55 protein-coding genes (1 of these 55 only partly in view) are annotated in these 55,389 nt (G+C 72.1%); 30 read left to right on the forward strand and 25 right to left on the reverse strand.

What is annotated here, in order from left to right; all coding sequences use genetic code 11:
* Both ADY59_RS20720 and ADY59_RS20725 read right to left on the reverse strand, forming a co-directional pair.
* A partial coding sequence (locus ADY59_RS20720) for a serine/threonine-protein kinase (protein ID WP_156325622.1) occupies positions 1–864 on the reverse strand: 864 nt, incomplete at its 3' end.
* A gap of 58 nt (positions 865–922) precedes the next feature.
* A complete protein-coding gene (locus ADY59_RS20725; protein ID WP_049564547.1) occupies positions 923–2,116 on the reverse strand; it encodes a serine hydrolase domain-containing protein in 1,194 nt (397 codons plus the stop codon).
* A gap of 121 nt (positions 2,117–2,237) precedes the next feature.
* Between ADY59_RS20725 and ADY59_RS20730 the strand changes: the two genes are divergently transcribed.
* The 4 genes from ADY59_RS20730 to ADY59_RS20745 are packed head-to-tail and all read left to right on the forward strand — an operon-like array spanning position 2,238 to position 7,076.
* The gene (locus tag ADY59_RS20730) at positions 2,238–3,173 is read left to right on the forward strand and encodes a hypothetical protein (protein WP_231618814.1); all 936 of its coding nucleotides are present in this window, start codon (positions 2,238–2,240) and stop codon (positions 3,171–3,173) included.
* Positions 3,170–4,264, forward strand: coding sequence for an NAD(P)/FAD-dependent oxidoreductase (locus ADY59_RS20735; protein WP_063780722.1), 1,095 nt, complete (start codon positions 3,170–3,172; stop codon positions 4,262–4,264). Before ADY59_RS20730 ends, ADY59_RS20735 begins: the two co-directional genes overlap by 4 nt.
* Positions 4,261–5,505 (forward strand): cytochrome P450 family protein, encoded by a 1,245-nt coding sequence (locus ADY59_RS20740; RefSeq protein ID WP_082310266.1) that lies wholly within the window; start codon positions 4,261–4,263, stop codon positions 5,503–5,505. Before ADY59_RS20735 ends, ADY59_RS20740 begins: the two co-directional genes overlap by 4 nt.
* Positions 5,502–7,076, forward strand: a complete 1,575-nt coding sequence (locus ADY59_RS20745; protein ID WP_082310267.1) for a class I adenylate-forming enzyme family protein — start codon at positions 5,502–5,504, stop codon at positions 7,074–7,076. The genes ADY59_RS20740 and ADY59_RS20745 overlap by 4 nt, the downstream gene beginning before the upstream one ends.
* On the opposite strand, the gene ADY59_RS20750 is transcribed toward ADY59_RS20745, so the two are convergent.
* The 4 genes from ADY59_RS20750 to ADY59_RS20765 all read right to left on the reverse strand — a co-directional run bounded on the left by ADY59_RS20750 (position 7,036) and on the right by ADY59_RS20765 (position 12,328).
* Complete coding sequence (locus tag ADY59_RS20750) at positions 7,036–9,186, reverse strand: hypothetical protein (RefSeq protein ID WP_049564554.1); 2,151 nt, start codon at positions 9,184–9,186, stop codon at positions 7,036–7,038. The genes ADY59_RS20745 and ADY59_RS20750 overlap by 41 nt on opposite strands.
* A gap of 42 nt (positions 9,187–9,228) precedes the next feature.
* The gene (locus ADY59_RS20755; protein WP_049564556.1) at positions 9,229–9,528 is read right to left on the reverse strand and encodes a hypothetical protein; all 300 of its coding nucleotides are present in this window, start codon (positions 9,526–9,528) and stop codon (positions 9,229–9,231) included.
* A gap of 108 nt (positions 9,529–9,636) precedes the next feature.
* Positions 9,637–10,731, reverse strand: coding sequence for a M20 family metallopeptidase (locus ADY59_RS20760; protein WP_197093761.1), 1,095 nt, complete (start codon positions 10,729–10,731; stop codon positions 9,637–9,639).
* Between the two features lie 52 nt (positions 10,732–10,783).
* Positions 10,784–12,328, reverse strand: a complete 1,545-nt coding sequence (locus tag ADY59_RS20765; protein ID WP_049564560.1) for an AbgT family transporter — start codon at positions 12,326–12,328, stop codon at positions 10,784–10,786.
* 126 nt (positions 12,329–12,454) lie between these two features.
* On the opposite strand from ADY59_RS20765, the gene ADY59_RS20770 reads away from it, so the two are divergent.
* On the forward strand, positions 12,455–13,423 hold the full coding sequence (locus ADY59_RS20770; protein WP_049564562.1) for an Lrp/AsnC family transcriptional regulator: 969 nt from the start codon (positions 12,455–12,457) through the stop codon (positions 13,421–13,423).
* Positions 13,424–13,433: 10 nt separating this feature from the next.
* Positions 13,434–14,657 carry an alpha/beta fold hydrolase gene (locus ADY59_RS20775; RefSeq protein ID WP_231618815.1) on the forward strand — a complete coding sequence of 408 codons (1,224 nt, stop codon included), beginning with the start codon at positions 13,434–13,436 and terminating at the stop codon, positions 14,655–14,657.
* On the opposite strand, the gene ADY59_RS20780 is transcribed toward ADY59_RS20775, so the two are convergent.
* The 4 genes from ADY59_RS20780 to ADY59_RS20795 form a co-directional block, all read right to left on the reverse strand.
* Positions 14,629–16,080, reverse strand: coding sequence for an ATP-binding protein (locus ADY59_RS20780; RefSeq protein ID WP_049564564.1), 1,452 nt, complete (start codon positions 16,078–16,080; stop codon positions 14,629–14,631). The genes ADY59_RS20775 and ADY59_RS20780 overlap by 29 nt on opposite strands.
* A complete protein-coding gene (locus tag ADY59_RS20785) occupies positions 16,077–17,726 on the reverse strand; it encodes an FAD-dependent oxidoreductase (RefSeq protein WP_049564566.1) in 1,650 nt (549 codons plus the stop codon). The genes ADY59_RS20780 and ADY59_RS20785 overlap by 4 nt, the downstream gene beginning before the upstream one ends.
* Before the next feature lie 63 nt (positions 17,727–17,789).
* Positions 17,790–18,551 carry an SDR family NAD(P)-dependent oxidoreductase gene (locus ADY59_RS20790; protein WP_049564568.1) on the reverse strand — a complete coding sequence of 254 codons (762 nt, stop codon included), beginning with the start codon at positions 18,549–18,551 and terminating at the stop codon, positions 17,790–17,792.
* Between the two features lie 7 nt (positions 18,552–18,558).
* Positions 18,559–19,422 carry an RNA polymerase sigma-70 factor gene (locus ADY59_RS20795; RefSeq protein ID WP_049564570.1) on the reverse strand — a complete coding sequence of 288 codons (864 nt, stop codon included), beginning with the start codon at positions 19,420–19,422 and terminating at the stop codon, positions 18,559–18,561.
* A 124-nt stretch (positions 19,423–19,546) separates the two neighbouring features.
* Between ADY59_RS20795 and ADY59_RS20800 the strand changes: the two genes are divergently transcribed.
* On the forward strand, positions 19,547–20,221 hold the full coding sequence (locus ADY59_RS20800; protein WP_049564572.1) for a ThuA domain-containing protein: 675 nt from the start codon (positions 19,547–19,549) through the stop codon (positions 20,219–20,221).
* A gap of 16 nt (positions 20,222–20,237) precedes the next feature.
* On the opposite strand, the gene ADY59_RS20805 is transcribed toward ADY59_RS20800, so the two are convergent.
* Positions 20,238–21,017, reverse strand: coding sequence for a hypothetical protein (locus ADY59_RS20805; protein ID WP_156325623.1), 780 nt, complete (start codon positions 21,015–21,017; stop codon positions 20,238–20,240).
* Positions 21,018–21,263: 246 nt separating this feature from the next.
* On the opposite strand from ADY59_RS20805, the gene ADY59_RS20810 reads away from it, so the two are divergent.
* The 3 genes from ADY59_RS20810 to ADY59_RS20820 all read left to right on the forward strand — a co-directional run bounded on the left by ADY59_RS20810 (position 21,264) and on the right by ADY59_RS20820 (position 24,226).
* Positions 21,264–22,616 carry an FG-GAP-like repeat-containing protein gene (locus tag ADY59_RS20810; RefSeq protein ID WP_082310268.1) on the forward strand — a complete coding sequence of 451 codons (1,353 nt, stop codon included), beginning with the start codon at positions 21,264–21,266 and terminating at the stop codon, positions 22,614–22,616.
* A 93-nt stretch (positions 22,617–22,709) separates the two neighbouring features.
* Complete coding sequence (locus ADY59_RS20815; RefSeq protein ID WP_049564578.1) at positions 22,710–23,216, forward strand: NUDIX hydrolase; 507 nt, start codon at positions 22,710–22,712, stop codon at positions 23,214–23,216.
* 113 nt (positions 23,217–23,329) lie between these two features.
* A complete protein-coding gene (locus ADY59_RS20820) occupies positions 23,330–24,226 on the forward strand; it encodes a hypothetical protein (RefSeq protein ID WP_053174973.1) in 897 nt (298 codons plus the stop codon).
* A gap of 27 nt (positions 24,227–24,253) precedes the next feature.
* On the opposite strand, the gene ADY59_RS20825 is transcribed toward ADY59_RS20820, so the two are convergent.
* The gene (locus ADY59_RS20825; RefSeq protein ID WP_063780723.1) at positions 24,254–24,613 is read right to left on the reverse strand and encodes a winged helix-turn-helix transcriptional regulator; all 360 of its coding nucleotides are present in this window, start codon (positions 24,611–24,613) and stop codon (positions 24,254–24,256) included.
* A 76-nt stretch (positions 24,614–24,689) separates the two neighbouring features.
* On the opposite strand from ADY59_RS20825, the gene ADY59_RS20830 reads away from it, so the two are divergent.
* Positions 24,690–25,583: an NAD(P)-dependent oxidoreductase gene (locus ADY59_RS20830; RefSeq protein ID WP_049564582.1), complete on the forward strand. Its 894-nt coding sequence runs from the start codon at positions 24,690–24,692 to the stop codon at positions 25,581–25,583.
* 44 nt (positions 25,584–25,627) lie between these two features.
* Here ADY59_RS20830 and ADY59_RS20835 read toward each other — a convergent pair whose 3' ends face one another.
* A complete protein-coding gene (locus tag ADY59_RS20835; protein ID WP_049564584.1) occupies positions 25,628–26,101 on the reverse strand; it encodes a MarR family winged helix-turn-helix transcriptional regulator in 474 nt (157 codons plus the stop codon).
* 87 nt (positions 26,102–26,188) lie between these two features.
* Between ADY59_RS20835 and ADY59_RS20840 the strand changes: the two genes are divergently transcribed.
* Complete coding sequence (locus ADY59_RS20840; RefSeq protein ID WP_049564585.1) at positions 26,189–26,974, forward strand: SDR family NAD(P)-dependent oxidoreductase; 786 nt, start codon at positions 26,189–26,191, stop codon at positions 26,972–26,974.
* Here the strand turns inward: ADY59_RS20840 and ADY59_RS20845 are convergent, their stop codons facing one another.
* From ADY59_RS20845 to ADY59_RS20860, 4 genes are all read right to left on the reverse strand, one after another.
* On the reverse strand, positions 26,975–27,598 hold the full coding sequence (locus tag ADY59_RS20845) for a MerR family transcriptional regulator (RefSeq protein WP_049564587.1): 624 nt from the start codon (positions 27,596–27,598) through the stop codon (positions 26,975–26,977).
* 15 nt (positions 27,599–27,613) lie between these two features.
* Positions 27,614–28,462, reverse strand: a complete 849-nt coding sequence (locus tag ADY59_RS20850) for a LysR family transcriptional regulator (RefSeq protein ID WP_049564589.1) — start codon at positions 28,460–28,462, stop codon at positions 27,614–27,616.
* A 156-nt stretch (positions 28,463–28,618) separates the two neighbouring features.
* Complete coding sequence (locus ADY59_RS50160; protein ID WP_156325624.1) at positions 28,619–28,771, reverse strand: hypothetical protein; 153 nt, start codon at positions 28,769–28,771, stop codon at positions 28,619–28,621.
* Positions 28,772–29,070: 299 nt separating this feature from the next.
* Positions 29,071–30,186: an N-acetylglucosamine kinase gene (locus ADY59_RS20860; RefSeq protein WP_082310269.1), complete on the reverse strand. Its 1,116-nt coding sequence runs from the start codon at positions 30,184–30,186 to the stop codon at positions 29,071–29,073.
* Between the two features lie 59 nt (positions 30,187–30,245).
* On the opposite strand from ADY59_RS20860, the gene ADY59_RS20865 reads away from it, so the two are divergent.
* From ADY59_RS20865 to ADY59_RS20890, 6 genes are all read left to right on the forward strand, one after another.
* Positions 30,246–31,139: a MurR/RpiR family transcriptional regulator gene (locus tag ADY59_RS20865; RefSeq protein WP_049564595.1), complete on the forward strand. Its 894-nt coding sequence runs from the start codon at positions 30,246–30,248 to the stop codon at positions 31,137–31,139.
* Positions 31,136–31,882: a sugar isomerase domain-containing protein gene (locus ADY59_RS20870; protein WP_053174976.1), complete on the forward strand. Its 747-nt coding sequence runs from the start codon at positions 31,136–31,138 to the stop codon at positions 31,880–31,882. Before ADY59_RS20865 ends, ADY59_RS20870 begins: the two co-directional genes overlap by 4 nt.
* Positions 31,883–31,971: 89 nt before the next feature.
* Positions 31,972–33,324 (forward strand): cellulose binding domain-containing protein, encoded by a 1,353-nt coding sequence (locus ADY59_RS20875; protein ID WP_049564597.1) that lies wholly within the window; start codon positions 31,972–31,974, stop codon positions 33,322–33,324.
* Positions 33,325–33,335: 11 nt separating this feature from the next.
* Positions 33,336–34,595 (forward strand): extracellular solute-binding protein, encoded by a 1,260-nt coding sequence (locus tag ADY59_RS20880; RefSeq protein ID WP_049564599.1) that lies wholly within the window; start codon positions 33,336–33,338, stop codon positions 34,593–34,595.
* A 4-nt stretch (positions 34,596–34,599) separates the two neighbouring features.
* On the forward strand, positions 34,600–35,478 hold the full coding sequence (locus ADY59_RS20885) for a carbohydrate ABC transporter permease (RefSeq protein ID WP_049564602.1): 879 nt from the start codon (positions 34,600–34,602) through the stop codon (positions 35,476–35,478).
* Positions 35,475–36,293: a carbohydrate ABC transporter permease gene (locus ADY59_RS20890; protein WP_049564604.1), complete on the forward strand. Its 819-nt coding sequence runs from the start codon at positions 35,475–35,477 to the stop codon at positions 36,291–36,293. Before ADY59_RS20885 ends, ADY59_RS20890 begins: the two co-directional genes overlap by 4 nt.
* On the opposite strand, the gene ADY59_RS20895 is transcribed toward ADY59_RS20890, so the two are convergent.
* Positions 36,283–37,221 (reverse strand): N-acetylglucosamine kinase, encoded by a 939-nt coding sequence (locus ADY59_RS20895; RefSeq protein WP_049564646.1) that lies wholly within the window; start codon positions 37,219–37,221, stop codon positions 36,283–36,285. The genes ADY59_RS20890 and ADY59_RS20895 overlap by 11 nt on opposite strands.
* A gap of 79 nt (positions 37,222–37,300) precedes the next feature.
* Between ADY59_RS20895 and ADY59_RS20900 the strand changes: the two genes are divergently transcribed.
* The 5 genes from ADY59_RS20900 to ADY59_RS20920 are packed head-to-tail and all read left to right on the forward strand — an operon-like array spanning position 37,301 to position 42,170.
* Positions 37,301–38,170, forward strand: coding sequence for a MurR/RpiR family transcriptional regulator (locus ADY59_RS20900; protein ID WP_082310270.1), 870 nt, complete (start codon positions 37,301–37,303; stop codon positions 38,168–38,170).
* Positions 38,171–38,905, forward strand: a complete 735-nt coding sequence (locus ADY59_RS20905; RefSeq protein ID WP_049564608.1) for a sugar isomerase domain-containing protein — start codon at positions 38,171–38,173, stop codon at positions 38,903–38,905. It begins immediately after the preceding gene.
* Between the two features lie 23 nt (positions 38,906–38,928).
* On the forward strand, positions 38,929–40,338 hold the full coding sequence (gene ngcE, locus ADY59_RS20910) for an N-acetylglucosamine/diacetylchitobiose ABC transporter substrate-binding protein (protein WP_049564609.1): 1,410 nt from the start codon (positions 38,929–38,931) through the stop codon (positions 40,336–40,338).
* A complete protein-coding gene (locus tag ADY59_RS20915; RefSeq protein ID WP_049564612.1) occupies positions 40,338–41,249 on the forward strand; it encodes a carbohydrate ABC transporter permease in 912 nt (303 codons plus the stop codon). Before ngcE ends, ADY59_RS20915 begins: the two co-directional genes overlap by 1 nt.
* A 3-nt stretch (positions 41,250–41,252) precedes the next feature.
* Complete coding sequence (locus tag ADY59_RS20920; protein ID WP_053174979.1) at positions 41,253–42,170, forward strand: carbohydrate ABC transporter permease; 918 nt, start codon at positions 41,253–41,255, stop codon at positions 42,168–42,170.
* Here the strand turns inward: ADY59_RS20920 and metE are convergent.
* A complete protein-coding gene (metE, locus tag ADY59_RS20925; protein WP_049564614.1) occupies positions 42,148–44,436 on the reverse strand; it encodes a 5-methyltetrahydropteroyltriglutamate--homocysteine S-methyltransferase in 2,289 nt (762 codons plus the stop codon). The two genes, ADY59_RS20920 and metE, sit on opposite strands and share 23 nt — an antisense overlap.
* Positions 44,437–44,525: 89 nt before the next feature.
* Between metE and ADY59_RS20930 the strand changes: the two genes are divergently transcribed.
* Positions 44,526–45,365 carry a LysR family transcriptional regulator gene (locus ADY59_RS20930; protein ID WP_049564615.1) on the forward strand — a complete coding sequence of 280 codons (840 nt, stop codon included), beginning with the start codon at positions 44,526–44,528 and terminating at the stop codon, positions 45,363–45,365.
* Here the strand turns inward: ADY59_RS20930 and ADY59_RS20935 are convergent, their stop codons facing one another.
* Positions 45,366–46,046, reverse strand: a complete 681-nt coding sequence (locus tag ADY59_RS20935; protein ID WP_049564617.1) for a DNA alkylation repair protein — start codon at positions 46,044–46,046, stop codon at positions 45,366–45,368.
* Positions 46,043–46,711, reverse strand: a complete 669-nt coding sequence (locus ADY59_RS20940) for a TetR/AcrR family transcriptional regulator (protein ID WP_049564619.1) — start codon at positions 46,709–46,711, stop codon at positions 46,043–46,045. The genes ADY59_RS20935 and ADY59_RS20940 overlap by 4 nt, the downstream gene beginning before the upstream one ends.
* Before the next feature lie 51 nt (positions 46,712–46,762).
* Between ADY59_RS20940 and ADY59_RS20945 the strand changes: the two genes are divergently transcribed.
* From ADY59_RS20945 to ADY59_RS20955, 3 genes are read left to right on the forward strand one after another with little or no spacing between them, the layout of a single operon-like run.
* Positions 46,763–48,127: an alkaline phosphatase D family protein gene (locus tag ADY59_RS20945; RefSeq protein ID WP_049564620.1), complete on the forward strand. Its 1,365-nt coding sequence runs from the start codon at positions 46,763–46,765 to the stop codon at positions 48,125–48,127.
* Between the two features lie 26 nt (positions 48,128–48,153).
* The gene (locus tag ADY59_RS20950; RefSeq protein ID WP_049564622.1) at positions 48,154–49,809 is read left to right on the forward strand and encodes a glycoside hydrolase family 3 protein; all 1,656 of its coding nucleotides are present in this window, start codon (positions 48,154–48,156) and stop codon (positions 49,807–49,809) included.
* A gap of 4 nt (positions 49,810–49,813) precedes the next feature.
* Positions 49,814–50,485 (forward strand): pentapeptide repeat-containing protein, encoded by a 672-nt coding sequence (locus tag ADY59_RS20955; RefSeq protein ID WP_053174980.1) that lies wholly within the window; start codon positions 49,814–49,816, stop codon positions 50,483–50,485.
* A 47-nt stretch (positions 50,486–50,532) separates the two neighbouring features.
* Here the strand turns inward: ADY59_RS20955 and ADY59_RS20960 are convergent, their stop codons facing one another.
* Entirely contained in the window at positions 50,533–51,141 is a 609-nt protein-coding gene (locus tag ADY59_RS20960) for a hypothetical protein (protein WP_049564624.1), read from the reverse strand.
* 31 nt (positions 51,142–51,172) lie between these two features.
* On the reverse strand, positions 51,173–51,826 hold the full coding sequence (locus tag ADY59_RS20965; RefSeq protein WP_049564625.1) for an NIPSNAP family protein: 654 nt from the start codon (positions 51,824–51,826) through the stop codon (positions 51,173–51,175).
* A gap of 219 nt (positions 51,827–52,045) precedes the next feature.
* Here ADY59_RS20965 and ADY59_RS20970 point away from each other — a divergent pair, with 219 nt between their 5' ends.
* The 3 genes from ADY59_RS20970 (at position 52,046) to ADY59_RS20980 (ending at position 53,538) form a co-directional block, all read left to right on the forward strand.
* Positions 52,046–52,303, forward strand: a complete 258-nt coding sequence (locus ADY59_RS20970; protein WP_049564627.1) for a hypothetical protein — start codon at positions 52,046–52,048, stop codon at positions 52,301–52,303.
* A gap of 80 nt (positions 52,304–52,383) precedes the next feature.
* A complete protein-coding gene (locus ADY59_RS20975; protein ID WP_049564628.1) occupies positions 52,384–52,644 on the forward strand; it encodes a hypothetical protein in 261 nt (86 codons plus the stop codon).
* 78 nt (positions 52,645–52,722) lie between these two features.
* Positions 52,723–53,538 (forward strand): ATP-grasp domain-containing protein, encoded by an 816-nt coding sequence (locus ADY59_RS20980; RefSeq protein ID WP_049564630.1) that lies wholly within the window; start codon positions 52,723–52,725, stop codon positions 53,536–53,538.
* Positions 53,539–53,542: 4 nt separating this feature from the next.
* On the opposite strand, the gene ADY59_RS20985 is transcribed toward ADY59_RS20980, so the two are convergent.
* Positions 53,543–54,289 carry an SDR family oxidoreductase gene (locus tag ADY59_RS20985; RefSeq protein WP_049564632.1) on the reverse strand — a complete coding sequence of 249 codons (747 nt, stop codon included), beginning with the start codon at positions 54,287–54,289 and terminating at the stop codon, positions 53,543–53,545.
* 34 nt (positions 54,290–54,323) lie between these two features.
* A protein-coding gene (locus ADY59_RS20990) for a DUF2252 domain-containing protein (RefSeq protein WP_049564634.1) crosses the window boundary here: on the reverse strand, positions 54,324–55,389 show its 3' portion. Its footprint extends 230 nt past the window's final position; 1,066 of the gene's 1,296 nt are visible here — the last part of the coding sequence; its start codon lies off the right edge, out of view; it ends in the stop codon at positions 54,324–54,326.

Consider the following 55,389-nt stretch of genomic DNA (forward strand, 5'->3'; position numbering starts at 1 on the left):
GGCGAGGAGGGTGGCGAGCTCGGCCAGGTGGCGGCGGCCGCGTTTCTCCCATTCGGGCCCGTACGCGGTGACGGCGTCACGTTCCAGGTCGGCGGCGAACTGACGGGCGGAGGGGAAGCGGGCGGCGGGGTCCTTGGCGAGGCCGCGCCGGAGCAGGTTGCGCAGCGCGTCCGGCGCCACCTCCAGGGGCACCGGCTCCACCAGGTGCCGGTCGCGCAGCGCCGGGACGTCGTCGCCGCGGTACGGCGGGCGGCCCCTGACGGCCTCGAACAGCACGCACGCCGCCGCGTACAGGTCGGCGGGCGGCCCCGCGTCGCCGCGGGTCCACAGCTCGGGCGACATGTACGGCGGGCTGCCGGCCGGCACGCCCGGTTCCTCGGCGTGCACGACGACGCCGAAGTCCGTCAGCTTGGCGGCCCCGTCGGCCTGGACGAGCACGTTCTCCGGTTTGACGTCGCGGTGCGGCAGGCCCCTCTCGTGGGCGGCGGCCAGGCCGCTCAGCACCGCCTTGAGGAGGGCGAGCGCGGCCTCGGGGCCCACCCGGCCGTGCTCGGCCAGGACGGCGCGCAGCGACACCCCGTCGACCAGCTCGGTCACGACGGCGGCCCGGGTCGCCGTCTCCACGTACTCGTACGTCCTGACCGCGCCGGGGTCGTCGATCTCCACCAGGGCCCTGGCGTCCTCGGCGAAGCGGTTCATGAAGGCGTCGTCGCGGCGCAGCGTGGCGTTCAGGTACTTGATGGCCACGTGCGCCCCGGTGGCCTGGTACGTGGAGAGGAAGACGCGGCCGGTCCGGCCCTCGCCGAGCTGGCGTACGTCGCGGTAACCAGGGACCAAGTCGAACCCCCCAAGCAGCCCGTCCAAGATTCGACGGTCTCACCCGAGGTTCCGGTTGTCACGACTGCTGATATTTCGTCGCAAGTTAAGTGGATATATCCGCCAGCGACGCGTACACCGCCTCGGTCAGGTGGTAGGCGCGCATGCTGCCCGACACCGCGTCGGCCATCTTGTTCGTCACGTAGCCGACGGCCAGCTCGTGCTCCACGTCGCCCAGCCCGAGGAACCCGCCCATCCCGCTGTGCCCGAACGCGCTGCGCGACGGCGTCAGGAACGTCATCGACGGCCGCATGAAGCCGAGCCCGAACGAGCTGTCGATCACCAGCACCCGGTCGGCTCCCGCGACCCGGGGCCGGATCGCGTCCGCCAGGGTCTCCGGCCGCAGCAGCTCGCCCGCCACCAGCGCGCGGTAGAAGCCCGCCAGCCCGGCGGCCGTGGTGACGACGCCCGCCGCCGGCCAGCCCGCGCGCATGATGACGGGGTGGTTGGCGCCGCCGTCGAGCAGTTGCATCGCCGGGTTGCCGAGCGCCCGGTTCATCAGGCTCCCCGGGTCACGCGCCGCCGCCGCCATCCGGTCGATCACGTCCGCCCCGCCGGCCGGCTCCGGCTCCGCCGACGGCCGCGACGGTTCCGAGGGCTGCGTGGAGGTGGTGGCGGCGCGGCGGTCCGGGCCCTTGAGGCGGGCGGCGCGGGCGATGACGTCGTCGGGCGCGCCCACCCACAGGTCCAGCCCGAGCGGCCCGGCGATCTCCGCCGCCACCAGCTCGCCGACCGACTTGCCCGTCACCCGCCGCACGACCTCGCCGACGAGGAACCCGTACGTGAGCGCGTGGTAGCCGTGCGCGGACCCCGGCTCCCACAGCGGGGCCTGGCCCGCGAGCCGGGCGGCCATCGCGGGCTGGTCCTCGAACTCGGTCACGGGAACCGGCGACTCGATCACCGGCAGCCCGGCCTGGTGGGTGAGCAGGTGCTCGACCGTGATCGTGCGGGTGCTGAACTCGGGCCAGACGTCGGCGACCGGCGCGCCCACGTCGACCAGTCCGCGCTCGGCCAGCTGGAGCAGGACGGTCGCGGTGAGGGCCTTGGTGCAGGAGTACGCGAACGCCGGGGTGTCGCGCAGCCAGGGCCGCCCGGTGTGCCGGTCGGCGATGCCGTCCCACAGGTCCACGACCAGCTCGCCGCGATGGTGGACGGCGAAGCCGGCGCCGAGCTCCTGGCCGTCGGCGAAGTGCCGCTCGAACACCTCGCGCACACGGGCGAACCGGGGATCGCAGTGCATCGTCCCTCCGGGGAAAGGAAGCGCTTACTTGGTCGACTGAGCGTAACAACGGCGAGGCCAACGGGCACCCCCTCCAGATATGTCACGATTTGCATGGGTACAGTTACGTACTGTGACTACTGTGAGACGCGTAGAAATCGGCTGGCCCAGCCTGGGCATGGCCGTCACGGCAGAACTGGACGAGCGCAACGCCGCTGCGGCACAGAGCCTGTGGGACGCGCTGCCGTACCGCAGCCTGCAGGGCCATGCCCTGGTGGCGGGCCATCACCTCTATCACGTCGCCCCGGTCCACGAGATGCTGCACCAGGCGGCCCCGTACTCGGTGGACCGGCGGACCGTGCCCGACGGCACGATCTTCGCCTCCCGGCTGCAGCACCTCGGGATCAAGTACGGCGAGCTCACCGAGCCCATGCCGGCCACGCCCATCGGCCGGATCACCGAGGGCGACCTCGACACGCTGTCCGAAGCCGGGCAGGCCGTCTGGGAGGCGGTCTACCGGACGAAGAAGCCGGTCATCGCCGAGGTCCGGCGGGCCGGTGAGAGCTTCGGGCACAGCCTGCCCCGCCTGACCGTCGCGGACCCGGCGGCCGACGCCCTGATCGGCGACCTGCACGCCGAGACCGAGCGGATCTGGCTGGCCCCGCCGCAGGAACTGGTCGACCTGCACGAAGGGCGCATCACCTCGTGCGCCGGCAGCTTCGAGACCGTGCTCACGACGCTGCTGTTCGTCAACGGCGAGACCCGGCCGCTCGGCTACGCCTGCTACGGCGGGCTGGTGCGGGCGGCGTACGAGCAGATGCCGATGGAGTCGCTGCACCAGATGGCGCGCATCCTGGCCAAGACCCCGGCCGAGTTCCTCGGCTACTGCGGCCTGCAGACGCTGTGGGGGTTCACCGGCCGGATGCTCGACGTCCTCGACCGGCTCGACGACCGCGACGACTTCGTGGCGGTCATGGCGCACATGGCGCTCTACCTCAACTGCCTCGGCGGCTGGAACCTGCACCTGTTCCCCTGGCAGGTGGGCGACCACCTGCGGCGCGTGCGAGCGCTCGGGTGAACGCGCAGGCGCAGGTCGTCGTCATCGGCGGCGGGGTCATCGGCCTGTCGATCGCCTACCACCTGGCCGAGGCCGGGGTCCGCACCGTGCTGCTGGAGCGCGGCGAGCTCGGCTCGGGGGCGTCGAAGGCCACGGCCGACGTCGTCAGGTCGTACTTCGCCGGCAACCCGGTCAGCTCGGCGATGGCCGTACGCAGCCTGGAGGCCTACCGGGCCTTCGGCGCGCGGCCGGCCGCGCAGTTGCCGCTGCGGCAGGTCGGCTACCTGGTGCTGCTCAGCGAGCCCGAGCAGGTGGCGGCGGTCGAGGCCGAGCTGCCCGCGCAGCGGGCGGCGGGCGTGCGGGTCGAGCTGGTCGACGCGGGAGAGGCCCGCCGGCTCAACCCGCTCGTCGGCGGCGACCTGCCGCTGCTGGCCGCCGCCTGGTCACCGCAGGCGTACGTGTCGGACACGGCGGCGATCGTGGCCGGCTACGCCGAGGGCGCCAGGCGGGCCGGGGCGAAGCTGCGCACCGGCTGCCCGGTGCTCTCCGTCGACGCCGACCGGGGCCGCGTCGAGACCACCGACGGCACGATCACCGCCGAGGCGGTCGTGTGCGCCGCCGGCGCCTGGTCCGCGCCGCTGGCCCGGTCGGCGGGCGTCGACCTGCCGCTCACCGAGCCGGTGGCGCAGGAGCTGCTGCTGACCGACCCGCTGCCGCACCTGTCGCCCATCCCGTCCGTCCCGGTCACCCTGCACGCCGCCAGCGGCCTGCTGATGCGGCTGCGCGGGGACCGGATCCTGATCGGCATGGGCTACCCGGACCGCGACAAGGCCGCCTGGCGCGAGCGCGTCGCGGACCGGCTCGCCGCGACGTACCCGAGCCTGGCGGGGACGGCGCTGCACCCGGCGATCAGCGGCGTGCGCGACGCCAGCCCGGACAGGACGGCGTTCATCGGGCACCGGCCGGGGCCGCCCGCGTTCCTGTACGCGGCCGGCTTCTCCGGGCACGGACTGTGCAACGCGCCCGCGGCCGGAGAGCTGGTCCGCGATCTCTACCTGGGCAAGGACCCGTGGCTCGACGCCGCGGGACTGACCGTGGAAAGGGCCGGATGACCATGGGCGCACAGCAGGAGACCGAACGGGCGGGCTTCGTGCTCGACCCCGCGACACCCGACGTGCACGCCGACAACGACCGGCTGCGGGAGGCGGGGCCGCTGGTCCCGGTGGAGGTCGAGGGGGTGCGCGCCTGGGCGGCCACCCGCTACGCCACGCTGTCGGCCGTGCTCGCCCACCCCGACCTGTCCAGGGACGTGCGGCACTGGGATCCGGAGGGCAGGGCCGCCGTCCGGGAGGCCACGGCCGTCGGCAAGATCACCTCGGACACGTCCATGCTGAACGCCGAGGGCGACGCCCACCGGCGCCTGCGCGGCCCGCTGACCAAGGCGTTCACCGCCCGGCGGGTGCAGGGACTGCGGCCCAGGATCGAGGAGATGGCCGCCCGGCTCGTGGCCGGGCTGGCCGGGCTGCCGCCGGGTCCCGTCGACATGCGGCTGAACTACGCCTATCCGCTGCCGCGCGACGTCATCTCCGAGCTCATGGGCATCCCGCACGACATGCGCGAGGAGCTGCACGAGCTCACCGACGTGGCCGCCCGCGTCGGTGACGGGCCGGACGACGTCAGCGGCTCACGGGACGCCCTGTACGAGCTGCTCGACAAGGTCATCGAGGTGCGGCGCGACACGCCCGGCGACGACGTGATCACCGACCTGATCGGCGTGCGCGCGCAGGACGGGCAGCGGCTGACCCGGGGCGAGCTGCTCGACACGATCGAGCTGCTGTTCATCGCCGGTCACGTGACGACCGTCAACCTCATCACCAACGCGATCCGGGCCATGATCACCCGGCCTGACCAGCTCGCCCTGGTGCTCGGCGGCGGACTGCCGTGGAGCGCCGTCGTGGAGGAGACGCTGCGCTGGGACTCGCCGGTCGCGCACTTCCCGATGCGCTATGCCGTACGGGACCTGGAGATCGACGGGATCCCGGTGCGGAAGGGGGAGGCGGTGCTGGCCTGCTTCGCCTCCGCCGGGCGCGACCCGGACCAGTACGGCGAGCGGGCCTGCCGGTTCGACGTCGCCGCGCCCCAGCCGGGGCACCTGTCGTTCGGGCACGGGCGGCACTTCTGCCTGGGGGCGCCGCTGGCCCGGCTGGAGGGGGAGGTGGCGCTGGCGGCGCTGTTCGCCGCGTACCCGGAGATGACGCCCGCCGGGCCGGGCAGCGGCACCCGGCCCCTGGGCACCGTCCTGGGCAACAGCACCCGATCGCTGCCGGTGCTGCTGGGCAGGCGGGCGGGATGAGCGGGACGACGGCCCGCCGGGTTCCCCCCGGCGGGCCGCGGGTGCGGCCGGTGCTTCCCGGACGGGCGGCCGGGTTCGGGCAGGCGCTGGTGCGGGGGCTGGCCGCGGCCGGTGCCCGCGACGCGCTGGTCTGCGGTGAGGAGCGGCTGAGCGGGCGGCGGGTGCTGTCGATGGTCGCCTCGGCCGCCGCCGCCCTGGAGGCGCGCGGCGTGCGCCCCGGCGAGGGCCTCGCCCTGCTGTACGGCAGGCGGCCGGAATCCGTCGCCGGGCGGCTGGTGGCGCTCGCGCTCGGCTGCCCGGTCGTCCTGGTGCCGGCCGGGCTCCCGGCGGAGACCGCCGCCCGCGCCATGCGCGCGACGAACGCCACGACCCTGCTGTACGAGGCCGCGCGGCAGGAGGACGCCGAGGCGCTGCTGCCGAACGTCCCGGCCGCCGTCCACGCCCGCCTCGATCGGCTGTTCGCCGGCAGGGGCGCGAAGCCGGCGCCGATGCCGAGCGGCGAGGGCATGGCGTCGGTGACGTTCACCAACGGCACGACGGGGGAGCGCAAGGCCGTCGCCTACAGCCATGCCGCCGAGGCGGCGCAGCTCGCGGCTGCCAGGGCCGTGGTGGGGCCGGGGGCGTGGCGCTTCCTGTTGTGGCCGGGCTTCCACCTGCCCACGCTGGCCGCGCTGTGGACCCTGGCGACCGGCGGCACGGCGGTCCTGATGGCCGGGCAGGACGCCGGGCGCGAGGGCGAGCTGATCGCCCGGGAGGGGCTGACGCACGTGCTGGCGGAGCCGTCGTTCGGGTTCAACGGCCTGGCCGGGCGGCTCGGCGACGCGACGGGGGTGCGCCTGGTGCTGTACGGCGGGGCGCCGGCGGTGCCGGAGCGCATCCTGGAGGCCGTCCGGACGCTGGGCCCGGTGGTGCGGCAGTCGTACGGGCTGACGGAGGCCGGGTTCGTCACCAGCCTGTCGCCCGCCGACCACGCGCGGCCGGAGCTGCTGGCCTCCGTCGGGCGCGCCGTGCCGGGCGTGGAGCTGGAGATCCGCGACGAGCGCGGCGGCGTCGTGCCGGACGGCGAGGTGGGGGAGGTGTGGGTCCGCTCGCCGCAGGTCATGACCGGCTACGTGGGCGACCCCCGGCTCACCGCGGCCGCCCTGCGTGACGGCTGGGTCCGCACCGGCGACCTCGGCCGCCTGGCGCCGTCCGGCGGCCGCCATCTCTTCCTGGTGGACCGGGCCGGGAGCGGGCTGCCGCCCGGCGTGTACGCGTATCCGATCGAGCAGGTGCTGACCGGGCATCCCGGGGTGGCCGACGCCGCGGTGTTCGCGCTGCCGGACGGGGGCGTGGGCGCCGTGGTGGCCGGGCGGGCGGACGAACGGGAGCTGCGCGGGCTGGTGCGCCGGGAGCTGGGGCCGGCGTGCGAGCCGCGGCGCCTGTGGCTGGTCGACGACCTGCCGCGCACCGGCGCCGGCAAGCCCGACAAGTCCGTTTTGCGGGAGCGGTTCGGGGAGGGCGGCGGCCACCGCCCTCCGGGTGATCCGGCTAGCTCTCCGGCTTCTCGGGCTCCTGCTTGGCCTGGCTGACCGTCCGGCGCACCGCCGAGACGACCGAGCCGAGGACCGCGCGCTGCTCCAGCGTGTCGGCCAGGGTGTCGGCCAGGCGGCTGCCCTGACGGTCGTCACCCTGCTGGACCAGCGCCTTGGTGACGCGGGTGACCTCCTGTGCGAGATGGATGTGGCCCATGGTCTCCGCCGCGGCGTTCATGTCGCCGTAGGCCAGCGACAGCATCCGCTCGGCGACGTCCGGCTGCGGCGAGCGGACGGCGAACCTGCGCTCGTCGCCGACGGCCTCCAGGACCCTGCCGGGCACCGCCGCGACACGGGCGACGCAGGCCGCGGCGTACCGGGTGACGGCCCGCTCCGGCTGCGACTCGGCGACCTCGCGCAGCACGTCCATCTCCTGGTCGAGCACCCGGCTGCCGCCGAAGGCGAGCACCCGGCCGACCTTGTCGGTGAACAGGTCGTCGGCCGCCCGCTCGTGCTCGGCCGAGGCCGGCCGGTTGACGCGCAGCGCCAGCGGGGGCGACAGCACGTCGCCGCTGTCGGTGCGCACGGCCGCGTACGCCAGGTAGGTGCCGGGCTCGTCGATGAGCCACCCGCTGCGCCCCGCCGACAGGAACAGCGGCGCGTACAGCGACTCGCCGGGCTGGAGCACGTGCGGCTGCGGCGCCGTGCAGGTCTGCGCGTACGGGATCCACTGCCGCGCCTCGCGGCCCTCGCGGCCCACCACGACGCCGAGCCGGTCGCTGCGCAGGATCTCCCGGTCCACCACGACCGGGACGGCGGAGACGTTCTTGAGCTTGAGCTCGGCGGTGACCGGCTCCAGCATCTCGTAGCGGGTGGTGGCGCGGTTGACCCGCAGCGTCAGCTCCAGCAGCCCGCCGGTGTGGGATCGCGCCTGCTCGAAGCCGTGGTGGTCGAACCACGGGATGTTGCCGTGCTGCACGAACCGGTGCGGCGCGTGCCGCAGGAACACCAGCTCGTTCTCGCTGAACAGGTAGTAGAAGTCGGAGAAGAACGCCTGCGGCCCGCCGCTGACCAGGAACGGGTAGTTCATCGGGCTGCGTGCCTCCGGCTCGTCGGCGAGCCCCGGCAGCCAGGGTGAGCCGAACGGCGCGCCGAGCGACTTCTGCCACGAGTGCGCCAGGTTGAACGTGTGGCCGATCTCGTGCAGCGCCGTCCAGAACTGCATCCGGTGGACCGCCGCGAGCGCGTCGGGGTCGCCGGGCGGCGGGTCGGAGATGAACGACTTGAGGAAGATCGCGCAGCCCTGGCGCTGGGCGGCGCCGATGTCGTCGAACATGATGCCGCCGAGCCCGTGCCCGGTCTCGTGCCGGCCGGCGAACAGCGTCCAGATCTGCCACTGCGGCATGTCGGCGAACTTGCTCCAGTGCCGCTGCATGGCGTCGTGCATCTCCAGGTCCGACCAGAGCGCGTCGTTCATCGCCTCGCTGATCGGGATGACGCTGGTGGCGGGCACGGCGTTCATCCTGATGCCCTGCCGGGAGTACGCCTGCTCCACGGTCAGCGTCAGGTCGGGCAGGTCCACCGGCCGGTTGGGGTGCGAGTGCAGCGGATAGGACGTGACGAGCGCCGCGTCCTCGGAGTGGTCGAACTCGATGCCGACCGTCCGGAAGTGCGAGTCGCGGTACACGTACAGTCGGGTCGAGGCCGGGATCCCGCCCCCGGTGAAGCGGGCGCGCGCGGTCCGGCCGCCGAGCACCGCGCCCTGCAGCCGCACGGCCACCTGGGTGTGCGGGAGCAGCGAGGCCGGGCCGTCCCGGTAGGTGATCGGGCCCGTGTAGGCCTGCTGGGCGGGGTCGTAGGTGACCCTGGCGATCCAGGTCAGCCGCCCGGTGAACAGTTTGAAGATCGTCCCGCTGATCGTCATGGTGGGCGCCAGCCCGTCCACGTCGACCCGCAGTTCCTCGATCTCGATGATGGCCGGCGCCGCCTGCTCGGCCTCCACCTGCGCCTGACCGTCCGGCGCGTGCGGGAGCGGCAGCGGCCTGCGCAGGTAGACCCCGCTGCGCCGGGCGCGCGGCGGCGTCCGCGCCTCCTCCTCGTCCAGGTGCCGCATCACCTCGTCCTGCTCCGCCTGCTGTTCCGCTGTGCGCTTGTCCGTGGCAGCCACTTCGGTCTCCTCCGTCCGAGTCCGGCTCCCTCCAGCAGGTGCTCACATGTAACGCAGGGGCGTGTCGTCCGCGTCGATGCGCAGTCCGGCCGCCTGCCTGGAGACCCGCACGACCGGCGCGGTAGCCGGGTCGGCCTCCACCGACACCGGCTCGCCGGCCTGCGGGGCGCGCGCCTGGACCCGGTGCGCGCCCGGCTCCACCTCCACCGTGAACGTGTGCGCGGATCCGAGCTGCGTCCGCGTGCGCACGCCGGCCCTGTCGAAGACGACCACCCCGTCAAGCAGGATCGTCACGCGCTCTCCGGAGAACCCCTCCTCCAGCGCGATCGTCAGGCTCGGCATGGGCAAACCTCCTGGAGCTGTCCGTCCCGACGCTAGAACGGCGCGCGGCTCCGGACCTCAGGGTCGGATTCAGGGAAATCCCTAAAGTCACCGCCCCGGCCCCGGCGGTCAGGCCAGCGCGGAGATCAGCCCGATCGTCAGGGCGGTGCGCGCCGGGATGTGCTCGACCAGCACGTGCTCGTGCCGGGCGTGCGCGCCGTCGCCGACCGCGCCCATGCCGTCGAGCACCGGCCGGCCCAGCCCGGAGACGAAGTTGCCGTCGCTGGCGCCGCCCACCGACGCCTCCTCCAGCGTCCAGCCCTGGGCTGACGCCACGGCCTGCGCCTCCTTGAACAGCCGCTGCGACGGCGGGTTCGGCGTCATCGGCGGGCGGTTCCAGGAGCCGAGCACCGAGACGCCGACCCTCGGGTCGCTGGGGCGCAGGCTCGCGAACAGGTCGTCGATCCGCCCCATCTCGGCGAAGTCGCTGACCCGCACGTCGACGCCGCAGGTGGCCAGCCCGGCGGCCACGTTGCGGCCGGTGCCGCCGCTGATCAGGCCGACGTTCACGGTGGTGCCCAGTTCCGGCGCGCCGCCGGCGGCGATGGCGGTGACGAGCTCGGCGAGGGCGTGGACGGCGCTCGCGCCCGCCGTCGGGTCGAGCCCGGCGTGCGCCTCGACGCCGGTCACCGTCACGTCGAACAGGCCCACGCCCTTGCGCGCGGTCTTCACCGCGCCGTTCAGCGACGCCTCGAAGACCAGGCTCGCCAGGGTGTCCGCGCTGGCGGCCTCGATGTGCTCACGGGAGGCCGGACTGCCGATCTCCTCGTCCCCGTTGAACAGGAACTTGACGCCCGGGTGCGGCAGGCCGAGCTCGCGCAGCCCGCGCAGCGCCCAGATGGACTGCACCAGGCCGGTCTTCATGTCGAACACGCCGGGGCCGCTCGCCCTGCCGTCCACGACGCTGAACGGCCATTCGGCCAGCGTCCCGGTGGGCCACACGGTGTCGTAGTGGCTCATCAGCAGCACCTGGCCGGGCGCGGTGCCGTGGTAGGTCAGCTCCAGCACGTCGCCGTGCGCGCCGCCGTCGTGCACGACCTCGGCGTCGGGCGTGCCGAGCCGCTCGGCGGCCAGCGCGCGCACCCCGCGCAGCCCGGCGGCCAGCGCCGGCTTGTCGTAGCTGTGCGTCTCCAGCTCGACCAGGGTCCTGAGGTCGTCGAGCATGGCCGGCAGCGCCTGCCCGGTCCAGTCGGTGATTGACAAGGGAGATCCTTCCTTAGGCGACGGGCGCGCCGGGGCCGAGCGGGATGCCGAGCCACCAGAACACCAGGAACAGCAGCGTCCAGACGACGAGCAGGGCGAACGCGAGCGGGATGGTCATCGAGGCCAGTGTGCCGATCCCGGCCGAGCGGCGGTAGCGCTGCAGGAAGCCGAGCGCCATCACGAAGTACGGGCTCATCGGGGTGATGGCGTTGGTGCAGGAGTCGGCGATCCGGTAGAGCGCCTGGGTGTATTCCGGCGGGATGTCGAGCAGCATCAGCATCGGCACGAACACCGGCCCGACCAGCGCCCACTGGGCCGATCCGCTCGTCACCACCAGGTTGATCACGGTCACCACGACCAGGATGCCGAGGAACACCACGGGCCCCGACACCCCGGCCGACTTGAGCAGGTCGGCGCCGTTGATCGCGATGATCTCGCCGATGCCGGTCCACTTGAAGAAGGCGAGGAACTGCGAGATCGCGAAGAACAGCACCAGGATCGGCGCCATCTCGCGCAGCCCGTGCGCCATGAAGTCGGGGATGTCGCGGCTGCTGGTGATGGTGCCGGCGGCCCTGCCGTACGCCCAGCCGACGGTGAGGAACGCCAGCGCGAGGAAGATGGCGATGGAGCCGAGCAGCGGCGACTGCACGATGCTGCCGTCCTCGCCGCGCAGCGGCGACCCGGTGGGCAGCACGGCCAGCACCAGGGCGGCGGCGAACACGACGAGCGCGATCAGCGCGGCCCGCAGGCCGCGGCGCTCCTCGGGGCGCAGGGTCAGCGAGCCGAGGTCGTCCTCGTCGGCGTCCGAGTCCACGGGCAGCGACTCGACGCGGCGGGCCAGCACCCGCTCGGTCACGAGTGTGATCACGGTGGCCAGCACGAGGGAGGAGGCGATCGAGAAGAAGTAGTTGGCCAGCGGCGTGACCACGTAGTTCGGGTCGATCGTCTGCGCGGCGGCGGTGGTCAGCCCGGACAGGATGGCGTCGACCGGCGTCACCAGCGGGCTGGCGTCGTAGCCGGCGGAGATGGAGACGAACGCCACCACGATGCCGAGGATCGGGCTGCGGCCCACCGCGCGGAAGGCCAGCGCGCCGAGCGGGATCAGCACCACGTAGGCGGCGTCGGAGGCCACGTGCGAGACCATGCCGGTGAAGGCCAGCGCGAACGTCACCCACCGGGGCGACACCTTGGCCACGCCCGAGCGCAGCACCGCGGCCAGCAGCCCGGACCGCTCCGCGACGGCCACGCCGAGCATCACCACGAGGATCGTGCCGAGGGGCGCGAACGAGGTGTAGTTGTCGATCGCCCCGTCGATCATCGTGCGGACGCCGTCGGCGGACAGCAGGTTCTTGGCCGCCACCGCCTTGCCGCTCGCCGGGTTCACCGCGGACACGCCGGCCGCGGCCAGGCCCCAGCTCACCAGCGCCAGGACGCCCGCGAGGATCACGAACAGCCAGAACGGGTGGGGCAGCTTGTTGCCGAGGCGCTCGATCCCGCCCAGGACGCGCAGCAGGCCGTTGAGCGAACGTGATCCGTTCGCGGCCTCAGTTGAGCTCACCGGTCAGGCTCCTTTCCCATTTATGGTCACCCATTACAGGAGAGATGACTGAATTTGGCAAGTAAAATGTTCACGGTGCCCGAATCGGTCGTCCAACCGGCCCAGCTTGGGAGATACAGTCGGGACATGCTCGACGACGCCGACCTTGACCTGGTAGCGGCGCTGCAGATCGCCCCCCGCGCCTCCGCCGCCGCGCTCGCCGACGTGCTCGGCATGTCGGCCAGCACCGTCGGCCGGCGGCTGGCCCGCATGGAGGACCAGCGCATCCTGCGCGTGATCGGCCAGGTCGACTGGGCCGCCCGCGCCGAGGGCAACCCGCGTCACGTCTGGGTCACCACCGAGCCCGGCGCCTCCAGCCGGGTCGCCCGCGCACTGGCCGACCTGCCCGAGGCGCAGCTCGTCGCCGAGACGTCCGGCAAGTCCGACGTCTACTGCGCCGTCCACCCGGTGGACCGGGCGCAGGCGCGCGAGCTGCTCACCGCCCGCATCCCGTCGGTCCCCGGCATCGTCGCCACCCACTCCGAGCTGGTGCTGCGCGCGCTCACCAAGGCCGACTCCTGGCGGCTGCACCGCCTGCGCGAGGCACAGGTCCTGGCCCTGTCGGAGCCCGCCGAGCAGGCCGAGGAGCCCGCGCGCGGCGCCGACGAGCACGGCGTGCTGCGCCTGCTGCGCGCCGACGGCCGCATCACCGCCGCCCAGGCCGCCCGGGCGCTCGGCCTCAGCCAGTCCACCGCCTACCGCATGATCCAGTCACTGCTGCGCCGCGGCGTCGTGCGGCCCCGGGTGGAGATCGAGCCCGCCCTGCTCGGCTACTCGCTGGAGGTGGTCATCGCGCTGACCACCTCGCCCGGCGCCATCCAGCCGGTCGCCGACGAGCTCGCCCGGCACCCGTCCGCCCGCTACGTCTCCATCGTGGCCGGCACCACCTCCGTCATCCACCAGGGCGTCTTCCGGCACGAGGACGACCTGGGCGACTTCCTCACCCGCGACCTGGCACACCTGCCCGGCATCACCGCGCTCCAGGTCTCCGTGGTGCTCAAGATGCTGCGCCGCTACTGGATCTACCGTGAGGACGGCCGGCTGGTCAGCCCGTAAGGTGCTGGGCGTGAAAGTCACGATGCCCGGCCTGACGGCCGCCGACCATGTGTTCACCGTGCCGCTCGACCACGCCGACCCCGGCGGCGCCACGATCCAGGTGTTCGCCCGCGAGATCCGCGACCCGGCCCGGACCGGCGACCTGCCGTGGGCGCTGTTCCTGCAGGGCGGCCCGGGCGGCAAGTCGCCCAGGCTGACCGGCCAGGCGCACTGGCGGCACGTGCTCCAGACGCACCGGGTGCTCCTGCTCGACCAGCGCGGCACCGGCCTGAGCAGCCCCGTCACCGCCACGGGCACCGACGAGGAGCTGGCCGCCCGGCTGCGCCACTTCCGCGCCGACGCCATCGTGGCCGACTGCGAGCACATCAGGAAGGCGCTCGGCATCGAGAAGTGGGAGACCTGGGGGCAGAGCTACGGCGGCTTCGTCACCCTCACCTACCTCTCGCGGGCACCCGAAGGGCTGAGCGCCTGCCACGTCACCGGCGGCCTGCCCGGCCTCGACGCCACCGCCGACGACGTCTACACGCGCACGTACGAGCGCGTCCGGGCCAAGGTCGCCCGCCACTACCGCCGCTACCCGGGCGACGACGAGCGCGCCAGGCGCATCGCCGAGCACCTGGCCGGCCACGAGGTCCTGCTGCCCGACGGCGACCGGCTCACCGTCGACCGGTTCCGCACCCTCGGCAAGAAGCTCGGCATGGGCGACGGCTCCGAACGCCTGCACTGGCAGCTCGCCGAGGCGTGGCAGGGCGAGCGCCTGTCCGACGAGTTCCTCTACGCGGTCATGGCCGAGACCGGCTTCGTCGGCAACCCGCTCTACGCCGTCCTGCACGAGCCCATCTACTCCCAGGGCGCGCCCACCCGCTGGTCGGCGGAGCGGCTGCGCCCCGCCGACTTCGACACGTTCGAGATGTTCACCGGTGAGATGATCTACCCGTGGATGTTCGACGACATCCGCGCGCTGCGGCCGTTCAAGGGCGCCGCCGAGATCCTCGCCGCCACCGGCTGGCCGCCGCTCTACGACCCGGCCCGGCTGGCCGCCAACGAGGTGCCGGTCGCCGCCGTGGTGTACCACGACGACATGTACGTCGACGCCGGGCTCTCGCTGGACACCGCCGCCCGGGTCGGCAACGTGCGCGTCTGGGTGACCAACGAGTTCGAGCACGACGGCTTCCGCGTCGCCGCCGACCAGGTGGTGCCCAGGCTCATGCGGATGGTGACGGAGCCGCTGTAGGCTCACGCAGCGGCAGCCGTACCTCGAACCAGGTGTCGCCCGGCGCCGAGCGGACCTTCAGGTCGCCGCCGTGCCGGCCCGCCACGATCCGGTAGGAGATGTCCAGCCCCAGGCCGGTGCCCTGGCCGACGGACTTCGTGGTGAAGAACGGCTCGAAGATCCGGTCCCTGATGGCCTCGGGCACGCCAGGGCCGGTGTCGCCGATCTCCACGATCGCCTCGTCCTCGTCGTGCGCGGTGCGGATCGTCAGCGTGCCCTCCTCACCCATGGCGTCGAGCGCGTTGTGGATGAGGTTCGTCCACACCTGGTTCAGCTCGCCGCCGTAGCAGGGGATCGGCGGCAGCGTCCGGTCGTAGTCGGTCGTCACGCTGATGCCGGGCGGGATCTTGCCACGGAAGATCGCGACCGTGCTGTCGAGCAGTTCGTGCACGTCGAGCACCTGGAACGGGGCCCGGTCCATCTGCGAGTACTGCTTGGCCGAGCCGATCAGCGAGGTGATCCGCTCGGTCGCCTCGGTGACCTCGCCCAGCATCTGCGAGATCTCCACCGCCTCCGACAGCCAGCGCAGCGCGGCCGGCGCGTGCTCCTCGCCCACCTTGAGCCGCACCTTCTCCAGATGCTCCCCGCCGAACCCGGCGTTGACCAGCGCCGGAGCCAGCTCCCAGGCGTCGTCCACGCCCAGCTCCTCCAGCGCCTCGCCGAGCTCGTCCTCGGCGTCGGAGACCTCCAGCGGCGTGCGCGGGGGCAGCTTGCCGACCGCCTCCATGCACGCCTCCTGCATCTCGACCAGCGCCCGCAGCCGCTCCGGCGGGATGCCGTTCTCGGCCAGCCTGGCCAGCTCCACCCGCGACGACCTGATCAGCGAACGCAACTCGCTCACCGCCCGCACCGCCGCGGCGGCCGGGTTGTTCAGCTCGTGGGTCAGCCCGGCCGTGATCGTGCCGAGCGCGGTCAGCCGCTGCCGCCGGTCGATGATCTCCCGCTGCAGCCGGCCGCCCGACTGCAGCCCGTCCAGCAGGTGCATCGCCATCGGGAACCACTCGGCCACGATGTAGGCGAACTTCCGCGCCGGCAGGATGAACACCCGCGACGGCGCGGTCGCGCGCAGCGTGTGCTGGTAGGTCTGCGGCGCCCGGTCGCCCAGGTAGGCGGAGGTGGCGCCGCCGTAGACGCCCGGCTGCCCGGTACGCGGCATGGCGACGGTCCCGGCGCTGACGGTCTCGGAGACCATCTGCACCTCGCCCTCGACCAGCACCGCGAAGCACTCGGCCGGCTCGCCCTGCCGGACGATCTCCGCGTCCTGCTCGAAGTTCCGCATCCTGCCGCTGCCGGCCAGCTTGGTGAGCTGCTCGTCGGTCAGCCGCTCGAACAGGAACAGCTTGCGCAGTTCGTCGATGTCGACGGTGCCATCTGCAGTGCTCATTGCTTCTCCAGGTAACGGTGCACGAGCGCGACGGCCATCGCGCCCTCCCCGACGGCGGAGGCCACCCGCTTGATCGACTCGGCGCGCACGTCGCCCGCCGCCAGCACGCCCGGCACGTTCGTCTCCAGGAAGTACGGCTCGCGGCGCAACGTCCAGTTGCGCGGCCGCCGGCCCCCCTGCACGAGGTCGGGCCCGGTCAGCACGAACCCCTTCGCGTCCCGCTCGACCGTGTCGCCCAGCCACGAGGTGTAGGGCTCGGCGCCGATGAACACGAACAGCCACTGCGCGTCGACCGTCCGCTCCTCGCCCTTGCGCGAGATCGACAGCCGCTCCAGGTGACCGTTGCCGGCACCGCCGGTCACCTGGCTCTCCAGGTGCACCTCGATGTTGCCGATCGCCTGGATCTGCTCGATGAGGTAGTGCGACATGGACTTCTCCAGACCGTCACTCCTTACCAGCAGATGCACGCGGCTGGCGAATCCCGACAGGTAGACGGCCGCCTGCCCCGCCGAGTTGGCGGCGCCCACGATGTAGACCTCGCTGTCCTTGCACGACGGCGCCTCGGTCAGCGCCGCGCCGTAGTAGACGCCCCGGCCGACGAAGTCGTCCAGCCCCGGCGCGTCCAGCCGCCGGTAGGTCACGCCGGTCGCCAGGATCACCGCGTGCGCCGCGATCTCCCCGCCGTCCTTGAACCCGATCACCCGCGCCTGCCCGCGCGGCTCCAGGTGCGTCACCTTGCGCGCGGTCAGCAGCTCCGCCCCGAACTTCAGCGCCTGCCTGCGCGCCCGGTCGGCGAGCTGCTGGCCGGAGACGCCGTCGGGGAAGCCCAGATAGTTCTCGATCCTGGAGCTCTGGCCCGCCTGCCCGCCCGACGCGTGCGCCTCGACGAGCACCGTGTTGAGCCCCTCGGAGGCGCCGTAGACGGCCGCGCCCAGCCCCGCCGGGCCGCCGCCGACCACGATCAGGTCGTAGAAGTCCGTCGCGGGCGTCGTCGACAGGCCCACCGCCGAGGCCAGCGTCGACTGGTCCGGCGCCTGCAGCGACACCCCGTCGGAGGTGACGACCAGCGGCAGCCGGCACTCCTGCCCGGCGGCCGCCACGAGCTGCGCCCCGTCCGGCTCCTCCGCCAGCATCCACTGGTACGGCACATGGTTGCGGGACAGGAAGTCACGCACCCGGTAGGAGGGCGCCGACCAGCGGTCGCCCACCACCCGCAGCTCCGCCGCGGGCACCCGGTCGGTGCGCTGCCAGGCGTCGAGCTGCCCGTCGATCACCGGGTAGAACTTCTCCTCCGGCGGATCCCACGGCTTCAGCAGATAGTGGTCGAGGTCCACCACGTTGATCGCCTGGATCGCCGCGTCGGTGTCGGCGTAGGCGGTCAGCAGCACCCGTCGCGCGAACGGGTACATGTCCATCGCCTTCTCGAGGAACTCCACCCCGTTCATCTGCGGCATCCGGTAGTCGGCCAGGATCGCGGCCACCTCGTCGCCGCGCAGCCGCATCTCCTTGACCGCCTCGATCCCCTGCTGGGCCGCCTCCGCGCGGACGATCCGATACTGGCTGCCGTACCGGCGCCTGAGGTCGCGGGCGACCGCCCGCGACACGCCCGGGTCGTCGTCGACCGTCACGATGACCGGCTTGTCCATTCCCCTGCCTCTCACGTCGTCCCTTAGGTGAAGGATGTCATGCGGCGCGGGGGGTGGTTCCGGTCAGGCGATGACCCGGCTCTCGCCGCCGTCCACCAGGATCGAGATCCCGTTCACGAACGACGCGCGCTCGCTCGCCAGGAACGCCACCACGTCGCCGACCTCCTCGGCGCGGCCGATCCGGCCCAGCGGCACCTCCGCCGCCCGCGCCGCCAGCCCCTCCGCGCCGCCCGCCACCTCACGCAGCCGGTCGGTGTCGATCGGCCCCGGCATCACGTTGGTGACCAGCACCCCGTCACCGCCCACCTCACGGGCCAGAGTACGCACCAGTCCGGCGACGGCCGACCTGGTGGCGTTGGACAGGGCCAGGCCGTCGATCGCCTCGCGCGCCGACCGGCTCGTCACGGTCACGATGCGGCCCCAGCCGCGCTCGCGCATCTCCGGCAGCGCCGCCCGGACCAGCCGCACGGTGCCGAGCAGGTTGCGCTGCACCGCCACGTCCCACTCGGCCAGGCTCGCGTCCACGAACCGCCCGGGCGGCGGCCCGCCCGCGTTGGCGACCAGGATGTCGACCGGCCCCACCACGTCCCGCGTCTCGCGCACCACCCGCTCGGCGGCCTCCGGGTCCTCCACGTCCGCGAGTACCGCGTGCACCACGCCGCCGAACTCCTGCAGCTCCACCACCGCGTCCGCGAGTTTTTCCGGGCTGCGGGCGCTCACGCACACGTGGCAGCCCTCCCTGGCGAGACTCTTGGCGGCGGCCAGCCCGATGCCCGCGCTGCCACCCGTGACGAGTGCGACCTTGCCTGCGATGCCGAGATCCATAGGGGGACTATAGAGACGCCGCCCGCACCCGGGCGAGCTTGTCCGGGTTCAGCACGCCGTACAGGCCCCGGATGCGGCCTTCGTGCCAGTCGAGGACGACCAGCTGGTCGTCGGGCCCGATCCGCATCCAGATCGCCGGATGGCCGTTCACCTCCACGACCGACACCGCGCCGTACTCGTAGCGGGCCATCAGCCCCTCCAGGAACCGCCTCACCTTGTCGCGGCCCTCGATCGGCCGCAGCGCCGCCCTGATCCGGCCGCCGCCGTCGCTCCACATCACGACGTCCTCGTGCAGCAGATCGGTGAGCGCGCTCAGATCGCCGCCGCCCGCCGCCGCGATGAACCGCGTCAGCAGCTCCTCGTGCTCCCGCGACGACGGCCGGAACCGGTCGCGCCCCTCGGCCAGCCGCACCGACGCCCGGTGGTGCATCTGCCGGGCGTTGGCCACCGACGCGCCGACGATCTCCGCGATCTCGTCGTACGGCAGCTCGAACGCCTCCCGCAGCACGAACACCGCCCGCTCCGGCGGCGACAGGCGTTCCATCAGGTGCAGCGTCGCGAAGGCCACCGTGTCACGCAGCTCGGCGGTGTCCAGCGGCCCCGCCTCCGCCGTCGCCACCGGCTCGGGCAGCCACGGCCCGGGATACGCCTCCCGCTTCACCCGGGCCGAGCGGAGCTGGTCCAGTGCCAGCCGCGACACCACCGTGATCAGGAACGCGCGCGGCTCGCGCACCACGTCGCGGTCCGTGCCCTCCCAGCGCAGCCACGCCTCCTGCACCACGTCCTCGGCGTCCCACATGCTGCCCAGCAGTCGATAGGCCAGCCCGAGCAGCAGGGGACGACAGGACTCGAACTCAGCGGTCCCCGTCATGCCGGGCAGAGTACCCGTATCAAGCATGCCCGCTCCTTCCGCCCTCCCGGGAGGACGCGCGAGTGACGCCGGATGTGACAGCACATGGGTAGAAATGCGGCGATAACCATGATGAGCTTGGCGAATGGCGCGAAATCTCATCCTTTCTGGAGGCCTGTTCCACGACTTCGACGCCACGTCGGGCGCACTCGCCGAGGCGCTCGCCGCGATAGGCGTCGAATCCGAGATCACCGAGGACATCGCCGGCGCCCTCAGCGAACCGCCTGAGGTCCAGCTCATCACCATCAACGCGCTGCGCTGGCAGATGACCCACGAACGCTTCGCCGACCAGCGCGACCGATGGCGCTTCCAGCTTCCCGCCGAGGCCCGCACCACCCTCCTCGACCACCTCGACCGCGGCGGCGCCCTGCTGTGCATGCACACCGCGTCGATCTGCTTCGACGACTGGCAGGGCTGGCCGCGCGTCCTCGGCGGCTGCTGGACCTGGCCCAAGTCCCACCACCCGCCGCTCGGCTGGACCGGCGTCCGCGTCCACGGCGGCCACCCGATCGTGGACGGGCTGCGCGACTTCGACGTGGTCGACGAGGTGTACAGCGACCTCGACGTGCTCCCCGACGTACGCCCCCTGGCGTCCTCGAACGGCCAGCCGCTCATCTGGGCCCGGCCGGTGCGGCGGGGGAGGGTGTTCTACGACGCGCTGGGACACGACACGCGCTCGTACGAGAACGAGATCCACCGGACGCTGCTGCAACGCGCGGCCCTCTGGCTCCTGAAACGCCCCACCACGATCACGGACTAGGCGAACGGGCGGCGGTTCAGTCGGCGACGCGGACGGTGAGACCGTCCTGGCGGATGTGGAACACCGTGCCGTAGAGCCCGAGCGGCGTAAGCCGCACCATGCTGTTCTCGCCGCTGTTTCCGGTGCCGTGCCCGGTGCTGTTCTCGACGACGGCGGCACCGTAGTCGACGAGCAGCCGCAGGATCGGGGCGAGCGGGTCGCCCTGCCGCGCCACGACCGCGTTCCACGAGGGCTGCCCGGTCTTCTCCACCGCCGCCCAGCGCAGCTCGCTGACGGGCATGCCGTCCGGTTCCCTCAGCAGTGCGACCAGCAGCGTGGGGACGAGGCCGTGGAAGGCGTCGTTGAAGTTGGGCAGCGCGTGCTCGTCGTCGTCGTCCTGGTCGAGGAGTTCGTCGAGAAGATCGATCTGTAGCTGGTCCGTGACGTTCTCGACGATCACGCCGTACATGCCCTCGGCCCACATCTCGACCGCCCGGGCGTCGGGGACCCCCGGCCAGGCGAAGGCGGGCTCCAGGGCGAAGAACCCGTCCACGACCTCCAGGAAGCCGACGTTCGCGGCCAGCCAGAACACGCTGTACTCCTCGGTGGCGAGCCCGCTGGGCGGCAGGTCGTCCGGCTCGTAGCCGAGATGCTCCGCGCCCCTGGCGTACTCGGCCGCCGAGGTCAAAGCGCGGCTCCGGCGCGCGTCCGCGGCCAGCTCACGCACGCCGGGCAGCCGCACGGGCGGCAGCGCGGCGAGCTCGTCGGCGTGCCAGTCGAAGAGCCCGGGGGCCTGATCCATGTCGTCAGAATTCATCCCGGCAACATACTGAGCCACGCTCGCCCCGCCACGAAGCCCCGGACGGCGAGATCCCCCCGGGCCTTCCAGCCGGATGACGCGCTGACCAGGGCGAACAGGCGTAGCCGGAGCCGTCGGCGGCCACTCCCGAGGGCGAGAAGCCATAGTGCCGGCATACCGGCGGCATACCGCCCGTAAGTAGGTTTTGGCGCGTCGCCGACTCGGATCAACAAAAGCAGTCATGAGACCCCCCGAAGGAATGACATGCGAAAAAGATCAATCTTCGGCAGAGGCTTATCCGGCCTGACCGCGATGACCACGGCCGTGCTGAGCAGCCTCGTCCTGACCTCGACGCCGGCCATGGCCGCGGCCGCCCCCGATCTGCAACTGCCCTTCCCCTGCGGCCAGAAGTGGCGGCTGGACACCTGGGCGCACGCTCCCGCGCTGGACATGGTGAAGGAGCCCGACCAGCACGGCACCGACGGCGCCACCCTGGTCGCGCCGGCCGCCGGGACCGTGGACAGGGTGTTCTACCACGACAACGGCGGCAACGTGCTGCAGATCAATCACGGCGGCGGATACTTCACCACCTACATCCACCTGAAGTCCCGCGCCTCCGTCTCGCCCGGTGACCGGGTGCAGCGGGGCACGGTGATCGGCAAGGTCGGCGCGACGGGCAAGGAGTCCAACGGCCACCCGCACCTGCACTTCGAGCTCGCCTACGACGCCAACGGCGACGGGGACGCCTCCTGGGGGTACAGCGGCTCCGAACGGATCAGGCCCGTCTTCAACGGCGTCACCTACGGCCAGAGCAACGGCCGGACCTGGCGCAACGTGGAGAGCCGCAACTGCGGCTCCGGATCGCGGCCCGGCCTGTTCGGCGCCGACTTCAACGGCGACGGCGTGGGCGACCTCTTCGCGGCCGGAACCGGCACCCTGTACATCTGGAACGGCCAGGGCGGCAACAGGTTCACCTCGGCCGACCCGGTCGGGGCGGGCTGGACCTCCTACACGCCCCCGATCGGCGGCGACTTCAACGGCGACGGCCGCGGCGACCTGGCCGCGGTGCGGGACGGCACCCTCTACATCTGGAACGGCGAGGGCGGCAACGAGTTCGGCGAGGCCCAGCGGATCGGCGGCGGCTGGTCGGAACTGGCCGCCAAGCTGTTCTCACTGGGTGACGTCAACAAGGACGGGCGTGCCGACATCGGGGCGGTCGACCCCGAAGGCGTCCTGTACATCTGGAACGGCGAGGGCGGCAACGAGTTCGGCGAGGCCCAGCGGATCGGCGCGGGCTGGACCGAGTACGGCCGTCCCGTCGGGGGCGACTTCGACGACGACGGCATCGGCGACATCGCCGCCGTCCGCGACGGCACCCTCTACATCTGGAACGGCGAGGGCGGCAACGAGTTCGGCGAGGCCCAGCGGATCGGCGGCGGCTGGACCGATCTCGGCAGAACCCTCATGTCGCTCGGCGACGTGAACAAGGACGGCCACGGCGACATCGCCGCCATCAGCACCGACGGCATCCTGCACATCTGGAACGGCGAGGGCGGCAACAAGTTCGGCACCGCCGACCCCATCGGGCCGGGCTGGAACCCGCACTTCCCCGCCTGACCACTCGATCCGGCGGGCCGGGCCGTCCACCCACCCGGCCCGCCCTATACCGGGGACCCCGAAACTGTCACACCCGTGTGCGATCGTGACCCCGTGGACGAACGTGTAGAACTGGTGAACGAGCAGGACGACGTGATCGGCGTCGCGGATCGCGCCGAGGCCACCAGGCGGGGCTGGCTGCACCGCATCGCCACCTCCGTGTGCAGGGACGAGCGCGGCCGCGTCCTCGTGCACCGCCGCCCCGACACCGCCGCCCGCTTCCCCGGCTACTACGACGTGCTGGTCGGCGGCGCGGTCGGCGTCGGCGAGTCGTACGGGCACGCGGCGCGCCGCGAGCTGACCGAGGAGCTCGGGGTGCGGGTGCCGGTGAAGTTCGTCGTCAAGTTCCTGTGCCGCGGCATGGTGAGCCCCTACTGGCTGGCCGTGCACGAGGCGTCGATCACCGGTCCGCTCCGCCCCGACCCTGACGAGGTGCCGTGGCACGGCTGGATGAGCGAGGCCGAGCTGCGCCTGGCGATGTGCCGCTGGCCCTTCGTCCCCGACGGCCAGGACGCCTTCAACCGCTACCTGGCCCTCCGCGCCACCCCCATGGCCTCCTGAATCCCGCCTTCCACAGATGGGTGTCAAAGACCGGTCACGAAGATTGTCGAGCCGTTCCGCCCGGCGGATAGTCAAAAGCGTCAGGCACGTCCCAGCGCCCTTCAAGGAGAAGCATGGACGGATCGGCCAGCCGGGATCGACGCCGCACGAGCACGGTGCGGCGTCTGTTATCGGCCACGCTCGGACTCCTCGCGATGATCTTCCTCGTCGCACCGCCCGCCGGCGCCCTGGCGCTGCCCACCCCCGGGCAATTCGTGTCCAACCTCGACCTCGAGTGCTTCAAGACCAGCCCCTACCAGCCTCCTGCCGTGGGCCTGACCCTGCGGCACATCAACCCGGTGCTCAGCGACCTGCCGACCGTGCAGGTCTCCCTCGGCCAGCGCGACCAGCTGTGCGTCCCGGTCGCCAAGAACAACGTGATCCCGCCGCGCGGCACGCTCGACTTCGTCAGATTCGTCGACCTGTCCTGCTACCGCGTCACCGGGTTCTCGGCGGACAAGCCGCTGGTGCTCAGCCATCTCAACCCCGTCCTGCGTGACCTGCCGCGCAAGGAGATCCGGCTGACCAGGCCGGAGCAGCTGTGCGTCCCGGTCGCCAAGAACGGCGTGCTGCCCCCGGCGGAGGTGCTGCGCGTCGTCAGGCACATCGACCTGCTGTGCTTCGGCGCCACCCCGAACGTCCCGATGGGCCGGCCGCTGACGCTCCAGCAGCTCAACCCCGTGCTCGTGGGCAAGATCCCGACGGCGGACGTGCGGGTGGACTACTCGCGCCAGCTCTGCGTGCCCGTGTACAAAGGCGGCGACAGCATCCCGCCCGAGGTGCTGGACATCGTCAGGTGGATCGACCTCGAGAAGTACGACATCACGGCGCGTGAGATGGCGCCCGTCGACCTGACCCTGCGCCACCTCAACCCGGTGCTCGCCCGCCTCCCCGAGGAGAGGGCGACGCTCACCGCCGCGGTGCAGCTCGGCGTCCCGGTCGCCAAGGACGGCCGGATACCGCCCGGCTGAGCCGTGTCTCCTGACGGCGAGCTCCGCTCAACCGCGCGGGGCTCGCTCGTCTTCGTGCTCGTCGTGCCCGGCCATGAGGTGCTCCCTGCCCCAGGCGCCGAGGGGCGCGAGCGCCGCGTTGAGCGAGACGCCGAGCGGCGTGAGCGCGTAGGTGACGCGCCGGACCGCTCCCTCGAGCGCCTCCTCCCGGCACACGATGCCGTCGGACTCCAGCTCACGCAGGTGGGAGATGAGCACCTTCTCGGTGACGCCGGGGATGCCGCGCCGCAGCTCGCCGAACCGGCACGGCCCCGCGTCCAGGGCCCACAGGATGAGCACCTTCCACTTGCCGCCGACCACGTCGATCGCCGCGTCGATGCCGCACATGTACGTATCCCGCCTGGTCACACACCCACCATAAAGTAACCGCCCACCATAAAGTGCGTACTTGATCTTGGTGGGGAGCCGGCGCGAGCCTGGAGGCATGAACACGTCCAAGACTCCCATCACCCTGCTCGGCCTCGGCGACATGGGCGCCGCGCTGGCCCACGCCTGGCTCGCCGCCGGGCACCCGCTGACCGTCTGGAACCGTACGCCGCACAAGGCCGAAGCGCTGGTCGCCAAGGGGGCCGGCGCGGTGGGCAGCGCCGCCGAGGCGGTGGCCTCGGCCGCCGGGCCCGTGGTGCTGTGCCTGCTGGACGACGACTCGGTCGGCTCGGCCCTGGACGGCGCCGACCTGGCGGGCAAGGACCTGGTCAACCTGACCACCGGCACTCCCGCCCAGGCGAGGAAGCGCGCCCTCTGGGCGGAGGAGCGCGGCGCCCGCTTCCTGGACGGCGGCATCATGGCCGTCCCCCCGATGATCGGCAATCGCGAGAGCGGCGGCTACATCCTCTACAGCGGTGACGGCGCGCTGTTCGAGCGCCACCGCGAGGCGCTGGAGGCCCCGGCGGGGGCCGACTACGTCGGCGCGGATCCCGGTCACGCGGCGCTGTACGACATCGCCCTGCTCAGCGCGATGACCGGGATGTTCGCCGGCATCACCCACGCCTTCGCCCTGGTGCACGGGGAGAAGGACGTGGACGGGTCCCGTTTCGCGGCGCTGCTCGCCGGATGGCTCGGCGCGATGGCCGGATCCGCCCACGGCCTGGCCGCCCAGCTGGAGAGCGGCGACTACACCCTGGGCGTGCACTCGAACCTGGCCATGATGACGGCGGGCAACGACACGCTGCTGACCACCGCGCGGGAGCAGGCCGTCGACACACGGCTGCTGACGCCGTTCATGGAGCTGATGAGCCGCCGGGTGGCGCAGGGCCACGGCGACGAGGGCCTGGCGGGCACGGTCGGCCTGCTCGTCGATCCCGCCGCGCGGGGGTGAGCCGCCGGAATCTCAGCGGGCCGGAACTCCGGCAGGCCGGGGTTTCAGCAGGACGTCTCGGGGCCCGTCGCGGTGCCGGCCGCCTGCGCGAGCCGGGTGGTGACGACGTGCTGGAGGGTGCGGACGAAGTCCGCGCGCCGGTCCGCGTCGAGGTCGGCGAGCAGGGAGTCCTCGACGGAACGGATCTCCCGGGTGGCCGCGTCGAGCGCGGCGCGACCGGCGTCGGTCGGGTCGACGAGGCGGGCCCGCCGGTCACGCGGGTCGGGGCGGCGCCCGTCCAGCCCGGCCGCCTCCAGCTCGTCGAGGATCGCCACCAGCTTGGTCTTGTCCACCGGCACGGCCGCGGCGAGCGCGAGCTGGGAGCGGGAGGGGCCGCCGGCCACCTCGACGAGGACGGTGTAGGCCCACAGGCTCATGCCGTGCCGCTGCGCGATCTCCGTCTCGATCATGCTCAGGCCGTGCTTGAGCTGCGCCGCCAGCCAGTGCAGGTCACGCCGGAGCGGGCTGTCTTCAAGCATGGCGAAAGGTTACCAGCGGTCAATAATTTGTGATTGAGATGATTGGAGCTTACATTCATCTCGACTCGCAACTAGAAGGAGACCGCAATGGACACCGGCCTGAACGATCGCGTCGTCCTGGTGACCGGAGGCTCGTCCGGGATCGGCGCCGCGACCGCCGTCGCCTTCGCCAGGGAAGGCGCCAAGGTGGCGATCACGTACCGGAAGAACGAGCAGGCCGCCCGCGCGGTGGCCGCCGAGGTCGCCGAAGCCGGCGGCGAGGCGTTCAGCACGCCGATGGACCTGGAGGACCTGCCGTCCGTGCAGGCCGCGGCCGACGCGGTGATCGCGCACTGGGGACGCGTGGACGTGCTCGTGGCCAACGCCGTGCGGTGGGGCGGCGACGCGCCCGATCCGGGCGTCCGGTTCGAGGACGTGCCGGTCGCGGAATGGCTGGCGATGGTCGGCGCCAACCTCGTCGGCGCCGCGGCCTCCGTCCGCGCCGTGCTGCCCGGCATGCGGGCGCGAGGCTGGGGACGGATCGTGCTCGTCTCGTCCGGCGTGGCCGAGGAGGGCCTGCCGGGCCCCGGCCCCTACGGGACCGCCAAGTCGGGGCTGTACGGCATGGCGCGCAGCCTGGCGTGGGAGGCCGGGCGCGACGGCATCCTGGTGAACGTGGTCGCGCCCGGGTTCACGCTGACCGAACGGGCGCCGGACTTCCCTCGGGCGATCGTCGACAGGCTGGCGGCGGGCACCCCGTCACGGCGGCTGTCGCGGCCGCAGGACGTGGCGGGGCTGGTGGTGTTCCTCGGCTCGGCGGCCAACGGCAACCTCACCGGCGAGCTGGTCCGCGAGGGCTCCTCCGCGGCCCGCGCCCCGCACGCCGGCCCCTGATCAGCGCCCGGACAGGCGGCGGGCCGACGCCGACTCCTGGGCCAGGCGGCGCAGCGCGTCGAACGCCCGCCCGTACAGGACCGTCCCCAGCACCAGCGCCTCCACGGCGGCGTCACGCGGGCCGTCGAACGGCACCTTGCCGATCTCGACCTCCTCGACCAGCCGCCCGGCCGCCGCCGCGTACGGGGCCAGGTCCGGCGTGTGACCGAGGCGGCGCATCCGCACCAGGGTGTGCGCCAGCTCGTGCCGGGCCGGGGCCTCCGGCTCGACCTCCCAGCCGAAGCCGGCGAGGAGCGAGTCGACCTCGGCGAGCGCCTCGTCCCACTCGGCCGTCGGCTCCCGCTCGACGGCCGGGCTGAGCGCGTAATGGGCGGTGCCGAGCATCTCGTGAACGGGCAGCGACTCGTCCTCGACCGCCTCCACGACCTTCTTGATGGACGACACCGGCAGCCTGCCCACCTCCAGGAGCGCCCTGATCAGGCGGAGCCTGCGCAGATGCGTGCCGTCGTAGGCGGCCCGGGTGGCGGACGTCTGCTCGCCCTGGTGAAGCAGGCCCTCGCGCAGGTAGTACTTGATCGTGGCGATGGGCACGCCGGACTCGGCGCTCAGTTCGGACATGCGCATCACTGGATAATAGTGCTATCCAGAACGGGCCAGATGCCGCGCCGCGCTCACCACGTCGTCCACGTCCGCCTGACGGTTCCACAGCAGCACCACCTCGATCGGCGGCACCTCCTCCTCGATCGGCACGAACGCCAGCCGTTCCGGCACCGGCACCCCCTCCCGCACGCACAACGCATAACCCGCGCTCTCGCCCACCATGGCGACGACGAGGTCATGCGTGGCGGCCGACGGGCCCAGCCGGGGATGCAGGCGATGCCGGACGAACGCCTCCAGGAACCGGCGGGCGCCCGCGACCGCCTCCGACTCCGGCATCACCAGCGGCTCGCCCGCCAGCGCCGCCAGCGGCAGCCGCACGTGCGCGGCGAGCTCGTGATCGCGCGGCAGCAGGGCGCGCACGGGGGAGCGGTGGACGAGCATGCGCGCCACACCGCGCGGCAGCGACCCGGGAGCGTAGCCGAGCCCCGCCTGGAGCGTCCCGTCCATGAGCGAGACGATCTGCTCGGCCGTGCCCATCGGCGCCACCCGCAACCGCGCCCGCTGGAGCTGCGACAGCAGCCGGGCCGCGACGTCGCTCAGCCCGTCGGCCACGCCCAGCCGGGCCGTCTGCCCCTTGCACCTGGCCGCCGTCACCGCCCGATCCAGCGCGTCCACCGCGACCGTCGCCTGGGCCAGGAACACCTCACCCGCCTCGGTCAGCTGCACCCCGGCCGACGAGCGGCTGAACAACTCCACGCCGATCTCCTTCTCCAGCGCCCTGAGCTGCTCCGACAGGGTCGGCTGGGCGATGCGCAGGAACGTCGCGGCGCGGCGCAGGCTGCCGGCACGGGCGATCGTGATCGCGTACCGGATGTGGCGTAAGTCCATCGCTCACCTCGACTCTGTCTTACAGAAGTTGACAGGAGTCGTGAAGGGCCCCGGCCGAACCCGCCTGTGGCGGTCCCCGGCCGGCCGGCCCGGCAGGAGGTCAGAGCGGTCGCGCCGGATCGTCCAGCCACCCCCGCTGCCCGTCGGCCGTGACCGTCATCCCGAACCGGTCGCGGCCCGGCTTCCCCACCGGAAGTAGGCGTCGGTCACCTCCTCCCACAGCGGCCGGCCGCCCACCTGGAAGACCTCGTACTCTCGGCGTCCGGCCGCCAGTCCACCACCGCCCACGCCCCCGGATCCGACAGCCACATCCGGTACAGCTCCCCGTCCTCGTCAGGCGCCGCGCGACGGCCGGATCCGCCCCCGCCGGGGCGTGGGCGATCGTCCGGGGATCGACGCGGGTGGTCAGAGCGCATCATCAGGAACGAGGCGAACCCCGGAAATCGGCCGTACGCGGTGCCGTCGCGCGTGGTGACCAGCCGGAGGCCGTGGCCGGTGCCGAACCCCGGGCAGTACGGCAGCACGGTCACACCCCGGGCCGGGTCTGGCGTCGGCCACCAGCTCCACGGCATCGCGGACGTAGCGCCAGGCGGTGGTGGTGTGGAAGGTCAGCCCGGTGCCCCGACGAAGTGGGTGTGCCGCTCCTCGGCCTCGGCCGGGGTGAGGAAGGGCAGGGCCGCGAGCCAGGCCGCCGCTCCGGCCGGGTCGCCCGCGGTGTGCACGGTCCCGGCAAGGTTCCGTACGGAATCCCGTACAGGCCCTGGTGAGGTGAGGACGCTGCCCGCGAGGACGAGCGGTGAGCCCGGCTCGTGCACCCGGGAGGCGGTGGCGACCAGGAGGCGGGCGGCTTCCGAGGCGATGGCGGCCGCCGCTGGGTCGCCGGCCCTGGCCGCCTCGCTGACCAGGGGCGCCAGCTCGGCCAGGGCCAGCGGCGGGCGCGCGTGCACGGCGGCGCTCAGCCGCTCCACGAGCACGGCGGTGCTCAGCCGCTCCACGAGCTCGGCTGCCGACGGACTCGCGGGCTCCTCGGGGAGGGGAGCACCCGTCATGCGGGGCTCGTTCACGAGAACACGTTCCGGGGCCGGAGGCAGGGGCGGGGTCTCCTCCGGGAGCAGTCGCCTGATGACCAGGTCGGCCAGAAGCGACGGTGCGCGGCCGTCGGCGAGGGAACGGATGGTGGCGCGGGCGGCGGCGTGGCCGAGCCAGAAGCCGGAGCCCTCGTCGCCCAGCAGCCACCCGTAGCCGTCGGAGGTCGCCGTCACTTCGCGGCCGGTAATTTTTGCCGCGATCGCCCCCGTCCCCGAGATGAGGACGGTGCCCGAGGGGGAGGGAGTGCCCGCGCAGAAGGCGGTGACGACGTCGCCGACGGTCCGCACGATTCGGGGACGGAGAGCGCCCCCGCGGTCCTGAGGGATCTGCGGCGTTCCGGCATTGGGGACGGTGCCAGGGAAGGGAACGCTGGCGGGGAAGAGGCGCCGGGTGAGGGCGGAGGCCAGGTCCGGGTTGCCGGCCAGCCCGAGTACAGCCGCCTCGACCAGGGAGGCGTCCACGCCGGTGAGCGCCGAGGCGATGGCGGACGACACGTTGGCGCGGGCGCGGTCGAGCCCCAGGGTCCCGCAGTTGCCGCCTTCGGCGGCTCCCCGTCCGACCTCCTCGCCGCGCAGGGTGAAGATCGCCGCCCGGGTGGAGGTGCCGCCGGCGTCGACGCCGAGAACCAATCGCATGTCAAGAATTATCGCCACAACCCTTGACCAAGCCAATAGATGAGCATAATTATCACCACATGGAACTACTCGGCCGCATCAGGACCGAACGGCATGAGATGCCGGAGGCCCTGCGCAAGGTCGCCGACGCGATCCTCGCCGACCCCGGCGAGGCAGCCAGGCTGACGATCGTGGACCTGGCGGAGCGCAGCGGCACCTCGACCGCCACCATTACCCGGTTCTGCCGGGCGATGGGCTTCGGCGGCTACGCCGAACTGCGCGTCGCCGTGGCCACCGAGACCGGCCGCGTCAAGCAGCAGACCTGGCAGACCGACATCGGCCAGGAGATCCTGCCCGGCGACAGCCTGGAGAAGGTGCTCGGCGTGGTGTCGGGCAACGACATCCGGCTGATCCAGGAGACGGGCGACCAACTCGACCTGGCGGTGGTGGCGAAGGTGGCGCAGGCCGTGGCCGGCGCGGGACGGGTGCTGCTGTTCGGCGTGTCGAGCAGCGCGGCCGTCGCCAGCGAGATGGAGTACCGGCTGCAGCGCATGCGCGTGCCCACCTGGAGCAGGTCCGACGCGCACAGCGCGCTCACCGACGCGGCGCTGCTCGGGCAGGGCGACGTGGCGATCGGCATCTCGCACAGCGGCCGGACGCGCGAGGTCATCGAGGTGCTGGCGGAGGCGGGGAGTCATGGCGCGATCACGGTGGCCGTGACGTCGCATCCCAGGTCGCCGCTGGCCGAGGTGGCCGAGCTGGTGCTGACGACGGCGAGCCGGGAGACGACGTTCAGGGCGGACGGGTTCGCGGCGATCCACTCGCAGCTGCTCGTGCTGGACGTGGTGTACGTGTCGGTGGCGCAGCGGACGTACGAGCGGACCAGGCAGGCGTTCGACGTGACGGTACGGGCCGTCGAAGGACATCGCCTGCCAGAAGACGGACTCCCGAAAGGCCCAGAAGGGGATATATGACGATAAATCCGCAAGCATTCGCCGACCACATCGCGGAGCTCGTCCGGACGATCCCGGACGACCCCGCCATCGAGAAGGCCGCCGGGCTGTTCACCAGGGCGCTGACCAGAGGCGGGGTCATCCAGGCGTTCGGCTCGGGGCACTCCGAGGCGGTCGCCATGGAGATCGCCGGCCGCGCCGGCGGCCTGGTGCCCACGAACCGGCTCGCCCTCAGGGACATCGTCCTGTACGGGGACGCCCCCCGAGAGGCGCTGGACCGCTACGACCTCGAACGCGACCCGGCCGTGGCACGCGCCATCCTCGACGCGGCCCCGGTCCACGACGACGACCTGTTCGTGATCATCTCGAACTCGGGCGTGAACGGCGTGGTGGTCGAGCTCGCCACCCTCGTCAAGCAGCGCGGTCACGACCTGATCGCCATCACCTCGCTCGCGCACAGTGACGCGGTCACCTCGCGGCACCCCTCGGGCCGCAAGCTCGCCGACCTGGCCGACGTCGTGCTCGACAACCGGGCCCCGTACGGCGACGCCGTGCTGCCCCTGCCCGACGGAGGCGCCACCGGAGCCGTCTCCACCATCACCTCCGCCCTGATCGCCCAGCTCGTCGTCGCCAGGACGGTACGCGACCTGCTCGACGCCGGCCAGGTGCCGCCGGTCTACCTGTCGGCCAACGTGCCGGAGGGCGACGCACACAACCTCAAGCTGGAAGCGCTGTACGCGGGCCGCATCCGCCGCGGCGCCTGACCGTCGAAACGCAACCACGACACCCGGGAGCACGAGAGCTCTCTTCGGCATGCCATTCGGGGGCCCGCTGAATCAAGGAGAACCGCGCCATGTCCCGAAAAATCGGAAAAATCCTGCTGTCCTTAGCCCTCCCCGCCGCCCTGGCGGTAGCCGTGGCCGCCCCGGCCGACGCCGACCAAGCGGTGCGCCTCCAGTACCGGACCAGCTCGACCGGCGCCACGACCGCGCAGGCAGAGCCCTGGTTCCAGGTGTTCAACGACGGCACCACCACGATCCCGCTGAACCAGGTCAAGATCCGCTACTACCTCACCGGCGCGGAATCGTACCGCTTCGCCTGCTCCTGGGCGGTGGTGTCGTGCTCGACGGTGACCGGCCGGTTCGTCCCGCAGGCGGACGGCAAGCAGTACCTGGAGGTGGGCTTCACCTCCGGCTCGCTGGCCCCCGGGACGAGCACCCGGGACCTGCAGCTCCGCTTCTACCGCGCCGACTGGCAGAGCTTCACACAGAGTGACGACTACTCCTTCGGCTCCCAGACCTCCTACGCGAACTGGGACAAGGCGACCGTCTACGTGAACGGGCAGCTCGCCTGGGGCAAGCCGAGCGGCACCGACCCCGGCCCCGACCCGGACCCGACCGACCCGCCGCCCGGCCCGGGTGGCGTGCTGTTCGACGACTTCACGTACACCGGCTCGGCCGATCCGCGCCTGCAGCAGCGCGGCTGGACCGTGCGGTCGAGCTCGGGCGGGCCCGGCGTGCCCGGCGCGACCTGGTCGGCGTCGGCGGTCTCGTTCCCCGGCGGCCTGCTGACGCTGGACTCCTCGACGAACGGCACCGCCTCCGGCACCGTCCAGACCGAGCTGTCCACCGCGAACCGCAAGTTCCACGAGGGCACGTACGCGGCACGGGTGCGTTTCAGCGACGCGCCGGCGAGCGGGCCTGACGGCGAGCACGTGGTGCAGACGTTCTTCACCATCACGCCGCTCCGCTTCAACCTGGACCCCGACTACGGCGAGCTCGACTTCGAGTATCTGCCGAACGGCGGCTGGGGCGAGCCGTCGAACATCCTGTACGCGACGAGCTGGGAGACCTACCAGGGCGAGCCGTGGCAGGCCGTCAACACGCACACCGAGGAGCGCACCAGCTTCGCCGGCTGGCACGACCTGGTGATCCAGGTGTCCGGCGGCCACATCAAGTACTACGTCGACGGCCGCCTGTTCGCCGACCACAGCGGGATCTACTATCCCGAGACACCCATGTGGATCATGTTCAACCAGTGGTTCATCGACCTCCAGGCGGCGACCGGGACGCGCACGTACCGGCAGCAGGTCGACTGGGTCTACCACGCCAAGAACGAGGTCCTCTCGCCCGCGCAGGTGCAGAGCCGGGTCGGCGCGTTGCGCACGGCCGGCACCGCCTTCCAGGACACCGTCCCGAACCCGTGACGAGGAAAGCCATGAAGAACCGCATCCTGGCCCTGGCCGCCGTGTTCGCGCTCGGCGCGTGCGGCGCGGGCCCGGACACGACCACCGGGGCGCCGCAGAGCAGCGGCCCCGCCAAGCTGACCGTCTGGATCATGGACGGCAGCGTCACGCAGGAGCTGCTCAAGACGTTCGAGACCCGATACGAGGGCGCCCACCAGGGCGTGGACCTCGACCTGCAGATCCAGCCGTGGGACGGTATCGGCGAGCGCGTCACCGCCGCGCTGGCCAGCACCGACGCGCCCGACGTGATCGAGGTGGGCAACACCCAGATCGCCCAGTACGCGGCCAGCGGCGGCGTCACCGACCTCACCGCCAAGGTCGCCGACCTCCAGGGCACGGACTGGCTCCCGGGCCTGGCCCAGCCGGGGAACATCGACGGCAAGCAGTACGGCATCCCCTGGTACGCCGCGAACCGGGTGGTCGTCTACAACAAGGACCTGTTCGCCGGGGCGGGCATCGACGAGCCCCCGAAAACGAGGGACGAATGGCTAAATATCACGGCCAAGCTGAACAAGGGTGGGAACCAGGGCATCTACCTGACCGGCCAGACCTGGTACGCGCTCGCCGGATTCGTCTGGGACGAGGGCGGCGACCTGGCCGTCCAGCAGGGCGGCGCCTGGAAGGGCGTGCTCGACACCCCGCAGGCCCTGGCCGGCATGGACTTCTACAAGCGGCTCCAAGCCCTCGGCAAGGGCCCGAAGGACGCCGACGAGGCCAACCCGCCCCAGCACGAGGTGTTCGCCCAGGGCAAGGTGGCGCAGATCATCGCAGCCCCGGGCATCGCGGCCCGCGTCCTGGAGGTCGAGCCCGGCCTCAAGGACAAGATGGGTTTCTTCCCCATCCCCGGCAAGACGGCCGACAAGCCGGGCACGGTTTTCACCGGCGGCTCCGACCTGATCATCCCGGTCGCCTCGAAACACCAGGAGCAGGCGTACGAGGTCGTCAAGGCGCTGGCCGGCGAGCAGTTCCAGACGGAGCTGGCCAAGGAGATGGCGTTCGTGCCCAACCGCACCTCGCTGGCCGGCGTGCTGGCCGGTGAGGAGGCGACGGCCGCGATGGCCGCCGGCGCCGCCAACGGCCGCGCGACGCCGAACACCCCCAACTGGGCCGCCGTCGAGGCCACCTCGGTCATCAAGCAGTACATGACCGCGGTGCTCACCGGCGGCGACCCCGCCACGGAGGCCCGGAAGGTCTCCGAGTCCATCACCAAGACGCTCAACAGCGGGTCCTGAGCCCGTGCGCAACCGTTCGCTCTGGCCCTACCTGCTCATCGCGCCCACGGTGGCGGGTGGGGCCTTCCTCCTGCTCTATCCCATGCTCAAGGCCGCGCTGATCTCGCTGCAGCACTTCCGGATGGGCGAGCTCATCCGGGGCGGCGCCGAGTTCATCGGCTTCGGCAACTACGCCGAACTGCTGGCGGGAGCCGAGTTCTGGCAGGTGGTGCTGCGCACGCTCGTGTGGACCGCGATCAACGTGGTCCTCATCGTGGTGCTGTCCACCGGCATCGCGCTCATGCTGGTACGGCTGCGGCGCGGCATGCGGCTGGCCCTGATGAGCGCGCTGGCGCTGGCCTGGGCCACCCCGGTGATCGCGGCCACCACGGTCTTCCAGTGGCTGTTCCAGTCGGAGCTGGGCGTGGTCAACTGGCTGCTGGCCTCGCTCGGGTTCGAGTCCTTCCGCGGCTACACCTGGTTCGCCGACGGCACCGCGACGTTCGCCGTGCTGGTGATCCTGGTGGTGTGGCAGTCGGTGCCGTTCGCCGCGCTCACCCTCTACGCCGGGCTCACCACGATCCCGGGGGAGCTGTACGAGTCGGCCAGGATCGACGGCGGCACCGGCTGGCAGGTGTTCTGGCGGGTCACGCTGCCGATGCTGCGGCAGTTGTTCGCCCTGATCGTCTCGCTGGAGGTGATCTGGGTGGCCAAGTGCTTCCCGCAGATCTGGGTGCTCTCGCAGGGCGGTCCCGACGACGCCACGACCACCCTGCCCGTCTACGCGTTCAAGATCGCCCGGGTGCTGCACCGGTACGACCTGGGCTCGGCCGTGGCCCTGCTCACCGTCGTGCTCCTGGCCGTGGCCCTGATCGCCAACCTGCGACGGATGGTCCGCTCATGAGAAGGCTCACGCTCAACGTCGCCGCGCTCGCCGTGCTGGTGGTGACGATCTTCCCGGTCTACTGGATGTTCCTGACGGCGTTCAAGCCGACCCGGGACATCCAGGCGCGCACGCCGTCGTTCTGGCCCGCCTCGCCGACGCTGGAACACTTCGTGACCGCCGTGAACGCGCCGGGGTTCTGGACCTACTGGCGCAACAGCCTCCTCGTGACCGTCGTGGCCGTGCTGCTGGCGCTGGTGGTGGCGCTGCTGGCGGCGTTCGCGGTGACCAGGATGCGGTGGCGGGGACGCGGCGCGTTCGTGGTCATGGTGTTCGCCGCCCAGATGGCGCCGTGGGAGGCGCTGCTGGTGCCGGTGTTCATCATCGCCAGGGACACCGAGCTGCTGGACTCGCTGGCGATGCTGACCGGGGTCTACTTCATGATCACGCTGCCGTTCACGATCGTGACCCTGCGCGGGTTCCTCGCCGCGATCCCGCTGGAGCTGGAGGAGGCGGCACAGGTCGACGGGTGCAGCCGGCTGGTGGCCTTCCGGCGGGTGGTGTTCCCGCTGCTGGCGCCCGGGTTGATGGCGACCTCGCTGTTCGGGTTCATCACGGCGTGGAACGAGTTCGCGTTCGTCAACGTGCTGATCATCAAGGAGCAGGACCAGCGGACGCTGCCGGTGTGGCTGTCGTCGTTCCGCGACGTGTTCGGCACCGACTGGGGGGCGACGATGGCCGCGGCCGGCCTGTTCGCGCTGCCGGCGCTGCTGCTCTTCCTGTTCCTGCAGCGCAAGGTGGGCGTGGGCATGACCGCCGGAGCGGTCAAGGGGTGAAGCGGGCGTGCAGCGCCGCCCTGTCGCGCTCGGGCAGCAGGTCGTGGGCGGCCAGCCAGGCGGCCGCGCCCGCCGCGTCGCGCGCCGTCGCCACCGTCTCGCCCGCCAGCAGCCCGATCACGGTGTCGCGGACCGGGCCATCGTTGGTCAGGACGCTGCCGGCCAGCACGATCGGGCCGCCCTCGTGCACCCGGTGGACGGTGTCGGCCAGATGTCCGGCGGCCCGGCGGGTGATGTCGAGCGCCACCGGGTCGCCCTCGGCGGCGGCCCGGCACACCAGGGCGGCCAGGGCGGCCAGGCGCATGTGATCGGCCTGCGCGAGCCGGACGAGCCGGGCGGCGCTGTCGCGCGGGGAGTCGCCGCGCTCCGCGCCGAGGAAGTGGTCGAGGACGAGCTCCGTCAGCGGGGACGACGGCGCGGCGCGGTCGAGCCCGGCGACCACGGCCTTGGCCGCGGCGCGGCCGATCCAGAAGCCGGAGCCCGCGTCGCCGAGGAGCCAGCCGAGCCCGTCGGCGAGCACGACGCGGCGGTGACCGGCGATGCGGGCGGCGATGGCGCCGGTGCCCGACAGCAGGAGGGTGCCGTCGGGGGCCGGTGTCCCGGCCACGTAGGCGATCTCGACGTCGCCCATGACCCGGGGCCCCGCCGGGATGCCCAGGTCGGCCCAGACCTTGCCGAGCGCCGGTTCCAGCTCGCGGACGTGGCCCGCGACCCCCGCCAGGGAGGCGACCACGCGCGCGCCCGAATGGCCGCCGAGCGCCTCGCGCAGGGCGCCGCCGATGGCGGCGACGGCCTTGTCCAGGCCGTGGGCGGTGGGGTTGCCGGCGCCCGCGCGCGCGTATCCGAGACGGGTGCCGTCGAGGGCGTGCACGGCGACGCGGGAGGAGGTCGCGCCGGCGTCGACACCGATCACGAGCGAATACGTCACGATCAGATTGTGGGTCTTGACGTGACCGAGAAGCAAGAATAATTTTCGCCAGAAGACCGGATATCCGGAAGGAATATTCGTGACTTCAGGAGCACTGGGGCGCGTCGAGACCGAGCTGCCCGGATTGCCGGAGGCGTTACGCCGCGTCGGCGAGGTGATCCTCGGCGACCCCGCCGAGGCCGCCCGGTCGACGATCATCGCGCTGGCCGAGCGGGCCGGCAGCTCACCCGCGACCGTGACGAGGTTCTGCCGGGCGTTCGGCTTCTCCGGCTACGCCGAGCTGAGGGTGGCGCTGGCCACCGAGACGGGCCGGGCCGCGCAGGCCGGCTGGGGCGCGGGGGTCGGGCACGAGATCGGCCCCGACGACCCGATCGACGCCGCCATCGAGGTGATGGCCGCCGCCGACGCCCGGCTGATCCAGGACACCGCCGCCCAGCTCGACGCGGCCGTGGTCTCGACGGTGGCCGACCGGCTGGTCGCCGCCCGCAGGGTCCTCCTGGTCGGCGTCTCCACCAGCGGCAACGTGGCCACCATGCTCGAAGGGCGGCTGCGCCGGATCGGCATCCCGTGCTGGAGCGCCGGCGACGCGCACGTGGCGCTGTCGGAGGCGGCACTGCTGCGCGACGGCGACGTGGCGATCGGCATCAGCCACCGGGGCCGCACCCGCGAGGTCATGGAGGCGCTGGCCGAGGCCGGCAGCCACGGCGCGCTGACGGTCGCGGTGACCTCCTTCGCCCGCTCCCCGCTGGCGGAGCTGGCCGAGCTGGTGCTGACCACCGCGAGCAGGGAGACCACGTTCCGGCTCGGCGGGCTGGCCGCCGTCCACTCGCAGCTGTTCGTGCTCGACGCCGTCTACGTGGCGGTCGCGCAACGCACGTACGAGGCCACCAACGAGGCGTTCGAGCTCACGATCAGCGCCGTGGAGAGCCACCGCGTGGAGAGAGGCTGAATGACGTACGCATCCAGAGTCCTGGAGCTGGCCCGCCAGGTCGCCGAGTCGCAGGCCGAGCCGATCGGGCAGGCCGCCGGGGCGATCGTGACGGCGCTGCGCGCCGGGGGAGTGGTCAACGCGTTCGGGTCGGGGCACTCCGAGGCCATCGCGATGGAGATCGCCGGCCGGGCCGGCGGGCTGGTGCCCAGCAACCGGCTCAGCCCGCGCGACCTCGTCCTGTACGGCGGGGAGCCGCCCAGCGTGCTGACCCCCGAGCTCGAACGCGACCCGGCCGTCGCGCACCGGATCTACGAGCTGGCGCCGGTGCAGCCGCAGGACGTGTTCGTGCTGATCTCCAGCTCGGGCGTGAACGGCGCCGTCGTCGAGCTGGCCTCGCTCGTCAAGGAACGCGGCCACGCGCTGATCGCGATCACCTCCGTCAAGCACAGCATCCAGATGACCTCGCGCCATCCGTCGGGCGGCAAGCTGCTCGACCTGGCCGACGTCGTGCTGGACAACGGCGCCCCGTACGGCGACGCGATCCTGGAACTGCCCGGGGGCGGCAGTTACGGCGCGGTCTCCACGATCACCTCCGCGCTGCTCGCGCAGTTGGTGGTCACCGAGGCGGTGGACCGGCTGGTGGCGCTCGGCGAGACGCCGCCCGTCTACCTGTCGGTCAACGTGACCGGCGGCGACGAGCACAACAAGGCCCTGGAAGGCCGCTACGCAGGGCGCATCAGGCGCGGAACATAAGCAGTCCAAGGAGTAGGAACAGCATGTCGAACACCCCCCACATCACCCGGCGCGGTCTTCTCCGCGCCGCCGCCCTGGCCCCGGTGGCGGGCGCGCTCGCCGCCTGCGCCACCCCCGCGCAGCAGGCGCCGGCCGCCTCGGCCGCGCCCGCGGCCACGAGCGCGTCGAACCCGTTCGGCGTGGTCGCGAACAAGCCGCTGGAGATCTGGATCTTCGACGGCGGGTTCGGCAACGCCTATGCCACCGACATCCACCAGCCGTTGTTCAAGACCAAGTACCCGCAGGTGGAGATCAAGCACAACTCCACCAAGGAGATCACCAAGGTCCTGCAGCCGCGCTTCGCCGGCGGCAACCCGCCCGAGGTCATCGACAACTCCGGCGCCAACGCCATGGACATGGGCGCGCTCGCCCAGGACGGCCAGCTCCAGGACCTGACCCCGCTGCTCGACGCGCCGAGCTGGGACGATCCCAACACCAAGGTCCGCGACATCCTCGACCCGGCCGTGGCGGAGTTCGGCACCTACGACGGCAAGTTCAGCGTCCTCGGCTACGTCAACTACATCCACGGCATCTGGTACTCGCAGAAGGTCTTCCGCGACAACGGCTGGGCGGTCCCCAAGACCTGGGACGAGTTCCTCGCCCTCTGCGAGACGATCAAGAAGTCCGGCAAGATGGCGCCGTTCACGTACGCCGGCAAGCACCCGCAGTACCTGTACGAGCCGCTGCTGACCATGGCCGCCAAGATCGGCGGCAACGAGGTGCTGGTCAACATCGACAACCTGGAGGACGGCGCCTGGTCGGCCGAGCCGGTCAAGCAGGCGGCGGAGGCGTGGGCCGAGGTCGGCGCCAAGTACCTGATGCAGGGCACCACCGGCCTGGACCACGTGCAGACCCAGACGGCCCAGAACAAGTACCAGGTCGCCATGCTGCCCTCCGGCTCCTGGCTGGAGAACGAGCAGAAGGACACCACCCCCGACGACTTCGAGTACGGCATGTTCGCCATCCCCGACTTCACCGCCTCCGACAAGATGCCGTACGGCACCCTGCACACCCAGCCGGGCGAGTCGTTCATCGTCTCGGCCAAGAGCGCCAACCCGCAGGCCGGCATGGAGTACCTGCGCGCGATGCTGTCGAAGAAGGCGGCCGGCGACTTCAGCGAGCTCGTCCGTACCGTGTCCGTGGTCAAGGGCGCCGGCGAGGGCCGCGACCTGACGCCCGGCGCGAAGAGCGCCACCGAGGCGCTCACCGCCGCCGGCGCCAACACCGTCTACTACCGCTGGCGCACCTGGTACGCCCAGTTGCACGACGAGGCCGTGGCCGCCACCGGCCAGCTCATGTCCGGCGGCGTCACCCCCGCCAAGTACGTGGAGCGGTTGCAGAAGAAGGCCGACGAGATCAAGAACGACTCCGCGATCAAGAAGTACACGCGCTGATGTTCAACACCTATCGCCGGGGCCTGTTCATCACCGCGTTCCTGGCGGCCCCGGTGACGCTCTACCTGGTCTACGTCATCTCCCCGTACATCCAGGCGTTCTACATCGCGACGACCGACTGGCGGGGCGTGAGCGCCACCCCGAACTTCATCGGGCTGGACAACTTCGTCAGGCTGTTCTCCGACGGGATCTTCTGGAAGGCGGTCACGCACAACGCGGCCCTGCTGGTGCTGCTGCCGCTCTTCACGATCGTCATCGCCCTGTTCTTCGCGTTCCTGCTCAACGTGGGCAGCGGGGGACGGGGCGTGGCGGGCGTCCCCGGGTCGAAGGTCTACCGGGTGGTGTTCTTCTTCCCGCAGGTCCTGGCCGTGACCGTGGTGGCGGTGCTGTTCCAGCAGGTGTTCCGGCCGGACGACAGCGGCATGCTGAACGGGCCGCTGATGGCGCTCGGGCTGAGCCCGATCTCCTTCCTGTCGGATCCGGGCATCGCGTTCTGGTCGGTGCTCGGCGTCATGGTGTGGCAGGCGGTCGGCTTCTACGTGGTGCTGTTCTCCGCCGGGCTGGCCTCGATCCCGCGCGACATGTTCGAGGCGGCCGCCATCGACGGGGCCGGGCGGGTGAGCCTGTTCTTCCGCATCACGCTGCCGCTGCTGTGGGACACGGTCCAGGTGGCCTGGGTCTACCTGGGCATCCTGGCGCTGGACGTGTTCGCGATCGTGTGGGTGATGACCGACCAGCAGGGGGGTCCCGACTACTCCACGACCGTGATGGCGACGGAGATCTACCGCAACGCGTTCGAGTACTTCCGCTTCGGCTACGCCTCGGCGCTGGGCGTCGTGATGTTCTTCTTCACCATCGGTTTCGCGATCCTGTCGCTGCGCCTGTCTCGTCGCGAGCGAATCGAGTACTGAGAGATGACGACGATGACCTCGTGGACGATCGCGAACTCGCGCAAACTGGCCCGCCAGGAGCGCAGGCGGCGGATGGGGCCTCTGGCCCTGCTCACCCACCTGGCGCTGCTGCTGTGGACCGTGCTCACCGTGGTGCCGATCCTGTGGACGTTCCTGGCCTCGGTCAAGAGCGAGGACGAGATCTTCGGCGCCGCCTGGTCCCTGCCGGCGACGCTGCGCTGGGACAACTTCGCCCGGGCCTGGGACCAGGTGCACATCGGGCAGTACTTCCTCAACAGCGTGATCGTGGTGGCGTTCAGCGTGACCGGCACCATGCTGCTGGGCGCGATGGCCGCCTACGTGCTGGCCCGCTATCCGTTCCGCGGCAACCGGGCCGTCTACCTGCTGTTCGTCTCGGGCCTGGCGTTCCCGGTCTACCTGGCGCTGACGCCGCTGTTCTTCGTGGTGCAGAACATGGGCAACGTGCCGCTGATCGGCCCGTTCATCGGCCTCAACACGCATGCCGGCCTGGTGCTGGTCTACATCGCGTACTCGATGCCGTTCACCGTGTTCTTCCTGGCCGCGTTCTTCCGCACGCTGCCGACGGCGGTGGGGGAGGCGGCCATGGTCGACGGCGCGTCGCACACCCGTGTGTTCTTCCAGATCATGCTGCCGATGGCCCGGCCGGGCCTGGTGAGCATCACCATCTTCAACGTCCTGGGCCAGTGGAACCAGTATCAGCTTCCGCTGGTGCTGCTCCAGGAACGCGACAAATGGGTGCTCACGCAGGGCATCGCCGACATCTCGACGGCGGCCGGCTACGACGCGGACTGGGCGGCGCTGTTCGCCGCCCTGACCCTGGCCATCCTGCCGATGCTGATCGTCTACACGGTCTTCCAGCGGCAGATCCAGTCGGGCCTCACGATGGGCGCCCTGAAGTGAGGGACGCGAGCTCGGCCCGCAGCTTGCCGGTGGCCTCGGCGACGTTCGACAGGGCCGCCTCCACCTGCTCGTAGGTGCGAGTCTTCAGTCCGCAGTCCGGGTTCACCCAGACGCGGTCGGCCGGGAGGGCGGCGAGGGTCCGGCGCAGCAGCGCCTCCACCTCCCCGGCCGAGGGCACCCGGGGGGAGTGGATGTCGTAGACCCCCGGGCCCAGCCCGCGCCCGAACGCGCCCACGGTGTCAGCGGTGTCAGCGGTGTCAGCGGTGTTGACGGTGTTGACGGTGTTGACGGTGTTGACGGTGTTGACGGTGTTGACGGTGTTGACGGTGTTGATCGCGTCCAGGATGCGGGCGCCCGAGCGGGCCGACTCGATCGTGGTCACGTCGGCGTCCAGGCCGTCGATCGCGTCGAGGATCTGGTCGGCGTCCGAGTAGCACAGGTGCGTGTGGATCTGGGTGCGGTCGGCGACTCCCGACGTCGCCCGGCGGTAGGCGGACACGGCCCACTCCAGGTAGCCGGCCCGCGCCGCCTGCCGCAGCGGCAGCAGCTCGCGCAGCGCGGGCTCGTCCACCTGGATGATCGACACGCCGGCCGCCTCCAGGTCGCGCACCTCCTCGCGCACCGCCGCCGCCACCTGGAACACCACGTCGCGCAGCGGCAGGTCGTCGCGGACGAACGACCACGCCACGATCGTGACCGGGCCGGTGAGCATGCCCTTGACCGGCTTGTCCGTCAGCGACTGCGCGTGGCGGGCCCACCGGACGGTGATCGGCCCCGGCCGTGACACGTCGCCGTGCAGGATCGGCGGCCTGGTGCAGCGTGAGCCGTAGGACTGCACCCAGCCGTTGGCGGTGACCGCGAAGCCGTCGAGGTGCTCGGCGAAGTACTGCACCATGTCGTTGCGCTCGGGCTCACCGTGCACGAGCACGTCCAGGCCGAGCCGCTCCTGCAGCCGGATGACCCGCTCGATCTCGGCCTCCACCCGCCGCTCGTACTCGGCCTCGGGCAGCGTGCCGGCGGTCAGGGCGGCGCGGGCCGCCCGCAGCTCGCCGGTCTGCGGGAACGAGCCGATCGTGGTGATCGGCAGCGTGGGCAGCCCCAGGTGCGCGGCCTGCGCCGCCGCCCGCACCGGGTAGGGGCTGCGCTCGCCGGCCGCGACAGGCTCCCGCCCGGGCGCGGGCCGCACGGCGGGCGCCGGCCCGTCGAACCCGCCGCGCGCCAGCGCGACGACCTCGGCCACCTTCTGCTCCGCGAACGCCAGCCGCGCCCGCAGCGCCGGATCCAGCCCCGTCTCGGCCTCCAGGTCGTACGGCACGTGCAGAAGGGAGCACGAGGTGCCCACGACCACCTGGGCGGCGTGCCGGGCCACGGCGCGCAGCGCGTGCGCGGCCCGCTCCGGGGAGGTCCGCCACACGTCGCGCCCCGACACCACGCCCGCCACGACCGTCTTGCCCGCCAGTGCGTCGAGCCCGTCGAGGCCGCCGCGTACCAGGTCCACGCCGATCGCCTCCACCGGCGTGGCGGCGAGCACCGGCAGCGCCTCGCCGAGAGGGCCGAACGACGAGGACACGAACAGCCCCGGCCGCGCCGCCACCGCGCCGAGCCGGTCGTAGGCGGCGCGCACGGCGGCCAGCTCGCCCGGCGTCCGGTCCTGGACCAGCGCGGGCTCGTCGAGCTGCACCCAGGCCACCCCCTCGGCGGCCAGCACGCCGAGCAACTCCTCGTAGCAGGCCAGCACGTCGTCCAGCCGGTCCAGCGCCGCCCCGGGATCGGCGCTCAGCAGCAGGAACGTCACCGGCCCGACGACCACGGGCCGCGTCTCGAACCCCAGCGCGCGCGCCTCCCGCAGCTCGGCCAGCGGCTTGGCCGCGTCCAGCTTGAAGACCGTCCCGGGACCGATCTCCGGCACGATGTAGTGGTAGTTCGTGTCGAACCACTTCGTCATCCGCAGCGGCGCCAGCCCGTCGGTGCCCCGCGCCATGGCGAAGTACGGGTCGGCGGCGCCCCGATACCGCTCCGGCACCGCGCCGAGCAGCACGGCCGTGTCCAGCACCTGGTCGTAGAGGGAGAAGGTGTTGGACGGCAGCCCCTCCAGGCCCAGCTCGCCGAGCCTGCGCCAGGTGGCGGCGCGCAGCTCCGCGCCCACCCGGTCCAGCTCCTCCCGGGTGGACCCGCCGTCCCAGTAGGACTCCAGCGCCCGCTTCAGCTCCCTTCGCGGGCCGATCCTCGGGTATCCGAGCACGGTGGACTGCGGGAAACGGGACATGGGTCGCTCCAAGCGTTCAGCGTCGATCGTCAACGCCTGGCATCGTGCACGGCCTGCCGCCGGTGATGCATCATCTATTCGTGCTGCTTATGCTCAGGGAGATCCAGTGTTTCGCGCGGGTGGCCGCGCGGCTCAGCTTCTCCACGGCCGCCGCCGACCTGGGCCTGTCCCAGCCGGCCGTGAGCCAGGCCATCACCCGGCTCGAACGCGCCACCGGTGTCCAGCTGTTCACCCGTTCGGCCCGCGAGGTGCGGCTCACGGCCGCCGGCAAGGCGCTGCTGCCCCACGCCGAGCAGGTGCTGGAGTCGGTGTCGGCGTTCGCCGCCGAAGGCGCCAGACTCGCCCGGCCGACCATTCACCTCGCTTATCCACCGATCGCCGGTCCGCTGGCGGCGCGGATCGCCAGACGGATGGCCGGGCGCGCCCCCGCCATCGGCGTCGAGCTGCGCGTGGCGGGCCGGGCGGCGGCCTCGGCGGCGCTGGAGGCGGGCGAGGTGTCGGCGGCGATCCTCGCCACCCCGGCGCCCGCCCGGTTCGTCACCGCCGCCCGCTTCCACGTGAGCGTGGACCACCTCGCCGTGCCCGCCGGCCACGCCCTCGCCTCGCGTTCCGCCGTCGAGCCCGCCGACCTCGTCGGGCGCGTGCTGCTGACGCCCGGCAGCAGGCCGTGGGCCGGGCTCCCCGGGCAGCCGCGCATGGTCGCCGACGACGACTTCGCCGCCGCCCTCGACCTGGTCGCCGCCGGGGCGGGCGTGCTGCCCGCGCCGCAGCTCCTGGTCCGCGCCACCCGGCGCGACGACGTCAGCTTCGTCCCGCTGCACGCCGCCGGCCTGCGCATCACCTACGCCCTGGCCTGGTCCAAGGAACGCGTCACCGGCGAACTCCTGGCCCTCGTCCAGGCCGTGCAGGAGGCCCTGTGGACGAGGTGATCAGGTGACCGGCAGGTTGCGCAGGGCCTCGCGGCGGCTGAGGCCCGACAGGCCCTTGGCCTGCACGTAGCGCACGACCTCGCGCGGGCTGGTCTTGGCGTATTCGCGCAGCGCCCAGCCGATCGCCTTGCGGGCGAAGAAGTCGTTGTCCGACAGGCTCGGCTCGATGCACGCGAAGAGCAGCGCGGTGTCGGTGCGGGACCTGAACCGGTTCTGGCACAGGATCGCGGTGCGGCGCTTCCACAGGTCGGCGTCGTGCGCCCACTCCAGCATCAGCGACCGCATCGTGTCGGGATAGGCGGCCAGCAGCCCGCCGATCCGGTGCGTCGCGAGCTCGTCCACCAGATCCCACCAGGCCCCGCTGACGATCATCTCCTCGTACATCGGCACCGTGTAGAGGGTCTGGAAGTCGCGGTAGAGGTGGTGGCCGGACAACTGCACGGCGGCGTAGCGCTCCTCGCGGTATTCGGCCTCGCGCCACAGGCCGAGCACCGCGCGCCGCCACTCGGGCGCGGTGTCGAGCCGGTGCTCGGCGAACACCCGCTTGAGCGCCGTGCGCCTCGGCCCCGCCTGCACGCCGAGGAACGGCATCGGCGACTTCATGTACGACTGCATCGCGGCGGCCTTGCCCGGCTCCGCCGCCTCCCGCAGGGCCAGCCGCACCGCCTTGCCGAGACTCATCCTCGCTGGGAGGTCCGCTCGCCGGTCGCCAGGCCGTCGAACAGCACGGTGATGTAGTGCTCGGCCAGCGTGGCGGTGTTGAGCCTGCCGTCCGGGCGGAACCAGCGCACCGCCACCCAGATCGTGTCGCGGATCATCCGGTAGGTCAGCTTGGGATCGACGTCGGGCCTGAACAGCCCGGCCGCCTGCCCGGCCTTGATCTGCGTGACCCAGATCTGCTCCACCTCGTCCTCGGCCTTGACCAGGTAGCTGAACCGGTCGAACTGCCGCAGGTAGTTCCAGTCGTTCTGCATGACGGTGATCGCGGCGCGGTGCGGCTCCAGCGTGCCGAAGCCGATGCGCACCATCTCCGACAGCACCGCGCGGGCGTCGGGGCCGGAGTCGATCGCGGACCGGTAGCGGGCGATGAGATCATCGAGGAAGGTGGACAGCACCTCGTCGACGATCGACTCCTTGGAGTCGAAGTGGTGGTAGAGGCTGCCCGACAGGATGCCGGCCTCCTGGGCGATCTGACGGACGGTCGTCGCCTGGAAGCCCTTGGCCGCGAAGAGCTCCGCCGCGAGCTTGACGAGATGGTCCCGGCGCTCCGAGGCCGGCCCCGACGAGGCGGCGCGCTGGCGCTTGGCCGGGGTCGTGGTGCCGCCGGAGTTCTTTCGCGTTGTCACATCCCCATTATGGGCCCTCGGACAATCGCTTGTTCACGGCAGAATGTGAGGATGGCAAACCCCTTCACCCTGGGTGTCGCGTCGGGGGAGCCGCTGCCCGACGGCGTCATCCTGTGGACCCGGCTCGCGACCTCGCCCACCCACGCCGATCCGGCCCGGCCGGGCGGGATGCCGCCCAGGGCGGTGCCGGTGAGCTGGCAGCTCGCCGAGGACGAGCGGTTCAGCACGATCGTCCGCGAGGGCACCGCGCAGGCGCTGCCCGCCTGGGCGCACAGCGTGCACGTGCGCGTCGACGGGCTCCGGCCGGGGGCCGACTACTACTACCGCTTCCGCGCCGGGTCCGAGCTCAGCCCGGCAGGGCGCACCAGGACCGCCGACGACCCGGCGGCCACCCGGCCGGTGCGGTTCGCGGTGGCGAGCTGCCAGCGCTACGAGCACGGCTACTACACGGCCCTGCGGCACCTGGCCGCCGAACGTCCGGACGTGGTCTTCCACGTGGGCGACTACATCTACGAGTCGCGGCAGGCGGACGTGGCCGTGCGGCGGCTCGGATCGGCCGGCGCGGCCGCCACGCTGCACGCCTACCGCAACCGCTACGCCCGCTACAAGACCGATCCCGACCTGCGGGCCGCGCACGCCGCCGCGCCCTGGGTGCCGACCTGGGACGACCACGAGGTGCTCAACAACTACCGGGGGGACGGCGACGGCTCGGCCGCGTTCCTCAGGCGGCGGGCGGCCGCCTACCAGGCGTACTACGAGCATCAGCCGCTGCGGGTCCGGCCCCGTGACGGCGGGCTGCGCATGTACCGCCGGCGCAGCTACGGAAGCGTGGCCGACTTCCTGGTGCTCGACGCCCGGCAGCACCGCGACGGCACCGCCATGCTCGGCGCGGCCCAGGAACAGTGGCTGACCGCCCGGTTACGCGAGAGCCCGGTCACGTGGCGGATCCTGGTGCAGCCGCTGTTCTTCTCCCGCCGCTTCGTGCCCGGCCCGCCGCCCAACCTGCGCGCGGACTCCTGGGACGGGCACCAGGCCGAGCGCGACCGCATCGTGGCCGCCGCCGGGCCGTCCGGGCTCGTCGTGTTCAGCGGCGACGTGCACAACGCCTGGGCCGGCGATCTCAAGGCCGACTTCCTGGACCCGGGGTCCGCCACGGTCGGGGCCGAGTTCGTGGCCTCGGGCATCACGAGCAGGCCGCCGGTCACCGACAGCGAGGCCGTGCTCGCGGCCAACCCGCACCTGCGGTTCTTCGACGGCCGCCGGGGCTACCTGTCCGGGACGGCGGGCCCCGCCGAGCTGCGCGTCGCCTTCCGCGCGGTGGACTTCGCCGACCGTCCGGACGCCCCGATCCGTACCGTGACAGAGTTCGTCGGCGAACCGAACCGGTTGACGTTCGAAAATGCCTCTAGCAAATAAGAAACTTTCCTATTAGATTGCGGGGCATGTCCAAGAGTGGTGACCTTGTGCGCCTGGCCGACGCCGTACTCCTGCCGGGCTTCGAGGGGGTCACCCCTCCAGACTGGGTGCGCCGGCGGCTCGGGGAGGGCCTGGCCGGCGTCGTGCTGTTCTCCCGCAACATCGCCGACCCCGCCCAGGTGGCGGCGCTGACGGCGGCGCTGCGGGCCGAGAACCCGTTCGCGCTGATCGGCACCGACGAGGAGACCGGCGAGGTGACCCGCCTGGAGGTCGCCACCGGCAGCACCCGCCCCGGCGGCTACGCGCTCGGCGTCGTCGACGACGTGGCGCTCACCGAGGCGCTGGCCCGCGACCTCGGCCTCGACCTGGCCGCGTGCGGCATCACGATCGACTTCGCCCCCTCCGCCGACGTGAACTCCAACCCGGACAACCCGGTCATCGGCCTGCGTGCCTTCGGCGCCGACCCGGACCTGGTCTCCCGCCACACCCGGGCCTTCGTACGCGGCCTGCAGTCGGCCGGGGTCGCCGCCTGCGCCAAGCACTTCCCCGGCCACGGCGACACCTCCGTCGACTCCCATCACGGCGTGCCGGTCGTCGCGCCCGGCGGGATCGAGGACGCGCTCCGCCCTTTCCGCGAGGCGATCAAGGAGGGCGTCCGGTCCATCATGACCGGCCACCTGCTGGTGCCCGCCTACGACCCCGACCTGCCCGCGACGCTCAGCCCCAAGGTGCTCACCGGCCTGCTCCGGGAGGAGCTCGGCTTCGAGGGCATGATCGTCACTGACGGGATCGAGATGGCCGCCGTCTCCGGCATGTACGGCATCGGCGGGGCCGCCGCCCGCGCCATCGCCGCGGGGGCCGACGCGATCTGCGTCGGCGGCGAGCACGCCGACGAGGCGACGGCGATCGAGGTACGGGACGCGATCGCCACGGCGGTGGCCGATGGACTGCTGCCCGAGGAGCGCCTGGCCGACGCCGCCCGCAGGGTCCGCGAGCTGGCCGCCTGGTCCGCCTCCTCGGGCAGCACCACGCCGGGCACCACGACGGGCGGGACCACGCTTGATGGCATGGCGCTGGGTGGTGCCGGGCTGGGTGGTGCCGGGCTGGGTGGTGCCGGGCTGGGTGGTGCCGGGCTGGACGGTGCCGGGCTGGACGGTGCCGGGCTGGGTGGTGCCGTGGCCGGTGGCACGGCGGTCGCCGGGCGGGGCGAGCGCAACGGGCATGCCGGGCTGGCGGCGGCCCGGCGCGCCGTGCGGGTGACCCGCCGTTCCGGGGCCGCCGTCCTGCCGCTCCGCACGCCCCCGCACGTGGTGGAGCTGACGCCGGAGATGAACCTGGCCATCGACAAGGACACCCCCTGGGGCGTGGCGGGGCCGCTGGCCGAGCTCCTGCCCGGCACCGCCGTCACCAGGTTCGCCGCGGGCGAGGCGTCCGGGGCCGCGATCGAGGACCTCGTCGCGCTGGCCGCCGCCCGCCCGCTGGTCGTCGTGGTACGCGACGTGCACCGCTACCCCTGGCAGGGCGAGGCGGTACGGCACCTGCTCAGCGCCCGCCCCGACGCCGTCGTGGTGGAGATGGGCCTGCCCCAGCGCTCGGACCTGGGCGCCGTGCACATCGCCACGTACGGCTCCGCGCCCGTCTGCGGCCGGGCAGCCGCCGAGGTGATCACCGGTACCCTGTGACACCGTGAACTTCGACGGCGAGGACCTTTCCGGCACATCCCTCACCGACCGGCTCCCGCCGGACGAGACGCACCTCTTCCGAGGCTGCGACCTCACCGAGGCCGACCTGTGGGGAGCCTCGCTGGCCGGGGCCAGGTTCGAGTCCTGCGTGCTGGAGCAGGCCGACTTCCGCAAGGCCGACCTCGACGGCGCCGTCTTCGCCGGTGGCGGCGGGATGCGGATCAGGTTCAGCGACGCCGACCTCATCGACGCGTCGTTCACCGACGTCGACCTGTCGTCCGCGCACTTCGGCGGCGCGCTGACGACCGACGCGTCGTTCACCGGCTGCCGCCTGATCGGCGCCTCGCTCACCGGCACGCGCGGCACCGGCTTCAGGGTCGCCCGCTCCAACCTGACCATGGCCAACCTCGGTGGCTGCTCGCTGCGCGGCGAGGTGATCGAGGGAGTCCGGTTCGACGAGGCCGATCTGTCGGGCTGCGACTTCACCGACGCCACGTTCAGCGACTGCCGGCTGCGCGAGGCCAAGCTGCTCAGGACCGTGTTCACCCGGGCCGACCTGCGCGGCGCGGACCTTGGGGAGATCGACGACGCCCGGCTGCGCGCGTTCGGGGGCGCGGTCGTCAACCGGGCCCAGGCCGACGCCATCCTCGCGGCCCGAGGCATCACGGTGCTCTGATCAGCGCTCTGATCAGCGCTCTGGCCGAGCTCCGGCCGGCGCTCCGGTCAGTGGTCCGGCCAGTAGCGGGCCGACCTGGCCGCGGCGGCCAGGATGGCGGCGCCGTCGAGCTCGGTGATGGTCAGCCCGATCCCGCCGGCCGGCCACTCCACCGCGAACTCGAAGGGCTCCGCCGGCGGCGCCGGCCACAGCCAGAGCCCGAAGTGGTGGAAGCCGATCTCCTGGCCGCCGCCGCGGCCGCCCCCGCTGCCCACCGGCGACCACGTCAACAGCGGCCCCTCGGGCACCGCGCCCGGCGCCGGCCTGTCGAGGGTGGTGGCCTTGGTGCCGTCGGCGTAGCGGACGCCGAGCCGCATCAGCTTGGCGGGCAGCGGGTCGCCGGCCCGCAGACCCAGGTGGTGGACCGACAGCTGCAGGTCCCACCAGTCGGTCGTCGACAGCCCGCTCCGGCGGAGCACGACGTCGACGCCCAGCATGCAACCGGCCCGGAAGGCGCGGATCATCGGCAGCGCCACCACGGTGACCTCGTTGCCCGCCACGATGAGGTCGACGGGCAGCACCCCGCCGCTCTCGTGCATCGGTGGCCCGGCCCACTGCGGCAACTCCGGCAGCCGGCCGGCCAGGTCCGTCTCCGGCGGCGGAGGCTCGAAGAACATGTCTTCACAGTAACTCCGGCGCCGCCTCCGGTCACCGCAGCGCCGACCGGGCCGAGGGCGCCAGGCGCAGCCGCCGGACCGGCGCGGTGAGCCGCCCGCCGAGGGCGGGCACGTCCACCACGCGCTCGTCCGCCACCCGGTCGAACCGGGTGAACCACACGAACACCTCTTCTCCCGTACGGACGGGCAGCGCGGGAAAGGTGTTCTCCGCGTGCTCGGTCGCGAAGCAGGCCAGCGGAGGCGTCCCGCCCGCCCTCAGTACCGGCGCCACCTCCTCGGCGAAGAACGGCTCGAAGCCGGGCCCCACCTGGTAGATCGTGGCCACGTACAAGGAGGACGGCACCTCGCCGGCCCCGATCGGCGGCCGCTCCCATCGGGGGAGGCCGCCCCCGGCCGGGCGCAGCAGCAGCACGTCGGTCGAGTCGATCATGGTGGCGTTGGCCGCGTCGCGGTGCGCCCGCCACGCCGGGCCGGTGTAGAAGGCGGTGAGCGCGGCCTTCCTCTCCTCCATGCCGGGAAACGCCCGCATCCAGGGGAAGGCGTCGGGGTCGTCCAGGTCGCGGAACTGGCCGGTCACGTCGATGCCGGCCGCCTCCTGCGTCTCGACGAACTCCCGCTCGAACAGCGACAGAAGCGTCTCCCGCCGCCCCGGCCGCAGGGTGTAGCGGCGCAACTCGTAGATCATGGGGCCGACGCTAGGCGGTTGCCGCTGACATCTCCTGTCAGCGATCGGCTGGTAGAACAATCTTCTAATTACTCAACGCTACCGATTGGCAACCCATAGTTATATGCTCGCTTTGACCTTGACCTCTCCAGGTCAAGGCAGGTCAAAGGGGCTGTAGCGCACCTAGGGCCCAGGCGGCCTGCTGCCCCTTGAAGCCAATCCTCTGGCGAAGGAGCTGTAGTGATCAAGAAGCTGTGCACGGCAGGTGCCGTGGTCGCGGCGGTGGCGGGCGTCACGCTGATGGCCGCCCCGGCTCACGCGGACACCTGGAGCGACAACTGGAGCAGCAACTCCGAGTCGTCCCAGGCCGGAAACAACTTCGCGCACGTCGGCGCCTCCAACCACGGCTGGGGCCGCTCGGTCAACGTCAACAACCTCAACGGCATCGCCACGACCGCTTCCAACGGAAGCATCGCCGTGACCTACATCTTCTACTAGGCGATCCACACCTTCCCCGCACCGCCGGTCCCGTCCGGCGGGCCTGTGATCCAGCAACCCTCTTCGGAAGGAAAATCGACATGATCAAGAAGCTCTGCGTGACCGGTTTCGTCGTCGCCGCCGCTGCCGGCGCCACCCTGCTCGCCGCGCCGGCTCAGGCCGACACGCGCAACAGCAACTCGAGCTGGAACGAGGAGTCGTCCCAGTCGGGCAACAACTTCGCCAACATCGGCACGAGCAACGTCGGCGGGTGGGGCTCGACCAACGTCAACAACATCAACGGCAACGCCAACGTGGCGACCGACGACAGCGCCGCAGGCCAGGAGGTCGAGGTCGACTAGCGACCTTCGCCCACGCGCCTGGGCCTGGGCGCGGGCGCGTGGGCCTTCGCGAGTTCTGTCCGCTATTAGCATCAGCGGATGGCTATCTGTGCATATGTGACGTTCGACGACCGTGATGATCACGACGACGAGCGCGAGCTCGCCCTCGCCGCCTGGCGGGAGCAGGGCATCGAGGGCCGCGCCGAGCGCTGGGACGACCCCGATGCCGACTGGAGCGCCTACGACGCCGTCGTCGTCCGCTCGGTCTGGGACTACGTGGATCGCAGGGCGGAGTTCCTGGCCTGGGCCCGACGGGTGGAGCGGGTCTCCCGGCTGCTGCACCCGGCCTCCGTCATCGAGGCCAACACCGACAAGACCTACTTGCGCGATCTGGGCGTACCGACAGTGCCCACGCACTGGTCGTCGCACGATCTGCCGCACTGGGACGAGTACGTCGTCAAGCCCGCGATCTCCGCGGGCGCCCGCGACACGATCAGGACCACCGGCCGCGACCGGGCGGAGGCGCACGCCGCAGCCCTGGAGGCGGCGGGCCGCACTCCCATGGTCCAGCCCTACCTCGACATGGTCGAGTCCGAGGGCGAGACCTCACTCCTCTACTTCAACCGCCGTCTCAGCCACGCTGTCCGGCGCACCCCGATGCTCACGCCCGGCAAGACCGGTGCCGACAACGCGCGGGCCCAGGTGCGCACCCCGGCCCCGGACCAGGTCGAACTCGCGGAGAAGGTGCTTGCCACCATCCCCCAGGCCCTTCTTTACGCCCGGATCGACCTGGTCCGGCTCCCCGACGGCAGCCCGGCGGTCATCGAGCTGGAGCTGACGGAGCCGTACCTCTATCTGCGGTACGAGCCGCGCGCGGCGGCGAGCCTGGCCGCCGCGCTGCGTGAGCTGCTCTGAGCGGTCAGCAGGAGATGCCGCCGTCGACCGGGATGACGGTCCCGGTCAGATAGGCCCCGGCCCGCGACGACAGGAAGATCGCCGCTCCGGCCATGTCGTCGGGGCGGCCGATCCGGCCCAGCGGCACGCCGGCCGAGATGGCGTCTCGGGTAGTGGGATCGTCCAGCGCGAAGGCCATCATCTTGGACTCGAACGGCCCCGGGGCCAGCGCGTTGACCGTGATGTGCTCGCGCGCGAGCTGCTTGGCCAGGTGCCGGGTGAGCATGTGGACCCCGGACTTGGTGGCCGAGTAGGCGAAGGTCTCCATCGACGGCACCTTGATCCCGTCGATCGACCCGACGTTGATCACCCTGGCGGGGTCGTCGGCGCTCGCGGCCTCGCGCAGCCGGGGCAGCATCCGCTGGGTGACGTAGAAGACGCCCTTGACGTTGATGTTCCAGAGCTTGTCGAAGGCGCTCTCCGGGTAGTCCGCGAGCGGCGCGCCCCAGGTGGCTCCCGCGTTGTTGACCAGCACGTGCAGCGGGCCCTCCACGGCCGCCTCCAGCGCCGCCACCCCCTCGGGGGTGGACAGGTCCGCGACCACCGAGGCGCAGCCCAGCTCGGCGGCGGTCCGCTCGACCTCGGCCGCCTTGCGGGCGGAGATGTAGACCTTCGCGCCGGCCGCCGCGAACCCCGCCGCGATCATGCGGCCGATGCCGCGCGACCCGCCCGTGACGACGACCGTCTTGCCTTCCACCGAGAACAGAGTCATGTTCCGGAAGCATGCCATACCAACCGGTCGGTCGTCACACCCCCGGAAGGCGGCCGTTGCGGAACAGATCCACGAAAAGCCCATGGTCCTCGCGCGCCCGCGCCCCGTAGCGGTGTGCGAAGTCCACCAGCGTCGCGGTGAACCCGGCCGCGTCGCCGCCGGCGGCGGCCACGATCGCCTCCTCGGTCGAGAAGCTCACCAGGTCGTGGCTGGAGTCGTCGTCGGCGACCGCGTGCATGCGCGCCACCGCCCGCCCCAGGTCCCGCACGATCGCGTGCAGCTCCGCCGGCTCGTTCACGTCCCCCCAGTCGAGGTCCGCGGAGTACGGCGAGACCTCGGCGACGAGCTGGCCGACGCCGTTCAGCGTGGTGTGGCCGAGCCACGGATCGGCGTACGCCTGCAGGGCGCGCTGCGACTCGGCGGTCCGGTGCCCCTGGTGACGGAAGTAGCGGGTGACCTTCTCGTCGGTGACGTACCGGGCGACCGCGGGCACCTGGGCCTGCTTCATGTAGAGGATGACGTCGTTCTCCAGCGCCTGCGAGCGGCCCTCCAGCAGCAGGTTGTAGGAGGGCAGCCCGGCCGAGCCGATGCCCACGCCCTTGCGCAGCGCCAGGTCCTTGATGACGTGCTCGACCGGGTTCGACGGCATGGGCAGCGTGGTCAGGTAGTCCTCGAACGCGGCCCGCACCGCCGCCCGCATCCCGTCGGCCACCGGCACACGTCCCTCCATGAACGCGAAACGCCGGTCGTAGTCCTCCACCACCGTCTCCACGTCCAGCATCGCCACCCGGGTGCTGAGCCGGGCCGTCTGCAGCACCCGGTGCAGCACGCCCGAGGTGGTGTCGAGGGTGAGCGCCCCGACGGCGTCGTCGCCGCCCCGCGCGATCGCGGTCAGCTCCGTCAGGTACGCCCCCGCGAAGCCGCCGACCAGGTCGCCGATCACCGCGTCCGACAGCGCCTTGGCGTAGCCGAGCAGGGCCACGCTGGCGGCGAACCGCTTGAGGTCCCAGACGTACGGGCCGACGTACGCCTCGTCGAAGTCGTTGACGTTGAACACCAGCACGCCGGAGGCGTTCATGTAGGTGCCGAAGTTCTCCGCG

It is taken from the genome of Nonomuraea sp. SBT364, assembly GCF_001083785.1.
Lineage (GTDB): Bacteria > Actinomycetota > Actinomycetes > Streptosporangiales > Streptosporangiaceae > Nonomuraea.

Excerpts from the sequence above, each read along its gene's own strand:
- ADY59_RS20860 (WP_082310269.1), bottom strand. The coding sequence starts at position 30,186 with ATGCGATTGGTTCTCGGCGTCGACGCCGGCGGCACCTCCACCCGGGCG.
- ADY59_RS20820 (WP_053174973.1), top strand. The coding sequence starts at position 23,330 with ATGGACGGATCGGCCAGCCGGGATCGACGCCGCACGAGCACGGTGCGG.
- ADY59_RS20965 (WP_049564625.1), bottom strand. The coding sequence starts at position 51,826 with ATGATCTACGAGTTGCGCCGCTACACCCTGCGGCCGGGGCGGCGGGAG.
- ADY59_RS20835 (WP_049564584.1), bottom strand. The coding sequence starts at position 26,101 with ATGCTTGAAGACAGCCCGCTCCGGCGTGACCTGCACTGGCTGGCGGCG.
- ADY59_RS20880 (WP_049564599.1), top strand. The coding sequence starts at position 33,336 with ATGAAGAACCGCATCCTGGCCCTGGCCGCCGTGTTCGCGCTCGGCGCG.
- ADY59_RS20790 (WP_049564568.1), bottom strand. The coding sequence starts at position 18,551 with ATGGATCTCGGCATCGCAGGCAAGGTCGCACTCGTCACGGGTGGCAGC.
- ADY59_RS20755 (WP_049564556.1), bottom strand. The coding sequence starts at position 9,528 with ATGCCGAGCCTGACGATCGCGCTGGAGGAGGGGTTCTCCGGAGAGCGC.
- ADY59_RS20725 (WP_049564547.1), bottom strand. The coding sequence starts at position 2,116 with ATGCACTGCGATCCCCGGTTCGCCCGTGTGCGCGAGGTGTTCGAGCGG.
- ADY59_RS20760 (WP_197093761.1), bottom strand. The coding sequence starts at position 10,731 with ATGCTCGACGACCTCAGGACCCTGGTCGAGCTGGAGACGCACAGCTAC.
- ADY59_RS20805 (WP_156325623.1), bottom strand. The coding sequence starts at position 21,017 with ATGAATTCTGACGACATGGATCAGGCCCCCGGGCTCTTCGACTGGCAC.
- ngcE (WP_049564609.1), top strand. The coding sequence starts at position 38,929 with ATGTCGAACACCCCCCACATCACCCGGCGCGGTCTTCTCCGCGCCGCC.
- ADY59_RS20745 (WP_082310267.1), top strand. The coding sequence starts at position 5,502 with ATGAGCGGGACGACGGCCCGCCGGGTTCCCCCCGGCGGGCCGCGGGTG.
- ADY59_RS20810 (WP_082310268.1), top strand. The coding sequence starts at position 21,264 with ATGCGAAAAAGATCAATCTTCGGCAGAGGCTTATCCGGCCTGACCGCG.
- ADY59_RS20800 (WP_049564572.1), top strand. The coding sequence starts at position 19,547 with ATGGCGCGAAATCTCATCCTTTCTGGAGGCCTGTTCCACGACTTCGAC.
- ADY59_RS20985 (WP_049564632.1), bottom strand. The coding sequence starts at position 54,289 with ATGACTCTGTTCTCGGTGGAAGGCAAGACGGTCGTCGTCACGGGCGGG.
- ADY59_RS20785 (WP_049564566.1), bottom strand. The coding sequence starts at position 17,726 with ATGGACAAGCCGGTCATCGTGACGGTCGACGACGACCCGGGCGTGTCG.
- ADY59_RS20865 (WP_049564595.1), top strand. The coding sequence starts at position 30,246 with ATGGAACTACTCGGCCGCATCAGGACCGAACGGCATGAGATGCCGGAG.
- ADY59_RS20915 (WP_049564612.1), top strand. The coding sequence starts at position 40,338 with ATGTTCAACACCTATCGCCGGGGCCTGTTCATCACCGCGTTCCTGGCG.
- ADY59_RS20830 (WP_049564582.1), top strand. The coding sequence starts at position 24,690 with ATGAACACGTCCAAGACTCCCATCACCCTGCTCGGCCTCGGCGACATG.
- ADY59_RS20770 (WP_049564562.1), top strand. The coding sequence starts at position 12,455 with ATGCTCGACGACGCCGACCTTGACCTGGTAGCGGCGCTGCAGATCGCC.
- ADY59_RS20950 (WP_049564622.1), top strand. The coding sequence starts at position 48,154 with ATGTCCAAGAGTGGTGACCTTGTGCGCCTGGCCGACGCCGTACTCCTG.
- ADY59_RS20920 (WP_053174979.1), top strand. The coding sequence starts at position 41,253 with ATGACGACGATGACCTCGTGGACGATCGCGAACTCGCGCAAACTGGCC.
- ADY59_RS20850 (WP_049564589.1), bottom strand. The coding sequence starts at position 28,462 with ATGGACTTACGCCACATCCGGTACGCGATCACGATCGCCCGTGCCGGC.
- ADY59_RS20740 (WP_082310266.1), top strand. The coding sequence starts at position 4,261 with ATGACCATGGGCGCACAGCAGGAGACCGAACGGGCGGGCTTCGTGCTC.
- ADY59_RS20795 (WP_049564570.1), bottom strand. The coding sequence starts at position 19,422 with ATGACGGGGACCGCTGAGTTCGAGTCCTGTCGTCCCCTGCTGCTCGGG.
- ADY59_RS20840 (WP_049564585.1), top strand. The coding sequence starts at position 26,189 with ATGGACACCGGCCTGAACGATCGCGTCGTCCTGGTGACCGGAGGCTCG.
- ADY59_RS20980 (WP_049564630.1), top strand. The coding sequence starts at position 52,723 with ATGGCTATCTGTGCATATGTGACGTTCGACGACCGTGATGATCACGAC.
- metE (WP_049564614.1), bottom strand. The coding sequence starts at position 44,436 with ATGTCCCGTTTCCCGCAGTCCACCGTGCTCGGATACCCGAGGATCGGC.
- ADY59_RS20870 (WP_053174976.1), top strand. The coding sequence starts at position 31,136 with ATGACGATAAATCCGCAAGCATTCGCCGACCACATCGCGGAGCTCGTC.
- ADY59_RS20905 (WP_049564608.1), top strand. The coding sequence starts at position 38,171 with ATGACGTACGCATCCAGAGTCCTGGAGCTGGCCCGCCAGGTCGCCGAG.
- ADY59_RS20780 (WP_049564564.1), bottom strand. The coding sequence starts at position 16,080 with ATGAGCACTGCAGATGGCACCGTCGACATCGACGAACTGCGCAAGCTG.
- ADY59_RS20935 (WP_049564617.1), bottom strand. The coding sequence starts at position 46,046 with ATGAGTCTCGGCAAGGCGGTGCGGCTGGCCCTGCGGGAGGCGGCGGAG.
- ADY59_RS20875 (WP_049564597.1), top strand. The coding sequence starts at position 31,972 with ATGTCCCGAAAAATCGGAAAAATCCTGCTGTCCTTAGCCCTCCCCGCC.
- ADY59_RS20845 (WP_049564587.1), bottom strand. The coding sequence starts at position 27,598 with ATGCGCATGTCCGAACTGAGCGCCGAGTCCGGCGTGCCCATCGCCACG.
- ADY59_RS20930 (WP_049564615.1), top strand. The coding sequence starts at position 44,526 with ATGCTCAGGGAGATCCAGTGTTTCGCGCGGGTGGCCGCGCGGCTCAGC.
- ADY59_RS20890 (WP_049564604.1), top strand. The coding sequence starts at position 35,475 with ATGAGAAGGCTCACGCTCAACGTCGCCGCGCTCGCCGTGCTGGTGGTG.
- ADY59_RS20975 (WP_049564628.1), top strand. The coding sequence starts at position 52,384 with ATGATCAAGAAGCTCTGCGTGACCGGTTTCGTCGTCGCCGCCGCTGCC.
- ADY59_RS20960 (WP_049564624.1), bottom strand. The coding sequence starts at position 51,141 with ATGTTCTTCGAGCCTCCGCCGCCGGAGACGGACCTGGCCGGCCGGCTG.
- ADY59_RS20945 (WP_049564620.1), top strand. The coding sequence starts at position 46,763 with ATGGCAAACCCCTTCACCCTGGGTGTCGCGTCGGGGGAGCCGCTGCCC.